This is a genomic window from Nocardia sp. PLKS1-43 (assembly GCF_059510335.1).
The window spans coordinates 691,204-746,662 of sequence record NZ_JCAJZQ010000002.1; the positions used below are offsets into that span (position 1 = coordinate 691,204).

Here is a 55,459-nt window from a genome sequence, read left to right on the forward strand (position 1 = left end):
CTATCAACCGTGGGTCGCGATGGTTGCGATCCTGGTACTGATCTGCGCGATCGTCTGGATCAAGGCGCTGACGACCGAGGACCACAGCCATGCCGCCATGGCCTGCAACTCGCCGTCCCCGGCCACCGACCCCAAGTCGGCGCAACCGATGGGCCTGGGTGAGCGGGTGTCCCCCTCGCGCCTGCACGATGTGGAACCGGCGCCGCTGGCACAGTCCAAGGTGCGCGTCTACAACGCCTCGGGCGAGCGCGGCCTGGCCGAGCACATCGCCACCAGCCTGCGCGACTACGGCTTCGCGGGCCCGCCCCCGCCGCAATACGCCAACGATCCGGTCTACGTCAACGGTGACCTGAACTGCACCGGTCAGATCCGCTTCGGCGTCAGCGGCCGTCCCGCCGCCGCGGCGGTGCAACTGGTGGCCCCCTGCGCCGAACTGATCGAGGACCAGCGCAAGGACGACACCGTCGACCTGGCGCTGGGCTCCCTGTTCGGCAATGATTTGCAGCCCAGCGACAACGCCGAGGAAGTGCTCAAAGCGCTGAAGAACCCGGCCCCGGGCAACCCCGCGGTCGACTCCGGCCTCCTCGACGCAGCCCGCACCGCCAACTGCTGAACTGAATCTTCGGCCTCCGCTTCGCTGCTGGGTCTTCGGCCTCCGCTTCGCTGCTGGATCTTCGGCCTCCGCTCCGCTCCGGCGGGTTTGCGGCGCTTTGAGGCTCACCGCCCGGCCCCCGTGTCGGGCACTCGTTCCTCGCACCCGCCAGGCGTCCGGGCGGCAAGCCCGCGCCGCAAACCAGGTCGACGTGGTCAGCGGTTGGCGTAGCGAGGTGTGTCAGGTAGGTGTTCTCCTGAGCTGAGCTGCTGGGCTGAGCCGGCGCTTCAATGCGCCGCAAACCGAGGTTGACGGGATTCCGCTGTCTCCGGCCAGCAGGGGGGGCGTACATGACGATGCCGCCGATTTGTCCGGGGCCGACGGACAGAGGTGTGCCTGACAGCCCGACGCTTGGCCGGCGCGAGTGTTGGGAGTTCGATTCTCTCGCCCGCTCGCATCCGGCGCCCGGCCCTCGCACCTGCCACGACTCCTACAAACCAGTTCGTCGTGGTGCGGATTGGCGCAACGCGGTGTGCGAGGCGGCTCGGCCCACTGGCCGACCGCAAATCCGGGGCCGGCGTTACCAGTCGGGGGCGTATCGATTCACGGCACCGGCTTCGAGACGCCGAGTTCGTCGAAGAGTTCGATGAGCTCGTCCGCGATGCCGGGCGCGGCCGCGACGACCAGTTCACCGGTTTTCGCGACCGTTCCGGCCTCGGGCAGGCGCAGGCGTGCGCCCGCCTCTGCGGCGATCAGCGCGCCCGCGGCCCAATCCCAGGTGTTGAGGCCGTGTTCGTAATGGGCATCGACCAGACCGGCCGCGACCATGCACAGGTCCAGGGCCGCCGAGCCGATCCGGCGGATATCGCGCACTCGCGGCAGCACCTCCGCGATCAACTGACCCTGCCGGGCACGGCGTTCGGCGCTGTACCCGAAGCCGGTCGCCAGCAGCGCCATGGAGAGCGTGTCGGCCTCGGAACAACGCAACGCGGTCACCGTCCCGTCCGGGCCGATCCGTTCGGCTCCCGCGCCCAGGCCCGCGCTGTACACCTGATCCCCGGCCACGTCGGCGACCGCACCGGCCAGTGACCGGCCGTCCCGCATCGCGGCCACGGACACCGAATATGCCGGGATGCCGTACATGAAGTTCACGGTGCCGTCGATCGGGTCGACGACCCAGACGATCTGCGACCCGTCGCCGACGCTGCCGCCGCCCTCCTCGCCGAACACCCGCTCACCGGGACGCAGTTCGGCGAGCAGATCGCGGATCAATTCCTCGGTCTCGGTGTCGACAACGGTCACCGGGTCGGTCGGGGTGCTCTTGGACTGCACGGCGTCCGCGCGCAACGCGCCCGCCGCGCCGCGGACCTGGATCCTTCGCAGACGTACGTGAGCGGCCGCGGTTTGCGCGAGATGCACTGCGACACCGCGTAATTCGGCAATTTGTTCGGAGGTGGGGGCAGAGACGGCAGAGGTGGTCGATTCCGGCACGACCTCCATCGCATCACAGATGCCCGGCGACGCGCATTAGGCTTGTCGTGCACGACACAGATCTGTCCGTCGCGCACTCCAACGCACATCGGCGTGTATCGTGCCGCGCGCACTTGTTTCGGCCCGGCATCACAGGAACGAGGAGTCGTCAATGTCCACTCGGGGACAAGCATTCGGGATCGATATCGGAGGGAGCGGCGTCAAGGGCGCGCTAGTGGATCTGACGACCGGAGACCTCGTACACGAGCGCATCAAGATCGCCACCCCGCATCCGGCCACGCCGAACGCCATCGCCGAGACGGTCTCCGAACTGGTGAAGAAGGCCGACTGGGACGGCCCGGTGGGTATCACCCTGCCCAGCGTGATGGTCAACGGCATCGCTCGCACTGCCGCCAACATCGATAAGAGCTGGGTGGACACCGACGCCCGTCAGCTGTTCTCCCTGGCGCTGGGCGGCCGCGACGTCGTGGTGCTCAACGACGCGGACGCCGCCGGGATGGCCGAGGACCAGTACGGCGCGGCCAAGAGTATCGATGGTCTGGTCATGCTGCTCACCTTCGGCACCGGTATCGGCTCGGCTCTGATGTACCGCGGCACGCTGATGCCGAATACGGAATTCGGACACATTGATATCGGCGGCAAGGAGGCCGAGCACCGGGCGGCGTCCTCGGTCAAGGAACGAAAAAATCTGTCCTACAAGGAATGGGCAGCGCAGGTGACCAAGGTGCTGGTGACCCTGGAAAACCTGCTGTGGCCGGACGTGTTCGTGGCGGGCGGCGGCATCAGCCGCGACGCCGAGCACTGGATCCCGTTGCTGGGCAACCGAACCCCCGTGGTGGCCGCGCACCTGCGCAATACCGCGGGCATCGTGGGGGCCGCGATGGCCGTCGATGCCGGTATCGCGCCGTAAGCACATCGTTCGGATAGTTACAATGGAACGCATGCCCGGCGGTGAGCCGGAAACCGACCCCGGCACGAGAGCCGGGATACCCCGACAGAACCGCTCCGCCGGAATGATCACTCTGGCGTGACGCCGCACGAACACAGTCACGAAAGGGCGTACGTGGTAGCCACGAATACCCGACAGACCGCCGAATCGGCCGACGAGGCCGACTCAGCAGACAACAGCGCCGCACGGCCGGTCCGAAAGGCTGCCGCGAAGAAGGCCCCGGCCAAGAAGGCCGCTGCCAAGAAGGCGCCTGCCAAGAAGGCCGGCGCCAAGGCGGCTGCCAAGAAGGCCCCGGCCAAAAAGGCCACGACCAAGAAGGCCGGGCCCGACGCCGAGGGCGAGGAGAACCTGGACGAGGAGGCCATCGACCTCGAGGATCTGGGTGATCTGGAAGTCTCCGAGGACGACCTCACCGAGGAGGAGGTCGTCGAGGAGGCCGCCGAGGAAGAGGAGGCCGAGGCCGACGAGCCCACCGCGGCCGACAAGGCCTCCGGCGACTTCGTCTGGGACGAGGAGGAGTCCGAGGCGCTGCGCCAGGCCCGCAAGGACGCCGAGCTCACCGCCTCTGCCGACTCGGTGCGCGCCTACCTGAAGCAGATCGGTAAGGTCGCGTTGCTCAACGCGGAGGAGGAGGTCGAACTCGCCAAACGTATCGAGGCCGGCCTCTACGCCACCGAGAAGTTCCGTGAGCTGTCCGAGAAGGGCGACAAGCTGCCGGTCACCACGCGCCGCGATCTGAACTGGATCATGCGCGACGGCAACCGCGCCAAGAATCACCTGCTCGAGGCCAACTTGCGTCTGGTGGTGTCGCTGGCCAAGCGCTACACCGGCCGCGGCATGGCGTTCCTGGATCTGATCCAGGAGGGCAACCTCGGTCTGATCCGCGCGGTGGAGAAGTTCGACTACACCAAGGGCTACAAATTCTCCACGTACGCCACCTGGTGGATCCGTCAGGCGATCACCCGCGCGATGGCCGACCAGGCCCGCACCATCCGCATCCCGGTGCACATGGTCGAGGTCATCAACAAGCTGGGCCGTATCCAGCGCGAGCTGCTGCAGGACCTGGGCCGCGAGCCCACGCCCGAGGAGCTGGCCAAGGAAATGGACATCACCCCGGAGAAGGTCCTCGAGATCCAGCAGTACGCCCGCGAGCCCATCTCGCTGGATCAGACCATCGGCGACGAGGGCGATTCCCAGCTCGGCGACTTCATCGAGGATTCCGAGGCCGTGGTCGCGGTCGACGCGGTGAGCTTCACCCTGCTGCAGGATCAGCTGCAGTCAGTGCTGGAGACGCTGTCCGAGCGCGAGGCGGGCGTGGTCCGGCTGCGCTTCGGCCTCACCGACGGCCAGCCGCGCACCCTCGACGAGATCGGCCAGGTGTACGGGGTGACCCGTGAGCGCATCCGGCAGATCGAGTCGAAGACGATGAGCAAGCTGCGCCATCCGAGCCGCTCCCAGGTGCTGCGGGACTACCTGGACTAGTACACGAGTCGACGCCGCGCGCCGCCGGGAAGACCCGGCGGCGCGCGGCGTATTCGTGGACAACACCAATTCGCTTCTCGCACAACGTTTCCCGCGGTCGATTCCGCGCGCTTCCCGGCGACATGCATTCGCCGACAACACAAGTGCTGGCAGACTGGTTGTTCGTGGAGCAGTTGGTGTTGGTTTTCATTCTGGCGTTCGCGACGATTCTGGCTCAGCCGCTGGGTCGCAAGACCGGTGTCGCACCGGCTGTGTTGATGACCGTCTTCGGCCTGGTACTGGCCGTCATCCCGCAGATACCGAATGTGACCATCGCACCGGATCTGATCCTGCCGCTGGTGCTGCCGCCGCTGCTGTACGCCTCGGCCCGGCGTACCTCCTGGCAGCAGTTCGCCGGTAACGCCAGTCCGATTCTGCTGCGCGCGGTCGGGCTCGTCGTCGTGACGGCCGCGGCCGTGGCCGCGGTATTCCACCTCTGGTACCCGGCGGTTCCGGTGGCCGCGGCACTGGCCCTGGGCGCGGTGGTCGCGCCCCCGGACCCGGTCGCGGTGAGCGCGCTGGCCGATCGACTCGGCCTGCCTCGCCGCCTGATGTCGGTGCTCGAAGGTGAGGGCCTGTTCAACGACGTCACCGCGATCGTGCTCTACAACGTGGCCATCCAGGCCGTCGCGACCGGCAAGATCTCCACGCTGCACACGATTCTGGAGTTCGTGATCTCCGCGGTGGTCGCGATCGTCGTCGGACTGGTACTGGGCTGGGTGGGCAGCCGGATCATGCGCCGCCTCGAGGAGGCGCCCTGGCAGGTGGCCCTGGGTCTGATGCTGCCGTTCGCCGCCTACGGCCTGAGCGAGGCCGCACATGGTTCGGCGGTGCTCTCGGTCCTGGTGTGCGCGCTGTATCTCACCGACGCCGCAACGGATTTCAGCGACAGCGACTACCGCATCGTGGGCGATTCGTTCTGGGACGTCATCGATATGCTGGTGACCGGATTCGCCTTCGGGTTGATCGGTCTCGAGCTCAGCTCCGTGCTCGCGGCCACCGGGCCGGAATGGCCACGCCTGCTGGCCGGTGCGGGCATCGTCATCGCGGTCGTGGTCGGGCTGCGTCTCGCCTGGCTGATGACCACCACACTCATCGTGCGGGGCGTATTCCACAGCAGCACCACCGATGAGCCGCACACCTGGCGAGAGACGATCGTAACGTGGTGGGCCGGTATGCGCGGGGTGGCGACCGTCGCGCTGGCCCTGGCCGTTCCGCTCACCACCCAGTCCGGCGCGCAGTTCCCGGGACGTTCGGAGATCCTGTTCACCGCCTTCGCGGTGGTGCTGTTCACGCTGCTGCTACAGGGCACGACCCTGCCCGCCGTGGTGCGCGTGAGCCACGTACAGGCGGACACCGAGGTCGAGCGCGCTCTCGAACGGGGGCTGTGGGTGCGGATCCTGCGGGCCGAACTGACCCGGCTGGACCAACTCGTCGACAACGAGCAACTGCCGCCCGCGGTGTCGCAACGTCTGCGTGAGGGCTTCGAACGTCGTCTGGCCGCCGCCGATCCGGCGACCGCGGGCGATGTGAAGGATGCGGACAAACCGCTGCGGTTCTCCCATACGATTCGCGCGATCAGTCACGAGGTGCTCGAAGCCGGTCGGTCCGAGGCGATGGCCGCGCGGCGCGAGCCGGGTATGCCCCCCGAGCTGGTGGACCGCATGATGCGCCGACTCGACCTGCGACCGCCGCCGTTCCTGTAGCATCGCCCGCCCCGGGATGCGCCGCATCCGGTTCGCCGGCGATCGCACCGGCCGACGACTTCGCTTGTGCGAGTGCCTGTTCCGCGTGAGCGGTCCGGTGCGGGTCCGTGATCGCCCGATATTCGCCCGCTCGGCGGACCGCGGCGTTCCAGTGCCATTGACGCACTCGGGACACGCCGACTGGTCATGCGACCACGTCGACCTGGCCCGAACCCGGGCAATTCCCTCCGCACACCCAGCAATTTACCGGAAGTTTCAGGTTTAAATTTGCTACCAGCGAGTATCCGGCTACTCTGCGGTGATGTCTTCGCCGATCGGTGAGGCGAGGACTGGCTAGCAAGGAGTCGGCATGCCCGCTATCGACCAATTCACCTACGGGTGGCTCACACCCGCCCTCGCCTATCTGCTGTCCGTTATCGGGTCGTTGCTGGCGTTGCGGTGCATGACTCGCGCCCGCACCAGCCCGCAACCCCGGGGATGGATCATCACCGCGGCCGTGGCATTGGGCGGCACGGGCATCTGGGTCATGCATTTCGTTGCGATGCTCGGCTTTTCGATCCACGGCGCGAGCATCCGGTACAACATTCCCATCACGTTGCTGAGCGCGGTACTCGCGATCGCGGTGGTGTGGATCGGGCTCTGGGTCGTGGTTCGCAGACAGGGCGAGCCCGCCTCGCTGCTCACCGGCGGAACGGCTACCGGACTCGGCGTGGCCGCGATGCACTACGCGGGCATGTACGCCATGAAGTCCAATGCCGCAATGGAATACGACCCGTGGATGGTGCTGCTCTCGATCGCCATCGCGATCCTCGCCTCCTCCGCGGCGCTCTGGTTCGCCCTGCACATCCACGGCGTGCTGGCCTCGATCGGGGCGGCGATGATCATGGGCATCGCGGTCTGCGGGATGCACTACACCGGCATGTACGCCATGCACACCCATCTGGCGGACCAAATGGCCATGCCCTCGGGCGCGACGGCCCAGGCACTGCTCACCCCGCTGATCATCGGCGTCAGCATGGTGACGATCCTGTTGTTCCTGCAGGTGGGCATCACCGATCCCGATGAGCCCGACCTCTCGCGCATCCAGGGCCAGCACGCCAGCCGCTACTGGCCCAGCCGGGACTGACCATCCCATCGCCCCGGCCGAAACATTCTGCGGCGCAATCATTTCGGATCGCGCCGAACGAGGCGCGCGGATGCGTCCGGCCGGGTGCCGATCCGGCGCACCGGACACCACCCGATTTCGAGGGCGCGTCGCCGAGCGGACGCCACTCGCGCGCGCGAGGATGATCGGGTGCCCGTCACCGCGCTGATCCACTACCGCTCCCCTTGGACCCGGACCATCGACGTCGGTACGGTCCGGCAGGGGCTGCGGGAGTGGTGGCACTCCCCGGGTCGGACCCTGCGGGCGCTGCGCGCGGCCCGCGACCACCTCGGCACCGCACCGGCCTCCTGCGCCTACGCGTTCACCCTGTTCGTCACCTGGTGGACCCTGCGCGGGATCAGCGATGTCGCCGGGCACCGGCTGATCCTGTCGCTGTCCACGAATCTGCACAATATGCGGCGCGAACCGGTCCAGGTGCTGGTCGCCTCCGCGTTCTGGACCGAGGGCGGCTTCCCCTGGGGAACGATTCTCGGCTTTCTCGTCGTGATGGCCTTCGCCGAACGCTGGCTGGGCACGGTGCGCTGGATCCTGGTGTTCGCGTCCGGTCACGTCGGCGCGACGTTGATCATTGTCACCGGCATCGCCTATGCGGTTCAGCACCAACTGATTCCGGTGAAGGTGGTGCACGCCGCGGATGTCGGTACCTCGTACGGCTTTTCGGCGGTGCTGGCCGCGCTCGCCTTCCGTCTGCCCGGCCTCGGGCGGATCGTATGGGCGGTAGCGCTGCTGGGCTGGTATGCCCTGGGCGTGTGGCGCGGACGCACCTTCACCGACTACGGCCACCTAGCCGCGGTCCTGATCGGGCTCGCGGTGGGCGGTCTCGCACTGCTGATCTCGCTGCGGCTGGAACGGCTGGGCGCACGACGCCGCGCGGCTACTGCGGCAGTTCCGGATAGCTCCCGCCCGGGCCCGGCCGATACTCGGTGACCGACACCACAGCTCGCATCGGCAGCGGGCCGTACAGATGCGGGAAGCGCATCGATTCCGGATCCGTCGGAACGCCGGGTTCCCAGACCACGGGTGCGCCGAGCCGGTCGGGATCGAGCCAGAGCAGAACCACGTCGTCACGGCCGGCGAACAATCGGTTGGCCGGGAGGTGAACCTGCCGCGGCGCGGACAGGTGGATGAAACCCTCGGCATCGAGCGATTCCGTGCGCCGCATCCCTTCGGCCCGGGCGCGGTCCCATTCCTCCTGGGTGCACATGTGAACCAGCCTGCGCGCGTGCGGGATTGGGGCTTCGGTCGCGTCCATGCCCCGACCCTAGCCGATTCGCCACACCCTCTGGCCTCGAAGTTTGCCGCATCCCGAGTGTGAGTGTCGGTGCCTCGGGGTAATCTCCGAACAGACAACTGGATCGGCAAGTTCTCGACAACCGAAAAGAATGTGGGACCGCTTCGTACGGGCATGTTCGCGTACAGCGAAACGCCTGGTCATGTTACGGAAAACACAGTGAAACATTCTCGGGAACAAAGCCCCCGTCCCAAACGTCTGACAGAGTAGTCAATACCACTGCTGGGAAGTAGCGGCAGCGAGCTCGCGGAGTAGACCGCGGGCCCCACACCCAGGCGAACGGTCTTCTGCACCGGGAGCCAGGACGGAGGAGTCATGCCAGGAACCCTGACTAGCACCCCACTGACCGCGGTCGACCGGTGCGACCGCTGCGGGGCGGCGGCACGTGTACGCGCAGTCCTTCCTGCCGGTGGTGAGTTGCTCTTCTGCCAGCATCACGCCAACGAGCACATGGAGCGTCTGCGCGAGCTCGAGGCCGTGATCGATACGGAGTCGGCACCGGCGCTGTAATCAGCTCCTCTCGTCCGCTCGACAACTCAATCTTCCGAAGTACGCATACGGGCGGCCCCTGTCGGGGCCGCCCGTTTCCCGTCCGGCGGGTGCTACACGCCCAGGCCCTTGGCGAGAACCGGCCAGGACCTGATGAAGTTCTCCCGCCAATAGCCCCACGAGTGCGTGCCCGACGGCTGGAAGTTGAACGTCGCCGGAATGCCCAACTGCCCGAGCCGGGTGGCGAGATTATGTGTGCAGTAGTTCACGCCCGCCTCGATGACCCCGCCGATGACGACCTGGTCGGCCAGCCCGCCCACACCGGGCAGCGCGTACGGGCCGTCCAGCGTGTCGTAGGGGCCGGGCAGTCCGTTGCCGGAGGAGACGTACAGGTTCAGGCCCCGCAGCTGGGCGGCATGCACATAGGGATCGTTGGCCACCCATTCGGGCGAGCCGTCCGGCCCCCACATGTTGTCCGCGTTACCCCCGCCCCACACGTCGACGGTCAGCCTGACGAACCTCGAACCGACCGGATCACTGGTCTGAGCGCAGCCACTGTACGAGGCGGCCGCGCGATACAGCCCCGGTTTCGCGATCGGCAGCGCCAGCACCGTGGTCGCCGAGGTCGAAATCCCGGCGATCGCGTTCACGCCGTTGGTGCCCAGCGCCGCGTTGATGATCGGCGGCAACTCCTCGGTGAAGAACGTCCGCCACTTGTTGCGGCCCAGATGCGGATCGTCTTTGATCCAGTCGGTGTAGTAGCTCCACCTACCGCCGATCACCTGGATCACGTTGACGTTCTTGTCGGCCATGAATCCGGAGACGATATCGGTGTTGTGATCCCAGGTCGCGGTGTCCTCGCCGCCGCCCGCGCCGTTGAGCAGGTACAGGGTCGGGCGCGGGACGGAGGCGTCGGCGGGACGGTGCACGTTGACCGGGAACGCCTTGCCCATCGCGGCCGAATACACCATCAGCCGCAGGTCGCGTTTGCCGAGCAGACTCGCCGATTGCACCCGTGAACCGTCTGGCGCGGACCGGTCGCCCAGCAGCGAACCGGACGTCATGATCGGATCGGCGTGCGCGTCGGCGGTTCCGGTCTCGAGGCCGACCGCGACGAGGAAGAGGGTGGCCGCTGCGATCGCCGCCATTCGGGTGCCGCGACCTATCCGACGAGATATCAACTCCGCGCCTTTCCTGTCGACCGCGCTGGCTAACAGCGAGCCACCGTATCGGAAATATCGAGTTATCTCGTCGCGGCACGCAGATAGGTCATTCGACTGTTTCGCATCTGAGTATTCGGTTATCGCGGACGATTCTCGATACCGTCCAGCAACCGATCGAGCCCGTAGTCGAACGCACCGTCGGGATCGCCGGGAGCCTGATACGCCTGACCGACCGTGGCGCCCACCCGGCTCGACAGCGGGTAGTCGGCCTCGGGCATGACCTGAGTCAGCAGCGGGCCGTGTACTTCCCACCACTGCGCGTCGCTCATCTCCCGCGCGCTGCGCGCCGCGGCGACGGCCATGCGAGCGTTACCGGTGGCGAATTCGGACAGCACCGCGATGACCCGGTCCATCTCCAGATCGTCGAACCCGGAGCCGTCCAGGGCCGCGAGTTGACGTTCGAATCGGCGGATGCGGCCGGGCCCGAGCACCTGACGCCACGGCGGCACCTCCAGCAACCACGGGTGGGTCAGGAGTTCACCCCGCACTCCTCGGGCTATCGCCGCCATGCGCTCGCGCACCGGCAGCGTCGTATCGATGGGAGCGTCCTCGGCGGCGACCGCGTCGACCATCAGCATGATCAGCGCATCCTTCCCGGGCACATAGGTGTAGAGGCTCATCGGTCGCACTCCCAGTTCGGCGGCGACCGTGCGGATCGACACCCGGTCGTACCCGTCGCGGTCGGCGATCGCGATACCGGCCCGCACGACCGCGTCCACGGACAGCCCCTGCCGCGGTCCACGCGCTCGCGCCGGGCGGGGCAACGCATCGCGCCACAGCAGGCTCATCAGGCGCGCGGCCTGGTCGAGGGCTGATTCTTCGGGCACGTCGCCACTCCCTGGAATTTCGGTACACTGTACGGCGTTACTCTACATCGTACGCTGTACGCCGATAAGTGAGGGACGCCCTGCCCACCACGCATGCCACCTATCTGCCCGACCGGCACATGTTCGCCCTGTGGACCTGGACCGGGCAGCGCCCCGGCCCCGCACCCTCCGGACCGGGCGAGCCGGACCGCATCGCACTTGCGATTCCCTCGGCGACGGGGAATATCGCGGTCACCCAGGTCGCCTGCACGCTGGTCGAACCGGATCAGCTCACCACCGCGCGGCGCACCCCGTCCGTACGCGCGTGGCGCGCCGCTCTGGACGGCCGCGCCGATGCGAACGAGCTGCCGCCCGCCGCGCATGCGGTGCCGAATGCCACTGGGACCGGGATCATTTCGGCCGACCGGGCAGTGCGCGCGCTCACCGGCACGCTGGCGGTCGGCACGGAACTGGATACGACCCTGCACGCGCGTCTGCGGCCCTATCAGGCACGCGGCATCGCCTGGCTGCGGGAGACCACCGCCGTGCACGGTGGCGCGGTCCTGGCCGACGAGATGGGCCTGGGGAAAACGGTGCAGGCCATCGGGTTTCTGCTCGGCCGGGCGGCGGACGGGCCGCAACTGGTGCTGTGCCCGACGTCGCTGGTGAGCAATTGGGTGCACGAGATCGAACGTTTCGCGCCCGGTCTGCGGCCGGTCGCCTGGCGCGGGGGCGAGCTGCCCTCTCGCGCGGCGGATCTCGTCGTGGTCGCCGGTTATCCGACGTTGCGCGCTCATGCCGGCCCGCTGGGCGAACATGCTTGGACGACAGCGATATTCGATGAAGCGCAGGTGTTGAAGAATCCGCGCACCCAGGTGGCGAGGGCCGCGCGGTCGCTCAGCTCGCGGGCGCGGGTGGCGCTGACCGGGACGCCGGTGGAGAACCATCTGGACGAGTTGTGGGCGCTGCTCAACCTCGTTGTGCCGCAGGCTTTCACGCACAAGGCCCAGTTCCGGCGGCGGTTCGTGCGGCCCATTCACGAGGGCTCGGCAGACGCGGCGCTGCGGTTGCGGGACACCCTCGAACCCATCGTGCTGACCCGCAAGAAATCTCAGGTCGCCGCGACACTGCCGCCGAAGATCCACTGCGACCTGATCTGCGACCTGACCGACGAGCAGGCGCGGATCTACGACGAACTGCTCGATCGGGCCGAGGCCGAAGGATTCGGCAGTGGCGCCCAGCGGCATTCGCGCGTGCTGGCGGTGCTCACCGCGCTGGGCCAAGTGTGTAACCACCCCGGCCTGATCTCCGGCGATCTCGGCGAATTATCCCGGCGCTCAGGGAAATTCGACGTCTGCGCCGACGTCCTTGCCAACAATGTCGAACTCGGTGCGCCGACCCTGGTATTCACCCGGTTCCGCCGTACCGGTGAGCTGCTGGTTCGGCACTGCGCCGAACATCTCGGCGTCGCCGCACCGTTCTTCCACGGCGGGCTCGGCACCGATGAACGCACGCGGATCGTGACGCGGTTCCAGTCGCCCGGCGGGCCGCCGGTGCTCATTCTGAGCCTGCGGGCGGCGGGTACCGGGCTGACGCTCACCCGCGCGGCCGACGTGATCCATTACGACCGCTGGTGGAATCCCGCCGTCGAGGCGCAGGCCTCCGATCGCGCCCACCGCATCGGGCAGACCCGCACGGTCACCGTCACCACTCTCACCACCGGAACGACCGTCGAGGAACACATCGCGAACATGCACACCCGTAAATCGGCGCTGGCCGACCTCACCACCGACGCCGATCCCGACAGCAACACGATCGCAGAACTGTCCCGTCTGGACGACGACCGCCTGCTCACCATTCTGCGTCGCAAGCGAGGAAATTGACATGCCCGACAACGAATTCGGATACACCGCCTGGGGCATGGACTGGGTCCGCCTCGCCGAACCTCTGCGCACGACCCGACCCGAACCCCTCCTCCCCCGCGCCCGCAGCATCGCCCGCAACGGCGGCGTCCAGCTCGACATCGACGGCACCTCGGTCCGAGCAAGCATCCATCGCGGCTCGCAGGCATCGGTCACATATCTGGAACTCGAGCCGCTGTCCCCCGCCGCGGTTGCCGAGATAGCCGCTCGAATCCCCACGGACACAGTGGAACTGGGCGACAACACACATGCGGCCCTGCGCACCGCCGGAATCACCGTGGCCCCTGCCCTCCACCTCACCGACTGCTCCTGCACCGCTCGCACCCCCCGCTGCCTGCACCTGTTGGCCACTTGCTACGCCCTGGCCCGGCAGATCGACGAAAACCCATGGCTGGCATTGGATCTGCAGGGTTACCGCCTCCCCGCCGCCGAGCGGTCACAGCCGGCGAACACACCGGCGCCACGCTGGACGCCCATCGCCTCCCTCGACCCCACAACGTTTTTCGGCGTTTCCAGGTAGCGTGGACGGCGGCTCACGATCAGCCGACAACCGCGCCGACGCACTGGATCAACGCGGACCCGTGGCGCGGTCCTGCGACGAAGCCAAATCCTGGGCCGCCGGGTACGACGCCGACTCTCATTGGAAGAGCCGCCACCGAAGCTCGCGGCATCGAACACCATCAAGCCGCCGCAAAGATGTCCTTGTGCCCCCGATTGCCCGACGCAGCCACGGGGGCAGATGTGCTGCGAGGTCCGGGGCAGGGCCCAACATCGGCAGGGCGACGTTCGACCAGGGCGGTATCGAGGTTGACCGTAAACGGACACCAGCAGGTCAGCACCAGCGGTGCCGGCCCAGCGCAAGTCACAGTCGAACATCATGCAAAGTAGAAAAACTCAACTTATAAGTTGATTCACTCTACTTTCACGGATACGCTGATCGTATGCGCAGCTACGGTGAATACTGCTCGGTCGCCCGGGCTCTCGACCTGGTCGGCGACCGCTGGACGCTCCTGATCGTGCGTGAGCTGCTCATCCAGGGATCGTGTCGATTCACCGACCTGAAGAACGGGCTGCCCACTATTGCCACCAACCTCTTGTCGACCAGGCTGGGCGAGCTCGAGGAGAACGGGCTGATTCACCGCATCGATGCGCCACCCCCTGTCGCGACCACCCTCTACGAACTGACCGAGACCGGGCGGGCGCTGGAACCCACACTGCGGACGCTCGGCCTGTGGGGCATGCGATTCATGGCCACCGAGCGGCCCGGCGACACGTTCCGGGCGCAGTGGCTCGCCTATGCGCCGGCGTGGTTCACCGTCGACGCCGATCCCGACGGCCCGCCACTGACCATCCAACTGATCGCGTCCGGCGAACACGCGGTCGTCGAATTCGGCGATGGCCGAGTCGACACGAGGGTCGGCCGCGCCACCGACCCGGACCTGACCGTGGAAGGCCCACCCCGCGCCGTCCTCGGACTGCTCACCGGGTTGATAGACCTCGACGAAGCCACCGCGCTCGGGCTCACCACGCTCGGCAGGCGCGATGCTCTCGATCGACTACGCCCGATCAGCCAACCCGGAGCACCCCAGTGAAGGAAGCAGACATGACACGTGCGCGTATCCCCTCCCACTACGAAACCGGCTCATCACGGCCGGACATCGAACGAGCCCTCATCGCGGCCGGAAAGGACCTGGACCACCTCCAGGCCGCAGACCTGGGGATGCTGGAGGACTTCCACACCAGCGGACGCATCGCGACCGAGCAACTCGCGGACCTGCTCGGCATCGCGCCAGACAGCAGCGTCCTCGATGCCGGCACCTGCATCGGTGGCACCGCGCGGTACCTCGCCGCCCGCTTCCGATGCACGGTGACGGCAATCGATCTGGCCGAAAGCTACTGCGACACAGCCCGCTGGCTCAATCGCCTGGTCGGCCTGGACGACCGAATCATCGTCAGGCGGGCAGATGTCACCGACCTCCCGTTCACCGACTCCTCCTTCGACGTGGTCTTCAGCCAGCACGTCCAGATGAACGTGGCCGATAAGAACCTCCTCTATCGGGAGGCACGCCGCGTGCTGTCGTTCGGTGGGCGACTTGCCTTGTGGGACATCACCTCCGGTGAGCACGGCGAACCGGACTACCCGATGCCCTGGTCCGATCAACCCAGCCAGAGCCACCTGGTAACTCCGGCCGGGCTGCGCGCCACCGTCGAGGACGCCGGATTCACCATCGAACACTGGGCAGACCTCACCGAAACGGCCGTAACCACGATGCGAATGGTGCGCGCGCTGCCCCCTGGCCCGCTCGGACTCCACATCTTCGTCCCCGACTTCGAGACCCGCGTCGACAACCTCATCGAAGCCCTCGCCGATGGACGCCTTCGAGCGATCCAGGCCATCGCACAGGCAACCTAGAACCGCTGGCAGACCGGTTCACGGCGACCGGCAGTAGCCGGACCTCATGGCGGCGTGCCGGTGGCCGGGTGAGCGGATTGCCGGGCCGGAACTTCGGAGCCCGGCAAGGTTCCCTGACGAAGACCGGCTCGCCGGACCACGCCCAGCGGCGCGTGCACCTTCAGCCATCGGCATTGGCGCGTTCGATAACCCAGGCCGCGATCTGAGTGCGAGAGGTGAATCCGAGCTTGGTCAGGATGTGCTCCACATGGCCTTGCGCGGTCCGCTGGGAGATGACCAGCTTGGCGGCGATCTGTTTATTCGTCATTCCGCGGGCAATCAGTTCGGCGACCTGGCGTTCGCGCTTCGTCAATTCCGTCGGCGGTGTGCCGGCGACGGGACGGTCGCCCAATGCGAACGCGACTGCCGCGTCGCTCGTCATCGCGCGCCCATTCCGGAATGCCGTATCGAATCGTTGCTGTCCTAGACCGCGTTGCGCTGTTCGTACACATTCGTCGTGGTACGCCGCCTCCGGAGGAAAGGCGACGATGCGGGTGCCGATCGAACGGCTCAATTCATCGGTGGCTCCCAGCAGGATGGCCGCGCGCTCGGCATCGCCCTGCCGGGCGGCAATCCAGGCCAGTCCCTCGAGTCCCGCCGCAGTGGTGACCGGACTGCGCAAGCGGCAGTTCAGTTGCAGCGCTTGCTCGAACAGCCGCCGCGCCCGGACCGGGTCACCTTCCTGCCATACGGACTGCCCGATCATCAACAATGCGTAACTCCGCTGCATCGTCTCCCCGCTGGCCTGGGTGATGGCGATGATCTGCTCCAGCCGATCCATCGCCAGTGCGGAATCACCGTGGGCTTGATACGCCATGCCGAGAATGGCCAGTGCGGCAACGTGCAGACGACGGTTCCCGAGCGAGTCGAACACTTCGGCGGCCGTTTCCAGTGCGGAGCATGCACGGGTGAACTCACCACGGGCCATGACCTGCAATGCATCGGCCATATCGGCAAGTGCGCGTGGCATCGGGTCGGATACGTGATCGGCGATGGCGCGTGCCTCCGCGGTGAGCGCGCCTGCCCGCTCCAGATCGGACTGCAATATGGCGATCGAGCTACTGAGAGAAAGCGTCTCGACGCGATCGGCCGGTGACTGCTGCGCCGGATGGCTCAACATGCGGTCGCTCCATCGCCGGGCTTCGCTGTATCGGCCGCGAACTTGCCAGTACTGGATGAGGGCGTTGACCGTGCGCAGTCCGGTGGACGCCGCTTCCGCACTCTCGTCGATCACGCAGCATTCGAGTGCATCGCGCAGATTCGATTGCTCGCGGTCGAGACGTTCGATCCAGTCGAGTTGCCGGTCACTGACCCACGCGGCCGCCGCCGCACTCGTCAGCTGTGCGTACCAGTCGCGGTGCGCACGGCGAAGCCGCACGTATTCGCCACGCGCGCGCAGCTTATCGATACCGTATTCGCGCAACGTCTCGAGCAACCGGAACCGGACGACTTCGTTCGTCTCCTCGCGCACGACAATCGACTTGTCGACCAGCGCGGACAATGTCTCGAGCGGGCTCTGCACAATCGAGTCGGGATGGCACACCTGTTCGACGGCATCCAGCTCGAAACCACCGGCGAACACTGACAGCCGGCACCACAGCAGTTGCTCTGCCTCGGTACACAACTCGTAACTCCAGTCGATACTCCAGCGCAAGGCTTGCTGCCGCGTGGGTACGTCTCGACTGCCTCGGGTCAGCAACGCGTACCGGTCGGTCAGCCTTTCCAGAATCTGTGCCGGTGACATAGTCCGCAGCCGGGCGGCGGCCAGCTCGATCGCCAGCGGGAGTCCTTCCAGCCGGGAACAGATCATTGCGATATCGGCCTTGTTGGATTCGCTGATCTCGAAGCCCCGAACTACCGCGGACGCGCGTTCGGCGAACAGTGCCACGGCATCGTATTTGGGCAACCCGCGTAAGGATGCCTCCCAATCCGCGGCCGGGGCTGCCAGCGGATCGACCCGCATCACGGCTTCGCCTCGTACGTCCAGCGACTCACGACTGGTGGCAAGGATTCGAAGCTCGGGACATGCCAGTAACAGCGTCGTCGACAGCGCGGCCACCGCGGCGACCACGTGTTCACAGTTGTCCAGTACCAGCAAGCTCTTTCGCGGGCCGAAGAAACCGAGCAGCAGATCCTGCAACGGATCCGGCGCCCGGTCGTGTATGCCGAGGGTTGCCACAACGACATTCATCAGCAGCGACGGATCCCGGAGCTCTCCCAGCTCGACCAGCCACGTGCCATCGGGAAAGTCGCGCCGCACGCTCGAGGCCGCACGCACCGCGAGCCGGGTTTTACCGACGCCGCCCATGCCGGTCAGCGTCACCAGCCGCGATGCGGACAGCAAATTCTTCACCTCCGCCAACTCGGCGCGGCGGTTGATGAAACTGGTCAGCTCGACCGGAAGATTTTTCGCCCTACCGGGACGCGAGGACAGCATCGGCGGGCGAGATCCGGACGGCTCCGGCGCATTGCGCTGAGCCGGGGATTCGGTGTGCAGCGCCATCTCGTCGACCGGAAAGTCGTGGGCCGACTGGAATCGCCGAAGCTGCTCACCGAGAGCTTCGGCGGCCGGGCGGTGGAGCGGGTCGCCGGACATCGCCGACTCGACTATCTCCGCCAACTCCCCGGGAATGTCGTGCGCACGCAGGTCGGGCACGGGCTGACTGGTGATGCGCAGGAACTGCGCGACCACCTGCTCGCCACTGTGGCGCTCGTACGCCGCGTAACCGGAGAGCGCGGTGAACAGCGTCGCCCCGAGACCGTAGACATCCGATGCCGGAGTCGGCTCATCGCCGGAAAGTATCTCTGGGGCGGTATAGGCCGGAGATCCCGTGATGGTGCCGGCAGAGGTGCGAAAACCACCGGCGATATGCGCGATTCCGAAATCGGCCAGGGCCGGTTCGCCGTAATTGGTGAGCAGAATGTTGGCCGGCTTGACATCACGGTGAATAATCTCCCGGCGGTGCGCTGTCGCCAGCGCACCGGCGATCTTCACACCCAGTCGCACCGCCTGCACCACCGAGAGCGGGCCATGCCGCCGGATCTGCAGCTCGAGCGAGCCGTGTGCGTGGTAGGGCATCACCAGGTAAGGGAGACCACCGTCCGTCACGCCCACCTGCAGCACGCCGACAATGTTCGGGTGGCCCGTCAACTGGGCCATTGCCCGTTGCTCACGCAGAAACCGCGCGCGGTCCTCTTCCCCGAAGTCGGAGTCCAGAACCTTCACCGCGACAATGCGGTCGAGGTTGATTTCGGTGCATCGATATACCACACCGAATCCGCCCCGCCCGATCTCTTCCGCGTTGTCGAAACCCGCCGCCCGCAACTCCTCGGTGATCTGTGGTGCGACCGCCTTTCGAGTCCTCAGCGGATCATTGATCTCCATCCCATTCGCCCAAGTCCATCGATCTTGACCGGAGTATCGACATATCTGTTGCTCACCCAGCGTATCCCCGCAGACCATCAGTGCCACCCGGATCGGATGCTCCGGCAGACTTCGCTGCTCTCACGAGGGCGATCGTCGCTGGTGCCGCGTCCGGAAGGGTTGACGCTGTAACCGGCGGCTGGGTGGCGGGTTGATCATCGGCGGAAGTGTTGCAGGCCAACATGTTTCAGCCTCAGGGAATGGGGCTGGCCCGGCAGGCCCACGACACCGGCCGGGTGTCGGGGCCACCGCCGGCGAGAACGTGGAAGACCGGCGAGGACACCGGCTTTCGGGCCGAGCCACGATCATCGGACACATCTCGACCGATCCGGCACTACGCGCCGCCTGGTTTGCGGGCCGTTACGAACCGGCCTCCGCGAGCCGGGAACATGGACTGTTCCGGGAACCGGGCACCGTAGCGTTGGGCCGCGTCGTCGACATGTTCCACGGTCACCGTCCAGCCGTGCTCGCGCAACCAGGCGTCGACGGGGAAGTCCTCTTCCTCGTCCGGCCATAGTTGGGTGATGTCGAAGCCGGTTTTCTCGGACATGCGGGCACGGCGTTGCTGGAATTCCGGGTCTCGGCGCAGACTCGCGAGGTCGGCGACGTACTCCAATTCGATGCTGCTGCCTGCGGCGGTGAGCTGGTCGACCGCGGAGAGCAGATGTTGTTTCGCGGCGTTCGGGAGGAAAGGCAGTAATCCCTCGGCCAGCCAGGCCGACGGGCGGGACGGGTCGAAACCGGCCGCTCGCAACGGCTTTGTCCACTCTTCTCGCAAATCGACCGCAACCGTCCGTCGATCCGCACGCGGGTGCGCACCGTGCTCATCGAGGACGCGGTCCTTGAATGCCAGCACCTTCGGCGCGTCCAGTTCGTAGACCGCCGTACCCGCAGGCCAGTCCAGGCGGAACGCGCGGGTATCCAACCCCGCGGCGAGCAGAACCGCTTGCGACGCCTCGGTCGTCGCCGCGCTGAAGTATTCGTCGAAATACCGCGACCGAACTCCCATGTAGCGGGCCATCGTCGCCCAGGGAACGTCGGGATCCTCCTCGACCTCATCCGGCCGAGTCGGCAATTCGATCGGCGCGTCGGCCGCTCGCACGAACGCCTCCGCATAAGGATCGGACACCAATCCACCGTCGCGATGGGTCTCCATCGCCCGGCCCGCCGCGACGGCGAGTGCGGTGAATCCCACGCCGGTGACAATGTCCCACTGCGCTGATACTGCTCCCACGGACTCGCTCGCGCTCGTCATGTGGGGTCAATTTACTCGCCTGGTCACCCATACAGCAATCAATTGGCTATCAGCGTGGGCGGTAGTACGCGCCGACCCGCCGTAGTCGCGGTATCCGCCACGCCGGCGGTGCCGCCGAGGTCGATGTCCTGGTGAACGCCGCGGGCATTTCGCCGGTCAGCCCACTGGAACAGCTGCCCGAGGCGCTACGGCGACAGTTGGAGGTGAACGTCGTGGGTGCGCCGCGTGTCATACAGCGTGTGCTGCCGGGTATGCGGGAGCGTGGCCGGGGCCGGATCGTCAGCGTCAGCTCGGTCGCCGGACGGATCAGGATGCCGGGGATGGACGCTTACGCCGTGAGCAAGCGTGCTGTGGAATCGGTGAGCGACGCTCCGCGGCACGAGCTGAAACCGTTCGGGGTTGGGTGAGAGTGATCCAGCCGGGCGGCAGCGACACGCCGTTCGCCGAGGCCGGCTCGTCCCCGCGGTCACCCTCGTCCCGGTCCCGGCCGGCCGAGCTCGAATAGCGGCGCGAATACCGCGGTGAGCATGCGCTCCCAGCGCAGGCGGATTCGATCGGACGGCAAGCTACCGCCGACGGCGGCCATGGGGATCCCGCGGCTGCGATTTCGCCCCGAGCATCGGGAAGGTTCACATCCGTGAGATCGGAGCTTCGCCCGCCGGATGGCTGGTCACCGAGAGGAATTTTCCGCTCGCCCGGCCGAACAAGTCGGGCAGTCGGAGTGAAATTAGTTGGCTCCCTATGGGTTTCGCGTCTACGAGGTTCTCGGGAGTCAGGGTAGGTCGTACCGGCCGGACCGGAGAGCGGCCGCGAAGGCGTCCCAGGCGGCGGGAGCGAAAACCAAGGCGGGGCCGGTGGGGTTCGTGGAGTCGCGGACGCCGACCGTGTTGCCGGTGAGGTGGGCTACCTCGACGCACGTATCCTGGCTGGCGGATCTGGTGCTCTTGAACCATATTGCACCACTTGGTTCTACAGTCATGGCAGATACTCCCTTGCTGCCTTCAAAAGCAGTTCCCTGCTTTCGTTTTCGTCCAATGCTACTCGGTCGATCCGCGACAACGCCTGTCGGTACTGAGCGATTTCAGACTCCTGGTCCAGGTAGAGCGCGCCGGTGTACCCCTGCACGTAGACTACGGGCGGCTCGGCCAACCGGGAAATACTGTGCGATGAAAACTCCATCAGCACAAAGGAACCGGTGAGTAAGCCCAGGTGGCTTCCGATGCGGTGCGGAACGATCCGAATCGAAATGTTCGGCGCCCCAACATCCGCCGTGGCACGGCCGAACCGGTCATTACCTGACCTCACTCCCCTTCGACTCGCATTTTGGAATGGGTTCAGAACGTCATTTTGGAAGCGGCACAGTATTTTCCAGAATTCGTGCCTGGAAAGCTTCCGGTGCGTTCTTCGGCAGCGTACTACTGATCTCGCCCCGGCGGCCAGGATGTTCCACAACTCGAATTCTCTTGTATCCGAGTTCATTCGGCCTTGGCCGTCGGGTATTCCAATCTGCCCAATACCAACCCGGAGTATTCCATGTACGACATTCCAGTAATGAACCACAACCGATTGCCCATCATGACAATCGAATACGCCCATCTGATCATGCAGAAGCACCTGGAATGCCCGGCCGCGGTCTGCCAGGTCAAGGCCCAGGCGAAACAGCGCCTGATCGAAGCCGGCCGGCTCGTTCCCGCCGACGTCCCCCACCTGGGTTTCTGATGACCGGACTTCGGGCGCGCGCAGGCGGCGAGCTTGGCAACAGGACGATTTCGCGGCGCTGCGGTTCAGTGACGAGCACATCACATCCGCCCCGCCGTCGCGAAGGATCTGTCCGCGCGCTTCAACGCCTGACCCGAGAACGCCGTACACGTAAGCGCGAGGAGCAATGCGAGCGCTGGTAGCCCTCGGGCCGCGACCGCCGCTCACCCACCGATATCCACCCGCGGGTGGAGAGAGATCAGCTGACGGGTGGTGTCCCGCGACCGTCTCACCCGCGCATTCTCGATGCATGACAATTGTGGATGCGCTGGCCACAGCGGCCGGTTGGAGTGTCGATATCGTCGGGCTGGTGTGGCTGGGGACCGCGGTGTGGTTCGCCGCCGTGCGGCCGACCGGGGTGCGCGGCAAGATCTGGCATTTCGCGCGGACGTTGCTGCCCGAGCCGTGGATGATCGTCGGCATCGTCGCACTGAGCGTCGTGATTCACCTGCTGCCCCACGGGCTCTGGGCGCCGATCACCTGGAAGGTCGCGATTCTGCAAGGTATCGGAGCCGTCCTGATCATCACAGCGGCGGTGTTGATGGTCTGGGCCCGGCTGGCCCTGGGCACGATGTGGGCCGGGCGGCCGATGATCCAGCAGGACCATCAACTGCGCACCGGCGGGCCCTATCAGTTGGTGCGGCATCCGATCTACACGGGTCTGCTCGGGCTCATGATCGGCCTGACCCTGCTGGCCGGATTCGGATCCGCGATCGTGCTGCTCGTCTTCGTCACCGCCTGGTTGCTGCGCCGCGTGCACGTGGAGGACAACATGCTGATCGATACGTTCGGCGACGATTACCGCAGCTACCGGCGTCGCGTTCCGGCGCTGGTGCCGTTCGCGGGACCGCTGATCCGGGTGTGAGCGCGATCCGATCGGTACGAGACGGTTCTCGAGCGCGCAAATCCGTGCTATACATAAGGCGAGGCTAACCTCCACAGGCGAGGCTAACCTCGTCGAGAACCGTCCTACCGCACCGCGAGGCCGACCGTGTACATCTGTATTTGTAACGCCGTGTCAGAGTCCGACGTGCACAGTTGCGTCGCGGCGGGTGCGTGCTCCACCAAGCAGGTCAAGAACGCTTGCGGCTGGAAGCCCGGCTGCGGCAGCTGCACGCGGCGCCTCAGCGAGGTCTTCGGCCAGGCCATGGCCGCCTCGGCGAACGCCTCCTCGGATTCCTCGGCGGCCTGATTCCGGCAGATCCACGGCGCGCTGAATGCTGAAAGTTCGCTCAGGTGAGCCTTGCCACAATGAGGTGTGGCTGACCTCTGTTCTGCTACAATCCAGGCCCCGGTGTCCAGGGCCCTTCCCCGTTGTGCCACTATCGCTTTCATGGAAGGCGACAAGGATATTATCGCGCTGCTCAACGAGCAGCTCACCGCCGAATTGACGGCGATCAACCAGTACTTCCTGCACGCCAAGATGCAGGAGAACTGGGGTCTCACCAAGCTCGCCAAGCACACTCGATACGAGTCCATCGACGAGATGAAGCATGCGGAGATCCTCACCGACCGCATCCTGTTTCTCGAGGGGCTCCCCAACTATCAGAAACTCAACGTCCTGCGGATCGGACAGACGGTCGCCGAGCAACTCGAGGCCGATCTCGCCGTAGAGATGGAGGCGGTGAACCGGCTGCGTCCGGGCATCGAGCTAATGCGTTCTCGCGGCGATGTGACCTCCGCCCGGATCTTCGAGAAGATTCTCGAGGACGAGGAAGAGCACGTCGATTACCTCGAGACCGAACTCGAACTGCTGGCGAAACTCGGTGAGCCGCTTTATCTTCAGCGCTTCACCGAAACCCCTGAAGGCGACTGAGTCCGCTCGCGCCCGGCCGGTCGCGCGACCGGCCGGGCGCATCGCGGCTACATCCGCCGCAATGCGGAGATGCGCTCGGACAGTTGATCGACCGTGGCCAGCGCAGTCGGCGGCCCACCGCACTCCCGGCGCAGCTCGCCGTGAATCACGCCGTGCGGCTTACCGGTGCGGTGGTGATGCATGGCGACCAGACTGTTGAGTTCGCGACGCAATTCGCCCAGCCTGTCCGCGGTGGCGACACGTTCCGACGCCGCCGAGGCGCTCGGGCTCTCCTCGGTGACCGTGACCGTCGCACTGCGCTGCTGAATCTGGCGGGTCTGCCGATCACGAAGCAGCGCGCGCATCTGCTCGGCATCGAGCAGACCCGGAATGCCCAGATAGTCGGCTTCCTCGTCGCTGCCGGAGAAGGTCGCCGTGCCGAATGAATCACCGTCGTAGATCACCTGATCCAGTTCGGCGTCCGCGGCCAGTGCCACGAACTTCTTCTCCTCGTCGCCCGGCTCGTCCTGCTGTTTGTTGGCCTCGATCAGCAGCTCGTCGTCCAGGGCGTTCTTCTCACGGTGCGGTTTGCCGATGACGTGATCGCGCTGCACCTCGAGCTGCGCGGCCAGATCCAGCAGCACCGGCACCGAGGGCAGGAAGACGCTCGCGGTCTCCCCCGGACGCCGGGCACGCACGAAACGGCCGATCGCCTGCGCGAAATACAGCGGCGTGGATGCGCTGGTCGCGTAGACGCCGACCGCCAGGCGCGGGACGTCGACCCCCTCGGACACCATGCGCACTGCCACCATCCACGGATCGGTACTGCGGGCGAACGCATCGATCCGGTCCGAGGAACCCGGATCATCGGACAGCACCACCGCGGGTTTGCTACCCGAAATATGTTCCAGCAGATCGGCGTAGTCGCGCGCCTTCTCCTGATCGGTGGCGATCACCAGGCCGCCCGCGTCGGCCATCCCCGTGGCGCGCAACTGCCGCAGCCGGGTGTCGGCGGCGCCGAGCACCTTGGACATCCAGTCGCCGGCGGGGTCGAGTGCGGTGCGCCACGCGCGTGCGGTCTGCTCGGCGCTCAGCGGCTCACCCAGGCGCGCGGAATACTCCTCGCCCGCGCTGTCGCGCCAGTGCGCGTCACCCGAATAGGCCAGGAACACCACGGGCCGCACGACGCCGTCGGCCAGCGCCTCGGCGTATCCGTAGCTGTGATCGGCGCGCGAACGCGGGAATCCGGCCTCGTCGGGCTCGTAGGTGACGAACGGGATCTGGCTGTCGTCGCTGCGGAACGGAGTGCCCGTGAGCGCCAGACGGCGTGTCGCGTCGCCGAACGCCTCGGCGGTCGCCTCACCCCAGCTCCTGGCATCGCCCGCGTGGTGGATCTCGTCGAGAATCACCAGGGTGCGGCGGTTTTCGGTGCGCACGCGATGTTTGAACGGGTGCGAGGCCACCTGTGCGTAGGTGACCACGACGCCGTGGTAGTCACCGGACGTACCGCCCGCGGAATTGGAGAAGTTCGAATCCAGCGCCAGCCCGGCCCGCGCCGCCGACGCCGCCCACTGATGCTTGAGATGTTCGGTAGGAGCGACCACCGTCACCTGATCCACGGTGCGATCGGCCAGCAGTTCCGACGCCACTCGCAGCGCGAACGTCGTCTTACCTGCTCCCGGGGTCGCGACCGCGAGAAAATCACGTGGTTTGGTCGTCAAATACCTGGTCAGAGCCCTGCGCTGCCACGCACGTAAAGAACCGCCACCACCCGAAGTCACTCCACGAAGAGTACCCACCCCCACCGACAACCTCCCAATCCGACACTGTGTCTTCGGCCTCCGCTTCGCTCCGGCGGGCCGCGGCCCCCAAGGCTCGATTCTTCCTTCCTCCGCTTCGCTCCCCCGCCCCGTCGATCCAGAATCGAGCCGGGCCGCGGCCTTGAGAGTTGGCGTTGCCCGGGGGCGGGCGGGCCGTGTGATCACCGAATACTGTCTGTGCTCGGCGCCCGCTTCGGTCAGTCCAGAATCGATTCTGGTCGCGGCCTTTGCATTTGGCGTTGCCCTGGGGCGCGCGAGCGGGTTATCGCCCCGTTGTCTGCGCTTCGTCGCCCCGTCGTCCCGCTCCGCCGGTTCAGAATCAGCCGGGCCGCGGGCCTTCCAGTTGTCCGAGGTGGATACGGCGGGTGATCGCCGTGTTGCTTGCGCTTCGCTGCCCCACTCGCTCGATCCGGAATCGCCCGAGTAGCGGCCATGATGCCGGTGTTGCCCGAAGTGCGCGGGCCGGGTGAGGTGCGGACCTGCCGGCGATCCGTGGTGGCGGCTCGGGTGACTTCGCGCGTTATGGGTATTTCCGAGCGGTAGTGATCTGTGACTCTTTTCGGGCTGGTGCACCGAGGTTGCCGGACTCGGTGCGCGGCGGCGCCGGGATGGGTCCTGGTCCGGCGGGCAAAGTTTCGGCCATCGAGTGGGTGTGCGGTGCGACACCGGCGGGTGGATCACGTGGTGGGCGCGCAATTCGGACGGTGGTAGGCGATGCTGTTACGCAAGATGAATGATCACAGGGCGCCGCGGACGGACGGGGATCGGCCGAAGTGGGTCGATCAGGCCGCGCGTGCGGTGGGACGGTGGCTGATTCTGGTCATCGGACGTGCGGTGCACGGGTTGCTGCGCGGCTGGGCGTTGGTGGCGCGGGTGGTCATCAAGGCTTGGCACGATTCGATATTCACCAAATCGGCGGCGGCGTCCTTCTGGCAAATGCTGTCGCTGGCCCCGCTGCTGCTGGGACTGCTGGGCAGTCTCGGCTACGTCGGCGGCTGGTTCGGGCCCGATACGGTGCACATCGTCGAGAGCAAGATCATCACGTTCAGCCGGGACCTGTTCAGCACCACCGTGGTCGACGACCTCATCCAGCCCACGGTGGGCGATGTGCTGCAGCGCGGGCGCGGGGCCGTCGTGTCGATCGGATTCGTGATGTCGCTGTGGGCCGGGTCCTCGGCGATGGCGACGTTCGTGGACGCCATCGTGGAGGCGCACAACCAACAGGACGCCCGGAATCCGGTGTGGCAACGCATTTTCGCGCTGCTGTTGTACGTGGGATTCCTGATCGTGTCGGTGTTCGTCCTGCCACTGGTGGCCCTCGGTCCGGCGCTGATCGGGCGGGTGCTGCCCGAGGCGTGGCGCGAGCCCGGACTACGGCTGCTCGACTCGTTCTACTATCCGGGCACCGGGCTGCTGATCATCATCGGGCTGACCACGCTGTACAAATTCGCGCTGCACCGATCGCTGCCGTGGCATCGGCTCTTCGGGGGTGCGCTGGTCGCGGGGGCGTTCTTCATGGCTGCCAGCATCATCCTGCGCCGCTATCTGAGCTGGGTGTCCCGCAACGGCATCAGCTACGGGGCGTTGTCCACACCGATCGCGTTCCTGCTGTTCACCTATTTCCTCGCGTTCGCGGTAATTCTCGGTGCGGAATTCAACGCGACCGTGCAGGAGTTCTGGCCCGCCCGCACGACCCGCTTCGACGTCATCCGGCGGTGGCTCTCGTTCCGGTTGCGCCGCAGCCTGGATCCGACCGTCGAAATATCCGGGCGGGATTCGACGACGGACTCCGAACGCGGACCGCGACGTCCGCCCGGGACGAGTCCACTACGGATCACCTCCTAGCGATTCCGCCGAAATTCCTGTGCCGCAGCCTGTCCGGACGCCCGGCAGCGCGCCGGATCAGTCGCCGTCGCCGACGGGCGAGTTCGGAAACGCCCGTGCCAGTGCGGCATCGGCGATGATCTGGGTGAGCAGGTCCTTGAGCTGGCATTCGGGCAGGATCGCCGCCGTACCGGCGAACGGTTCGGCGACGTCGAGGCCGTCCGCCGCCAATTCGGCTATCACCCAAGGCATGCCGGTTCCGTCGGCGGAATAGCCGAGCGCCTCGCGCAGTGCGGCGATGGTGGACAGCATCAGATCGGCGCGGGCGGCGACCGCCGCGCTCATCCGCTCCTCCAGCTCGGCGCGACGACCCTCCAGCGCACCGAGTTCGACGCCCGACGCGGCCTCCTGCGCTTCGCTGATGCGCACGAGCCCGCCCTCGAGCAGTTCGAACCCTTCGTCCAGAACCAGTGTGCCGACGGCGATTTCCTTCTTCGCCAGGCCCGGCATATCGCGCATGAAACCGTCCAGGACATCCATCGCCGCGATCATCCTGGTCCGGATGTCCACCCGGCGCTGATGCTCCCGCTCGGCCGCATCGCGTTCGGCCAGCGCGTGATCGAGCGCGCGCTCGAGCTGCAACGCCAAGGACAGCGAGTCCGGCGCGATCGCACCGCGCAGCAGCTCCCGGCCCTCCTGCGGGGTGGCGATATCGAGGAAATGGCCGACGCTCTCGCGCAGGGATTGCAGTTCCTCGCGGCAGAGTCCTGGTTGACGGAACACCTGCAGATACTGTTCGAGGGTTACCGATAGATCGATTTCGTCGTCACTCACGACCTCACCTCGCCCGTGCTCGGCTCCGTCCTGCGTCGAGCGTACTGCGCCGACAACTCGCTCGCAGGCTGGCTCACGTCTTCGAGATTGCCACAGGCGGCGATGTCATGGCGGGAACCTGGGTGATCTCAGTCGTCCGGCGGGTCTCGGAACGCTGTACCGCACGAAATGTCCTGCGGTAGGCCAGCGGCGGCACGCCCAGTTCGGTGCGCATGTGATGCCGCAGCGACGAGGCGGTGCCCATCCCGGCGGCGCGGGCCACCGCATCGATCGGCAGATCGGTGGTCTCGAGCAGATGCCGCGCGTGCCGCAGGCGCTGCTGCAACAGCCAGGCGCCGGGCGCCTGCCCGGTTTCGGCCTTGAAGCGCCTAGTGAAGGTACGCACACTCATCCGGGCGTGCGCGGCCGAGGTGGCCAGGTCCAGATCGCGGTCGAGGTGTCGCAGCATCCAGGCTCGGGTGGGGGCGGTGCCGTCGGAGCCGTCGTCGGGAACGTGCCGGTCGATGAACTGCGACTGGCCGCCCTCGCGCCACGGCGGCACGACGCAGTAACGCGCGGCGCGATTGGCGACCTCGCTGCCGTGATCGGTGCGCAGCAGATGCAGGCACAGATCCAGTCCGGCCGCCAAACCCGCTGCGGTGCAGATATTTCCGTCCTCGACGAAGAGCAGGTTCTCATCCAGTCGCACCCGGGGGAAGAGCCGGCGGAAATCCTCGGCGTGGGCCCAGTGCGTGGTGGCGCGGCGGCCGTCCAGCAGGCCCGCGGCCGCGAGGACGAACGCGCCGGTGCAGATCGACAGGACGCGCGCGTCGGCCCGGATCGTCCCCAGCGCCTCGGCCACCTCGCCGGGCAGCGTACCGTCGAGACGGGCCTGCGGAAGCTGGGTGCCCGGCACGATCACGGTGTCCGCGGTGGCGAGCAGCTCCGGTCCGGCCTGCGGAACGATCGTGTACCCCGCCGTGGAGACCACGCCGGCGCGATCCAGGCCGCAGACCTGGACGTCGTAGAGCGGGGAACCGTCCGGAGCCGCCACCGACCGGAAGACGGTGGGCGGGATCGTCATGTCGAACCCGACCACCGGCGCGAGCGCCAGTACGGCCACGGTGTGCACAGGACTCATCGAATTCTCCGTTCCCGCGGATACCACCCTGCCGATGCACCACCATGAACCGCATCGGGGCCAGAGCACTCCGACGCACATGATCCGCAGCGCCACAACGGTTTACCCACGAGCATCACGCTTCACCACCCACGGCCATGCCGATTGCCGGAACGGGCCGCGAGATCAGCGCACCGGCAGCCGAACCCGATAATCCGACGCACCTGATCGACGGCAGCGCAAAGGGTTCCACGTCCGGCATCGCGGCATCGTCCCGCGCGCACACCGGCCAGCCGATCGGCCGGCACAGCTCGCGAGTACATCGCGCCGGCACACGAATCGCGGTACGCGGGTATCCGACCGCAAGGGCGACAACTGGTTTCGTGTTCGACATCACCGCTTCACCCGCCCGCCGTACGGGTCTCGATCGGTGAGGCAGTAGGTCCCGCCCGCGGGATCGCGCATGACCGTCCACTCGGCGCCGTCGCCGATGCGGCGCGCGCCGAGTTCCTGATGCCACGCCGCGACGTCTTCGATGTCCGAGCAAGCCAGGTCGAGGTGCGCCGAGGGCGCGCGGTCCCGCATCAGACGCTGCAGCAGGATGCGAACCGGCAGATGATCCGGCACGTCCAGCCGGGTGTACTCGGGCTGGGAGGTCGGCGACAGGCCCCACCCGGTCAGCGCCGACCAGAACCGGACCTCGTCGTCGAATCCGCTCGGGCCGATGTCGAGGCAGACCTGGTCCAGGATGCTGACCGCACCATCGGGCGAGGCAATGGGCGGCGGAATCCGCCGGCCGTCATCGGTGGTCAGGCAGAATGCCAGGCCGTGCGGTGAGCGCATCAGCGCCCAGCGCCCGTGATCGGCGACGACCCTTGCCCCGAGCGCCTCGGCTCGGCGAACGGCGAACGGCAGATCGTCGACGTCCAGGTCGAGGTGCGCGCCGCCGGAATCCCCGACCGCCTGCATCCGCAGGCATGGATCGCCTTGGGCGGCAATGAGAGTGGCGAATTCGGCATTGGCGCCGCGACGTTCGGACAGGCGGGTGCCCGTCGCGGTCGACCAGAAGGCCGCGGCCTCGTCGAAGCGATCGGCCGGGCGATCGATGAACGCCCAATTCCATCGGATCACGACATCCTCCTGAGGTTGGCCAGATATTGACGGATTGTGGCAGTCAGGCCACTCGTCCCGCAACCGCATCTCCGGCACGCTCATCGAGTGACCGAACTGCAGGACCCCACATCGGAATTCGGCACCGGCGGCGATACTCCGGACGCCGGCTCGCGCGATATCGCACGACCATCGCGGCTCGCGCGGTTGCCGCTGCATCCGGCCTGGCTGGTGGCCGTCGCGGGATTCGTGGCGTTGATCGGGGCGGCCGGATTCCGGTCCGTGCCCAGCGTGCTGATGGATCCGCTGCACCGGGAATTCGGCTGGTCGCACGGGACGATCGGCACCGCGGTTTCGCTGAATGTGCTTCTGTACGGGCTGATCTCACCGTTCGCGGCGGCACTGATGGATCGGTTCGGCATCCGGCGCGTGGTCGCGGGCGCGCTGGTCCTGGTGGCGGCGGGCAGCGGGCTCACCGTGTTCATGACCCGGCCGTGGCAGCTGCTGGCGACCTGGGGGTTGCTGGTGGGGGTGGGCGTGGGCTCGATGTCGATGCCGTTCGTGGCCACCATCACCGGACGCTGGTTCGTCCGGCATCGCGGGCTGGTCACCGGTGTGCTCACCGCGGCCGGAGCCACCGGACAGCTGGTATTCCTGCCATTGATCTCCGCGCTGGCACAGGCCTACGGCTGGCGCACGCCTTCGCTGGTGGTCTCGGGCGCGGCGCTGGCCGTGGTGCCGCTGGTCCTGCTGTTGATCCGCGATTTCCCCAGCGATATCGGCGTCGCGGCCTACGGTGCCGAACCGGGCAGCGGCGCCGGCGTGCGCACGGTCCTGCGCGGCGGGGCGGCGCGTGCGGTGACCGTATTGTCCCGGGTCGCGCGCACACCTCAATTCTGGTTGCTGGCAGGCGGTTTCGCGGTCTGCGGCGCGTCCACCAACGGCCTGGTCGGCACCTACTTCGTGAGCGCCGCGCACGATCACGGCATGCCGCCGACCACCGCGGCCGGACTACTGGCGACGGTCGGAATCTTCGATGTGGCCGGGACCATCGCGTCGGGCTGGCTCACCGACCGGATCGAATCCCGGTATCTGCTGATGATCTACTACGGCCTGCGCGGGCTGTCGCTGGCCATCCTGCCCTCGCTGCTCGCACCGGAAACCGAGCCGAGTATGTGGGTGTTCATCGTTTTCTACGGTCTGGACTGGATCGCGACCGTGCCACCCACGGTTGCCTTGTGCCGCAGGTATTTCGGAGACGACGGGCCGGTCGCGTTCGGGTGGGTGTTCGCCTCTCACCAGATCGGCGCGGCGTTGGCCGCCACCGGTGCGGGCATCATCCGCGACCTGCGCGGCAGTTACGACCTGGCCTGGTACATCGCGGCGGCGCTGTGCGCGATCGCGATGTCGATGTCCGGATTCATCCGCTCGCGCGCTCAGCCGTCGATCGAATGATGGTGGCCGGACTCGATGGCCTTGTGTTCGGCGCGGCGGCCGTCCCAGCGGCTCGGCTCGTCCTTGCGGCGGGGCGGCCGGTCGTTGGCCACGAGTACCGCGATCCACGGCAGCGGAACCGAGACGCCGATGATGGCCAGCGAGATGAGCGCGTTGTGCCACAGCCCGTACGCGCCTGCGGCCAAGATCAGGCAGGGAATGCGGAAACCCATCAGCAGCATGTACCGGCGCACCCGGTCGCGATGCTGCTGTTCCAGCGAGGGCGCTGCCTCGGTGATCAGGACCGCGGCCTCCGGTTTGGGTCCGCGGAAGAATCCGCCCGAACCGCGCGGTCGTGCCGACGAGTCGGCCCCGGCCGACGGAATCCGCACTTCGGGGTTCGGATTGCGCGGCGCGGCGTCGTCCGCTTCGCCGGTGCGCCCCGCCTTGTCGCGGGCCTCACCGCCACCGACCGGCCGGCCGTGGACTTCGGCATCGGGGGTTTCGCCGTCACGCTCCATGCCTCGAGTCTTCCACTCCCGGAGACCGGATGCACACGCCGTGATCGCGACCACCCAGCAGCGGTCCCACCGCAGGATGCGGCATCATGGAGGGGTGAGCACCGATACCATCGTTCGCCCCGATACGACCACCGACGAGTCGACCGACAGCGACACCCCCAAGTACTTCCACTACGTGAAGAAGGACAAGATCGCCGAGAGCGCCGTGATGGGCACTCACGTGGTGGCGCTGTGCGGCGAGGTGTTCCCGGTCACGCGATCGGCCAAGCCCGGCTCCCCGGTCTGCCCGGACTGCAAGCGCGTCTACGAGATGATGAAGAAGTGATCCGCTAGGACTGGGCATTCGGGCAGTTCAGCAGGTCATTTACGGCCGGAAGTGTCACTTTTGGTGCCACGGGGGCGGCGCGCCGAGCGGAAACGCTTGGCGCGCCGTAATATTCAGGCCAGCAGCAGGCCGCCGTCGACGGTCAGAATTGCTCCGGTGACGAAGCTGTTCCGCATGAAATGAAGGTGGGCCGCCGCGATCTGTTCCGGCTCGCCGATCGTGCCGGTCAGCGTGCGCTGTGCGAGGGTGGCGAACACTTCCGAGCGCTGCGGTTCGGGGATGCCGTCCCACATCGGGGTGCGGACCGCGCCCGACCGGACCGCGTTGATGCGAATCGGCGCGAGTTCGACCGCCAGTCCACGAACCAGGCCCTCGAGCGCGGCAGCGCTGGTGGCCGCGAGCGCCCTGCCCGGCGCCGGGCGCATGCCGATCGTCCCGGTGGTCAGCACGATCGAGCCGCCGGCCCGGATCCGGGGCGCGGCATATTTCGCCGCGGTGATCGAACCCCAGAGGCGGACGTCGAACATCGCGCGCGCCTCGGCCAGCGAGGTGTCCCGCAACGTGCCGGGCGGCGCCGCGTCGCCGGCGGTGAAGACCAGGTGGTCCAGCTCGCCGACGCGTTCGAACAGGGCGATGACGTCGGCCTCGTCACGAAGGTCTGCCACGACCCCGTCGCAGCTGTCCGGCAGTCCGGCCAGTGCGGTGGTCAGCCGCTCCTCACTGCTGGAGGCGATCGTGACCGCGGCACCGGCTGCAGCCGCGGCATGGGCCGTGGCCAGCCCCATTCCCGAACTGCCGCCGATGACGACGATCCGCTGCCCGGCGAGGGTGGATTCGGACATGGTGTTTCTCCTGTTTTCGGTGTTGAGATCGCACGAACGAAGTGATGACTCAGTGTGTCATCATAGCAGTGATGTCACACTGCGTCATCACGCTATGATGAACCTCGTGCCGCGATGGGACCCTCGAGCCGAGGAACGACTGCGTGAAGCCGCGCTGGAGCTGTTTTCCGAGCGTGGATACGACAACGTCACCGTCTCGGAGATCACCGAGCGGGCCGGGTTGACCCGCCGCACGTTCTCCCGTTACTTCACCGACAAACGCGATGTGCTGTTCGCGGGATCCGACCGGCTGGCCCCCGCTCTGGCGGAGGCGGTCCTCCACGCGGACGGCGCGCTTCCGCCCTTCGAGGCTGTGCTGACCGGGCTGGTAGCGGTCGGCGATCATCTGACCGAGGTCGGCTCGTCGATCGCCGCACAGCGCCGCGCGATCGTCCGGCGCAGCCCCGAACTCCAGGAACGTTCGCGAACCAAATTCGCCGCCGTAGCCGACTCGCTGACCGCCGCTCTCGAACAACGCGGCGCCCCGCCGTCGGAGGCGAACCTACTGTCCCAGGTCGCGATAGCCATCTTCCAGACCGCATTCGAGCGCTGGACCGACAACCCTCAGCCCACCCGACTCGCGGACTACATACACCAGGCATCGGCCGAACTCGCAGCCCACCTGAGTACGGTTGCCCCCGCATCACCGATCGTCGACCTGCGGTAAACCGGGATCGCTTGCGCGGAACTATTTGCGTCGAAGTCTTCGATACCGGATCCGACGATCAACTCGGCGGTGTTTGCTCAATCGAGGCCGACGAAATCGGCCGAGGCGGCCCACAGTTCGTCGATGAGGCGGCGGTTGTGGGCTTGGGGTGACTCGGGGCCTTTTGCTCGGTGGCGGTGGAAGTAGACGCCGTTGATTTCCGGGTCGGCGCCGCGGCGGGCCAGGTCGATCAGGGGTTCGGCGCCGCGGGCCGGGGTGATGGTGCCGACGTGGCGCAGCGGGGTGCGGTAGAGCAGGCCGACGGTGCGGGAGTCGCGGCCGAAGCTCGAGGCCACGGGCCCGGGATGTAGTGCGGCGGAGACGATTCCGTCCGACGACCAGCGCTGTGCGATACCTCGGGTGAACATGATGTTCATCAACTTGCTCGTCCCGTAGGCGCGCCACCCGAAGGCGCGGCGGCGCTGGTAGTCGAGGTCGGAGATGTCGACATGCCCGAACAGGTTGCCGACGCTCGCGGTGTTCAGCACGAGCGCACCGCGGACGGCGAGTTTGTCGTGCAGCAGATTGGTCAGCAGGAACGGGGCCAAGTGGTTGATCTGGAAGTTGGGTTCGTGCCAGTCGACGGTCCGCTGCCGCGGCTCGAAGAGGCCGCCCGCATTGTTGAGCAGCACGTCGATCGCGCCGGCATGTTCACGGATCTGCTCGGCGAGGCCGCGCACGTCGTCGAGGACGGCGAAATCGGCCGTGAAGGCGGTCGCACCGGTGTCGGCGGTCACGGCGGCGAGTTTCTGCGCCGACCTGCCGACGATGACGAGATCGACGTCGGGCGCGGCCAGCGCCCGCGCGGTCACCGCTCCGATGCCGTCGCTGGCACCGGTGATGACGATCGTGCGTCGCGAGTTCGAATCTGATCGGCTATCTGTCACCAGAGTCTCCAGTTGGTGGACGCGTGGCGTATGGCCGCGCGAGCTGTCATTGAGTGTGTGGTCGTCCGACTTCATCGCGGACGATGGCCCGGGTCGACGTCTCTTTGCCGCGCGCGGGTCCGCGCCACCGGCGCTTCCGTATCCCACCAGCTTACGATCCGGTCGACGATTGGTGCGCCGCTCCGGCCCCGGCCCGCTCACGTCACCGATCGTTGCGGAAGTGCCACCGACCACCGCGTCGAATCGGCGGACCGCAGTGTCACGATCAGCTCTTCAGCTCGCAGATGACCACCGGGATCTCCCGCGTGGTCCGCGTCTGATAATTCGCGTATCCCTGGTAGGCCTCGGTGATCTGCGGCCACAGCCGAGCGCGCTCGTCGGCATTCGCGGTGCGGGCGTGGATCTTCCGGCGTCGGCCGTCGATCACGAGTTCGGCATCGGGATGGGCTTGCAGATTGCGGTACCAATCGGGATGCCGGTCGTCGCCGCCTTTCGACGCGACCAGTATCACCCTGTCCCGGTCGCGCACCGGCGAGGTCAGATAGCAGGAGCGCGGCTGACCGGATTTGCGCCCGACAGTGTGCAATTCGACTACGGGCATACCGAAAGGGTTGGCCAGCAACCGATTTCCGCTGACCGTGAGGATCAGCCGGTGCGCGAGATTCATCAGCTTGGCCCCGGCGTCTTTCATCGTGTTCGTGTTCACCACGTGTCCCTTGTCGAGTATGTCGTCGCGGCGGTTCACGTTCGGTCCGCCTGGCCACCAGAGCGAGTTAGCAGCGCGTACATTAGCAGAAATGTGATCGTCGTCAACATGTGAAGTGCGGTGATTCGGCCTCCAGCGTTACCCGACATCGAGGATGGCGCTGACCACCGAATCCACCGTGACCGCAACGTCTTCCAGCGAGGCCACGTCGAGCTTGCCATCGAGGTAAAGGAAGGCCAGGCCGTGCACCAGCGCCCACACCGCGGTCGCCATGGCGTCCGGATCGGTTCGGGGAAATGCCTGCCGCACAATGTTTTCGACGAATCTCTCGATCGACCGGGCCGCATTCGGCATGGCATCGGCCGAGCCACAGGGTTCGGCGAACATGACCCGGAACATGCCCGGACACGTCAGGGCGAAGCGGACGTAGGCATCGGCCACAGCGGCCAGACCCTCGCGCGTCGCCGGCTCGGGGTGCGCCGCGACCAGTTGCCCGGCCAGTTCTTCGTATCCCACGGCGGCGACCGCCGACAGCAAGGCCTCGCGGTCGGCGAAGTGCCGGTACGGCGCGGCCGCCGAGACCCCCGCCCGCCGCGCCGCCGCCCGTAGCGACAGCTCGGACGCGCCGCCTTCCTCCAGCAACTCCACCGCCGCACAAACCAGCGCATTGGGCAAATCCCCGTGGTGATATGACGCGGCCGACAGCGCCATGCTTCACCACCCACTCGTTGTTGACGACGCTTACATATTGCCCTATGTTAGCACTGTTCACAGAATGTGGACAGTGCAAACATTCCAGGAAGGGAGGTTCCCGTGCCCAGCGCTTCGACGCGAGACACGCTGTTCTCGCCGGTAGAACTACGGTCCGGGCAGGTTCTGCGCAATCGCATCGCGAAAGCGGCCATGGAAGAGGGATTGGCCGGAAAGGCCCAGCTACCCGACGAGCGGCTCATCGCGCTGTACCGCCGATGGGGCGCCGGCGGCGCGGGACTGCTCATCACCGGGAATGTGATGGTGCACGCCGAGGCACTGACCGGTCCCGGCGGGATCGTCCTGGACGCCGATTCCCCGCTCGAGCCGTTCGCCGCCTGGGCCCGGGCGGGAAAGGCCGCCGGAGCCGCGATGTGGATGCAGATCAGCCACCCCGGCCGCCAGGTGCAGGCGAATATGCCCGGAGTGGTCTGGGGTCCCTCCGATATCGCCGTCGACGTCGGCCGGCATTCCAAGCGGTTCGGCCGCCCGGTCGCCATGACCGCCCAGCAGATTCGCGACACCGTCACCCGGTTCGCGACCACCGCCGAGCGTGCCGAACTGGCGGGCTTCGACGGCGTGGAAATCCATGCGGCACACGGATATCTGCTGTCACAGTTCCTGTCGCCGCTGGTGAACAACCGCACCGACGAATGGGGCGGTTCCCTCGCCAACCGCGCCCGGCTACTCTTGGACGTCGTGCGCGCGACCCGCGCGGTGGTGTCACCCGAATTCGCGGTGGCGGTGAAACTGAACTCCGCCGACTTCCAGCGCGGCGGATTCGACGCCGACGACGCGCACGAGGTCATCGGCATGCTGGCCGGCTTGGGCGTGGATCTGGTCGAGGTGTCGGGTGGGAGCTACGAAAGTCCCGCCATGTCCGGGCGTCCCACCGACGGGCGCACGGCGGCACGGGAGGCCTACTTCCTGGAATTGGCCGCCGAATTGGCCGACACCAGCCCGATTCCGCTGATGTTGACCGGAGGCATCACGCGCAGCGACACGGCCGAGCGCGTGCTCGCGAAGAATGTCGCCGTCGTCGGCATGGGCACCGCGCTCGCCGTCACCCCGGATCTACCCAACCGCTGGCGCGAGGGACTGGGCGCGGCATCGAACCCACCGCCGCCGCCCAGCAGGCATTCACCGAGGACGTCGAACGGCTCGGCGAGGGCACGGTGTGGACCGCCGGTGGCTGCACGAGCTGGTACCTCAACGACAACGGCCGCAACACCAACATCTGGCCCGGATCGACGTACGACTTCCGCCGTCGCACCCTGCGCTTCGATCCCTCCCGCCATCTGCTGCATCGCCGCACCCGCGAGGTCGTGGCATGAGCGCCGGGGCATCGGTCACCGGAACGCCCGGCGCAGCCACGGTCGTCCTGATCCACGGCCTCGCCAGTTCGTACCGGGTATGGGACCGGGTCGTGCCGATGCTCGCGGACCGAGCGAATATCGTTGCGGTGCACCTGGATTCGACAGGAACCATCGAAGACGACGCCGACGATACCGCGCAACTGCTCGATCGCCCGTCGGTCGTGGTCGGTCATTCCCGCGGCGGGCTGGTCGCCACCGCCCTCGCCGAACGTCGCCCCGATCTCGCCTCGGAGCTGATCCTGCTCTGCCCGCCCTGGTCGCAGGCGAGCCGGAAGTCCGCACGCGGGCCGGTCGAGCGGGCCCTCACGCTGCCCGGTATCGGAGATGTGTTGTGGGCCTTCGCCTCCGAGAAATGGCAACGCGACGCACAGCGCAGCGCCTTCGCCCCGGGCACGCCGATACCGGACCGATTCGTCACCGACGCACGCGCACGCGGCCGGCGCAACTTCGCCACCAGCACCCGTGCCATCGACACCTACCTCGCCGGGGCGGCACTGCCCGATCGGCTGGCCCGCCTGCCACAACCGACCCGCCTGGCCTTCGGCGAACTCGACGGACGCATTCAAGCGCCTACCGTGGAGTTCGACGGACCGCAGGGCACCACATCGAGAACGCTTCGCGGGGTCGGGCACACCCCGCCCTGGGAAGCACCGGAGACCGTCACGGATCTGATCGCCCGATCGCTGCACACAGCGGCGCCCTAGCTGTCGAAGAACCTTTTCCAACCACAGGAGGTAAGCGGAAATGCCGAAAGTCCTGTTCGTGATATCTGCCGCCGACCGCTGGACCTTGAACGACGGCGAAATACACCCCTCGGGTTACTGGGCCGAGGAGGTGGCGGTGCCGCACCGCATCTTCTCCGAAGCCGGCTGGGACATCACCATCGCGACCCCGGGCGGAAAGGCCCCGACACTCGATCGCCTCAGTCTCGGCATCGCCGGCGGCATGCCGTGGAAACGCAACGAGGTGAAGCGGTATCTCGACAGCATCGACAGCGCCCTCGCCCATCCGGTCGCACTGGACACCGTCGAACCGGACACCTTCGACGTCGTGTTCTACCCCGGCGGCCACGGTCCGATGGAAGATCTCGCCTACGACGCGACGTCCGGGGCGCTGCTGAGCGAGCGACTCGCCTCCGGCAAACCCCTCGCCCTGCTGTGCCATGCGCCGGCCGCCATCCTGGCCACGATCGCACCCGACGGGAAATCTCCCTTCGCCGGCTACCGGATGACCGGACTGTCCAACCGGGAGGAACTGTTGAATCGATTCGCGAAAAAGGCGCCCTGGCTACTCGAAGACAAATTGAAAGAGACCGGCGTCGAATACTCCAAGGCGCTGATTCCGTTGCGCCCGTACATAGTTGTCGACCGCAATCTGTACACCGGCCAGAATCCCCAGTCGTCGGAGAAACTCGCCCAGCGATTGATCGCCGACGTCGGCTCCTCGGCATAGGTCGCCGGAAGGTCGGCATCCCGGCACAGATTCCTACCGTCCGGCGAAACGGCCGAGTGTTGACGTCGCTTACATAGTGGTTCAGCCTAATGTTAACGCTGCAAATATGACCTGAGAGGACCGCCGACCGTCGGTCAGCACGTCGAGCCTTACCGCGCAACCCCTGCACGGCCTGCTCGATGCATCCGTCCTCAGCAAACACATGTTCACACCGAACCATTTTTCGGTCCTTCGGGCGCGAACGTACCGGTGTATATGCAATGAGTTTCGAATTCCGTTCCAGTACAGTGAATTCGAGCAAAATGTTGCCGGTGTTTACATTGAGCGTCTAGCCTGGACCGCGCACCACTGCACGGTCGCGTGAGGAGAGCTGAGCCGATGGCAACGATCCAGCGTCTCCCGCAACCCCATCATCGGAAGGACACTGCCCATGACCGAGATCAAGCCGGTGCTCGAGCCCGAGGCCGCCGAATTCGCCAAGGCCACCGATACCCCGCCGTACCTCTATCAGCTGCCCCCGGAGGAAGGCCGTAAAGCGGTCGACGAGGTCCAGTCCGGCGACATCGAGAAACCGGCGATCGACGAGGAGTGGATCACCGTCGAGGGCGGACCGACGGGCACCGTGCCCGTGCGCATCGTCAAACCGGCCGGCGCGACCGGCCCGCTGCCGGTGATCTTCTACATCCACGGAGCCGGATGGGTGTTCGGAAACGCCCACACCCACGACCGGCTGGTACGCGAGCTGGCCGTCGGTTCCGGCGCCGCCGCGGTGTTCCCCGAATACACTTTGTCACCCGAAGCCAAATACCCGACAGCCATCGAACAGAACTACGCCGCCGCGCAATGGGTGTTCGCCCACGGCGCCGAAAAAGGCCTCGACGCAACCCGTTTCGCGGTCGCCGGCGACTCGGTGGGCGGCAATATGAGCATCGCCCTGACACTGATGGCCAAGGACCGCGGCGACGTGCGCATCAACCAGCAGGTACTGCTGTACCCGGTCACCAACGCCGACTTCGACACCGACTCCTACCACCAGTTCGCCGAACACTACTTCCTCGCCCGCGACGGAATGAAATGGTTCTGGGACCAGTACATCGACAACGACGCCCAGCGCGAGGAGATCTACGCCTCCCCGCTGCGCGCGTCGATCGACCAACTGCGGGGGCTGCCGCCCGCACTGGTGATCACCGGCGAGGCCGACGTGCTGCGCGACGAGGGCGAGGCATACGCGACCAAACTGCGCGAGGCCGGCGTCCCGGTCACCCAGGTCCGCTTCGGCGGGATCATCCACGACTTCATGATGATCAACTCCATGCGCTCCACCCACGCCGCCACCACCGCCATCAAGCTGGCACAAGACACGCTCCGCGCGGCGCTGCACCCTTGAGTTCACCGATCCGCGCGGGCCGCAATCCGGCGGCGGCCCGCGCGGACCGATCGTCAGGGCTCACGGACGGTGAGCAGCACTTTGCCGAAGGTCTCGGACGAATCCAGCAACGGGTGCGCCGCGGCGACATCGGTGATGGGCACCTCGGCGGAAACCACGGGGGCCACCTTGCCGGCAGCGATCAGCGGCCACAGCTCGCGGCGCAGTTCGGCCACGATCTCACCTTTGGAGCCGGGGCCGGTCTCCGGACGGCGGCGCAGGTTCGTGACGTGGATCGAGCCGCGCTTGGCGAGCAGCACACCGAGATTCACCTCCGCGACCGCGCCGTCCTGCAATCCGATGATCGTCAGGTCACCGCCCTCGGCCAGCGTCTCGACATTACGCGCGAGGTAGCTTGCGCCCATGATGTCCAGAATCACGTCGGCGCCACCGTATTCCTCGGTCACGATCGACACGAAATCCTGCTCCCGATAGTTGATCAGCGTATTCGCACCGAGTTCGCCGCACCGATCGAGCTTGAATTGCGATCCGGCCGTCGCCGCCACCCGGGCGCCGAGCGCCCGGCCCACCTGAATCGCGTGCGTGCCGATCCCGCTTCCGCCGCCGTGGATCAGCAGCGTCTGCCCCTCGCGCAACCCACCCGTCATGACGACATTCGACCAGACCGTCGCGGCCGCCTCAGGAAGTGCCGCGGCCTCGACGAGGCCTACGCCCTCGGGGACCGGGAGCAGGCGCGTGACCGGAACGTTCACCCGTTCGGCATAACCGCCACCGGGCAGCAACGCGCAGACCTCGCCACCGCGGTGCCACTCCTGCACGCCGGGGCCGACCTCCGCGATGCGGCCGGAAACCTCGAGACCGAGGATCTCGCCGGCGCCCGAGGGCGGCGGGTAGAGACCCCGTCGCTGCATGATGTCGGCACGGTTCACACCCGCCGCCACCACGTCCACCGCCACTTCCTCGGCGCCGGGCGCCGGCAGATCATCGACCTTCTCCCACTTCATCACTTCCGGTCCCCCGAAGCCGTCGAGCGTCACCGCGAACATGTCTCTTCCTTTCCGATCGCCGGAATGTACACGCCGCTAACATTACTCCGAATCGGCGACGCGAACAGCGGAGAAGCGGAACACAGGCGGTGACTTCGGTCATCCGCGGATATGCGAGGCTGAGCGGGTGCGGCCCGCCAGAGCAATACGTCGGGCGCGGCGTCTATCGCAACGATGATGCCCGCCGGGGTTCCGGCAGCAATTCGTCAGCGCCAGCCGGCGTCGGATGATCGTGGTGCGGTGGAGGTACACCCTGTCGGGCGATTCTTCGCTCGCCCATTCGACCGGGAAGCCCGAGTCAGGACAGGTGGAGGACGGCCGACACCGCGGCGCGGACTCGTTCGTCGACGATCTTCGCCGACGAGGCGTCGAGCTTTCCGTCCAGATGCAGGAAGGCCAGGCCGTGAACCAACGCCCACATCGCCGTCGCCGTGGGCTCCGGGTCGGCGTCCGGAAAAAGCTGTCGCACAAGAGATTCCAGGTACTTGTGGATGGCCTCCACCGCCGCGACCCGCTCCGGGCTCGTCGCATCGCAGGACTCGGTGAACATCACCCGGAACATCCCGGGACGGGTCAGCGCGAACCGAACATAGGCGACCGCGATATCACCGAGACTGCCGGTGTCCACCTGCTCCGGATGCACGGCGGCCAGATGGGCGGCCAGATCGCGGTACCCCACCGCGGCGACGGCGGACAGCAACGCATCACGGTCGGCGAAATGACGGTAGGGCGCCGCAGTGGATACGCCGGCCCGCCGCGCCGCCCCACGCAGCGACAGCTCCGACGCCCCACCTTCCTCGAGCAGCTCGATTGCCGCACGCACCAGCGCATTGGGCAGATCGCCATGGTGATATGGCGTCGCCGACGTTGCCATCACAACCAACCTCAACAGGTATCAGTCACCGATTTCCAGACCTCCCACATTAGCGGCGGACACCGTACGCGCTGCGAGCACCAGCGCCCAGGGGGCGTCGTGTCGGCCGACCGAACGAGCACCCCCCTGCGACCCACAGTCGGTACCGGTGTGGTGGAGCGCCGGCGATGCTGTGCGGCGATAAGCCGAGCCACACCGCCGCCACGAACCCCGGGGCGCCGTTCACGCCGACCGTCACCGCGATGTACCGCGGCGACGAGCCCCGGTTCGAGCCGCGCCGGTGACGTCGTTACTTTCATCCGTTCCAGCCACGCCGAACATTCAACTTTCCACGTTGATGTCAGCGTATGCACCGACGGAGCAGCCGACCCGAGTAGACCGCTACTCGAATTTCGCGGTGGCCTACCGCACGAGCCGAGCGCGTCACGCGCCGAGCCACGTCACGGCGTGTCCGGCCGGTGAACATTCCGCAGGGCGCGCGATCGAAGACGGTCAACGGGAGTCCGGCCACGAGATTGGCCGCACGGGATTCACCCGCGTGCCATAGCTTCGGCGCCCCGGACCGTGTTGGTCATGTGGGTGAGCTGGGTTCCCGAAAACGATTGCCGCAGTACGACGAATTCTTCCTTCTCCTCGTGTTCTGCATGCTCGAGCACGGCGTCCGCGAACGCCGAGAGTTCGGCGTCGAATTCCGGGTGATCCACGCCCAGGTCGGAGAGTTCGGCGAGGTCGTGCTTTGCCTGGTTCTCCTCTGCCAGCCTGTGTTCTCCACCATCGGCTTCGCGCCGAACTGCGCGCGCAGTTGCCCGGGTGGACGACTTCTTCCTCGGCGGTCTCGTGCACCGCCAGCCGGTGTTGTCGTACATGCCGGTGAAGTTCAGGCCGTCGTTCGGCGAGCCGCTGCTGATCGGTCCGAGGTGATGATCGTCAGCGGACTCGTCGCGCCGACGCAGTCAGGCCTGTCCGACCACCACAAATATGTGCTCCTCCCCATCATCGGCCGACAGCCGGAGGGGCTTACATGCGCTGTTGGTTCAATTGTTGCGGATCAGGACGTTGTTGACGGCACGGTCTGCGGGATGTCGATATCGGTGACCTCGAGACGTTCTCGGCGGAGTCGTTCCCGACCCCACTCGCCGAGTGCGCGGAGGGCCTCGTTGAGGGAGATACCTGCCTCGGTGAGGGAGTATTCGACCTTCGGTGGCACTTCCGCATAGACCTCGCGGTGGACGAGACCGTCTTCCTGCATCTGGCGCAGATGCTGGGTGAGCATCTTCTCGCTGACCCCCGGCAATGCGCGGCGCAGTTCGGCGAAGCGCCGGGTGCCGTGAGCGTGGAGTTCCCACAGGACCAGGCCCTTCCACTTGCCGCTCACGACGTCCAGTGCGGCATCGATGCCGCAGATGTACGGTCCCGACCTCGGTCCCTTTGCCACGACTGCCTCCTCACTAACCAAATGGAAAGTACCGCAGTAAATAGTGGGTACTTTCCAGTGCCGGTGTCGCTGTCCAGGATGGACGCATGACTTCACCGACCACAACCCCGATGTCCACCGGCGTGGCGATGCTCGGGCTCGGGGCGATGGGCAGCTCCCTCGCCGCCCGGCTCCTCGACGCCGGTCACACAGTGACCGTATGGAACCGAAGCGCCGGCCGCGACGCCGACCTGGTCGCCCGCGGCGCACAGCGCGGCGCGACCGTCGCCGACGCCGTCACCGCGCAGCCGCTGATCGTGGCCTGCCTGCTCCGGCACCCGTCGGTGCACGAAACCCTCGACCCCGTGGTCGACCAGCTGCGCGGTAAGACACTGGTCAACCTCACCACAACCACCCCGAACGAGGCGCGTGAGACGGCCGCCTGGGCCGCCGGGCACGGGATCGACTATCTCGACGGCGCGATCCTGGCCGTGCCCACCATGATCGGATCACCTGGCGCGCAGGTCTTCTACAGCGGCTCACAAACCGCCTTCGACCAGCATCGTGAAGTCCTCGACACGTGGGCAACCAGCGTCTTCGACGGTTCGGATGCGGGTAGGGCGTCGCTGATCGACCTTGCCATGCTGTCCGGGATGTACCAGATGTTCGCCGGTTTCCTCCACGGCGCCGCGATGGTCGGTTCCGAAGGTATGACCGCGACTGACTTCGCTGCTCGCGCGGCGCCGTTCATCAGTGCCATGACCGGCGGTTTCATCGGCTTGGCGCAGGTCGTCGACGGTGGCGACTACACCCTTGCCGGCCAGCAGAGCCTCGACTTCTCCGATCTGTCCTACATCGTGCGCGCCAGCGACGAGCAGGGCGTGAACCCGGCGACGATCGCCGCGGTTCAGGCTCTGATCACCCGGCAGATCGCCGCCGGACACGGCTCCGAAGGATTCGCGCGGATCTACGAGAGCTTCCGCGCGTCCGAGACGACCGTCGGTCGTGGCCGATGAGCGCCGCACCGGTCACCGTGCTCGGCCTCGGCCCGATGGGCCAGGCGATGTCCAGGACCCTGCTGCGAGCCGGGCACCCGGTCACCGTGTGGAACCGCACGCCGAGCCGCGCCAACGACCTTGTGGCGGCCGGAGCACAACTGGCGGCATCACCTGCCGAGGCAGTGGCGGCCAGTGAACTCGTCATCCTCAGCTTGACCGATTACCAAGCGATGTGGGACGTCCTCGCCGACGTCGGCACCTCGCTGGCCGGCCGCACGCTCGCCAACCTCAGCTCGGACACACCGGACAAGACCCGCGAGGCGGCAAACTGGGCATCTTCACACGGCGCGTCGTTCGTCACCGGCAGCGTCATGGTGCCCGCCCCGATGGTCGGTACCGACCTCGCCTACATCTACTACAGCGGCGAACAGCGCGGCTTCGACGCGCATCGCCACGCCGTCACCCACCTCGGAGATCCACGATTCCTGGGCGATGACCCGGGCCTTGCCCAGCTGATATACCAGGCGAACCTCGACGTCTTTCTGACCACGCTCGCCGGATTCGCACACGCCACCGCGCTGGCGGGCTCTGCGGGCATCCCAGCCGAGATGCTCCTGCCTGGGGTCATGCAACTGGTCGCCGCGATCCCCGACATGATCGCCCCCGGCGGCGCCGCGGCTCTCGGCGCTCGAATCGACGCCGACGAGCACCCCGGCGCGGGCAGCAACAACATCATGATGGGCGCCACCGCCGATCACATCCTCGCCACCACCGAGTCGGCCGGCATCGACACCACACTCCCTCGGGCGGTGCAAACGCTCTACCGCCGTGCCATCGACGACGGACACGGCACCGACGGCTGGACCCGCACCATCGACGCAATTCGAGCCCCCAAGGCAAGTGCATGAGTGCCGCGTACCGGAGTGCACCGCTCCGACGCTGCCAATATCGTACGATCGGACCCGATCAGCCGGAATTGCGATGTGAATAGCCACTACAGCTACCACCCACATCGGAGTTGCTGGTCAGCCGTCAGTCTCACGCCTTCGGTATGCCTGTCACCAACGTCCGGACCTTCGTCCAGTTGTTCCATCTCGAGAGATTGGTGCCACGGGGGCTGACCGTTGACGACGCCGACGTGATGCTCGGGCTCGACAGGCATCCGAGCATGTGGTCCTTGGTCGGCCGGTAGCGGGTTGAATAATGTCAACTCCGCACTAGCTGCATGCCTGAGTGGTCCAGTCAGCATCGTGCCGTTTTCTCGGTGGATACCCGGCAGGAACGGCACGTTGTGTGGTGCTCTTCAGAAAGCACCCGCCTGCGCGGCCAGCGTGGCCGCCACGGCCGCACGCTCCGGGAAACCGGCGTCGGCCGGAGTGCGCAACAGCACCAACTGGTGATACACCGGCGCCGTGGCCGCGACAAGCAGTGCGCGCGTATTGGTTTCGGCGGGGATCTCACCGCGTCCGATCGCACGTTCCACGACGATCTCGCACTGCGTGTAGCGGTCCTCCCACAGTTGCCGCAGTGCCCGCGCCGCGTCCGCCGAGCGGAAAGATACCGCGATCAGCGCCATCGCGATCGACGATTCCTCGGTGAACGAATCCTGGATCTCGCGGTTCAATTCCGTGAGATCGCCGCACAGTGAACCGGTGCTGGGCGGATGCCAATCCAGATCGCTCGCGGCGGCGAACACATCGGCGATCAGGCCGCCTACATCGCGCCAGCGGCGATACACGGTGGTGCGGTGCACGCCCGCGCGGGCGGCGACCGAGTCGACGGTCAGTGCGTCGTAACCGTTTTCGGTCAGTTCTGCCTCAACGGCTGCGAGGACCTGGGCGCGAATGCGGGCCGTGCGGCCGCCGGGGCGCGACTGCGGGGGCGAGGCGCTCTCTGTGGCACGGGTCATGGGACCTATCCGGTTGCTCGGCGGGACAACATATGCAACCATATTAACGCAACATTCGTCGCACTAGTGGGGTAGCAATGCTCATTCGAAGTGTTCACCAGGCTCAGCGGTCGCCCCTGATCGTGTCGTCTTCGAATACTTCGGAGGTAGTTCGTGCCCACTCGGATCATCGCGCTCGCGGTCAGCAAGTCCTTCAACGGGCGCACGGTCCTCGGCGCGGTCACCTGCTCGCTTCACGCGGGTGAACGCACCGGGATCATCGGGGAGAACGGGTCCGGTAAGAGCACGCTGCCGCGCCTGTTCGCCGGATGCGAGCAGCCCGATCATGGTGAGATCGTCGCGGATGCCGAGGGCGGCGTCGGCTATCCAGCTCAGGACGAGCAACTCCCCGCGCACTCGAGCGTCCAGCAGATCATCGACCGATCGCGAGATGCCCGCACCAGCCTCGATTCGGTCATCGACCACAACGTTCGATCATTCACTCACAGAACGGATTCCGCATGCCCGAACAGCCGTCGGTCACCGCACCCACCGTGCTGCATCCGATGCCCGGACAGCCGCGCGTGGTACTGCTGAAACCCTTGGTCGCCTCGCCGTTGATCGAGGTCGGCGAGTACTCCTACTACGACGACCCGGACGATCCCACCACCTTCGAAACCCGCAATGTGCTGTACCACTACGGTCCGGAGAAGCTGATCATCGGCAAGTTCTGCGCCTTGGCCACCGGCGTGCGGTTCATCATGAACGGCGCCAACCACCGTATGGACGGACCGTCGACCTTCCCGTTCCCGACCATGGGCGGCGCGTGGTCGCGGCATGTCGATCTGCTCATGGACCTTCCCAATCGCGGTGACACCGTAGTCGGCAACGACGTCTGGATCGGATACGGCGTCACGGTGATGCCCGGAGTACGGATCGGGCACGGCGCGATCGTCGGCGCCGGCTCGGTGGTGACTTCCGACGTCCCGGACTATGGCATCGTCGGCGGCAATCCGGCCGCCCTCATCCGGTACCGCTTCAGCGCGGACGACATCGAGCGTCTGCTGGCCCTGGCCTGGTGGGACTGGCCGATCGAGCACATCGATGCGAGTGTCCGCACGATCATATCCGGCACCATCGACGACCTGGAGAAAGCGGTGCCTGCACAGGCGGTATAGACCGGGATCCTCCCGGCCAGGTGAGTCGCCAGTTCGTCGTCGGCGCCCACTCCCTGTGCCCAGGCATCGAGGGGGAAGCCCTCGCTGAAGCCGTATCGAAGGCCAGGACGGTGAAGCCGCAGCGCTCGACCAGGAAGCGCAGGATGCGCTGCCGCATTTACGCGAACTCGGTGATGAAGGGGGAGTTCTCGCCGATGGCGACGATGCGGGCCCCGTCGATGACCTTGCGCAGCGGTTCCAGGTCATCGAGCGGTTCGTTGGGGTCGAGATGCGTCAGTGGTACGGCATGGTTGGCGCGTTGCCACCGGATCAGCGCCGCTGCGGACGGGCGAGCGTACTGGGCGAGGGACCTCACCAGTTGCTCGACCAAGCCGCCTACCACATCGAACACCTGCGCCCGGGATTGTCGGATCAACCGCAAACCGCTGGCTGACAGGGTCGTTCACCGACAATCGGGCTACACCGTGACGTACTGCACGATCGTGGAGAGAGTCCGACCACCGGGCATCCAATTCACCGTGCGGTGGCGCTGTCGCGCCAGGCCCGGGGGGTGAGGTTGTTGTAGCGGCGAAAGACCCGGGCGAAATAGGCGGGGTCGGGAAGGCCGACGCGGCGGGCGATCTCGTTGATCGGCAAGGTGGTTTCGGTGAGCAGACGCCGAGCGGCCGACATCCGGCGTTCGGTGAGCCAGTCGAGGACCGTGCGGCCTGTGCGCCGGCGGACGAGCGTGGTGAGGTGGCCCGGGGTGAGGCCGACGTCGGTGCCGATGTCGCGCAAGGAGATCGGTTCCGCGAAGCGGCGTTCGATCACCTCGAACACCGCGGCCAGCAGCGGCTCGTTGCCTCGGCGCAGATCGTCGACCACGTCGGCGGCCAGGCGCGCGATGTCGACGAGCAGCACGGTCAGATGTGCCAGGACCGCTTGGCGATAACCGTCCTGACGGCTGCCCAGCTCCGCCTCGATCGAGGCCAGCGCCGACAGCCACACCGGACGCCGCCCCGGCGGGATCGACAGGCGCAGCAGCCCGCCGGGAGTGCCGTGCAGGAACGGGAACAACAGCGGATGCGCGCGCCACGACGACCACGGCCCGTGCTCGTCTCCGCCGAGCGCCGACGGATCGAAAAACACCCCGAAACACGTGCTGACCGTGTCGAGCACCGCGGGATCGATGATCTCGCCTGCCGCGATCACATACACATCCCCTTCCGCGATCGGCGCTCCGCCCGCACCGGCGGGCCGTGTCTCGGCCACGTAGAAAAGCACCGGAAACTCGTGAATGTGGCGATGTGCCTGTTCGGCATGCGGACTCCCCCGCAGCCGCAGCAGTGACACCGGAGGCGTCTCGGGCGTGGCGCGATACCGGTACACCGGCACCCCGCCGCTCCAGCGCACGGTGGTGGTGATGTCCCGCATATGCCCGAATATAATCCTAGTTTTGCCGCGCCTGCATCAATTGCGAGTTTGTTTCGGCGTTCATCATCGTTGTCATGACCAAGAATTCTCCTATTACGGATAGCTCCGGCCGTGAGCACGACTATCTCCCGGCTGCTGGGCGCGACGCGTTGTTGCCGTTCTACGACGTCATGACCACCGCTCTCGGCGCCACAAGGTTGCACGGCGCGCTGGTGGCGCATGCCGAGTTGGGCGACGGCCAGTGGATCCTCGAAATCGGCTGTGGCACAGGAAAGCTGTCGATCCTGGCCAAAAGAACCTGGCCGACGGTCGAGGTGGTCGGAATGGATCCCGACCCGCTGGCACTGGCACGCGCACAGCGAAAGGCGAAGAAACTCCACGGGATCCGTTTCGACCAGGGCTACTCCCAGGCATTGCCCTACACCGATGCCTCCTTCGACCGCGTGCTGTCCTCACTGATGTGGCACCACCTCGACCCCGAGGCCAAGACCGCGACCGCCGCCGAAATCCGGCGTGTGCTCCGTCCGGGCGGCAGCCTGATCCTGGCCGATTTCGCTGGTGACCTGGCACGCGGCGTCCACGGGTTCATGGCGCAGCGGATGATGAAATCCGGCCACCTCCACGACAACCGCGACGACGCCATCCCCGAACTCCTCACCGCCGCCGGCTTCGAGGTCGCTACTCTCCCAACTCTCCGTCACCGCATCATGGGCACCATCGCCTTCTACCGAGCTATCCGCCCCACCTGCTGATTCGTCTCACCCAGGCCTGTCTGACGGGCCCGTTTCGGAGTCGAAGCCAGCGCTCAGGTATCCGTGCGGATCAGGCGCGGGATGGTGTGGCGTTCCGCCGCCCGATACACAACACCGGGGGAGCCACTTCGACGGACCGGATGAGCACGTGGTCCTCGTCCTCGATCTCGAGCATTGCCGGAAGCCGCCTGGGCGCTGGAGAATGTCGGGCGGTTCCTTCGCCGGTCCCTGTTCGGGATCAATCACATCTCGGAGTCAGGCGCAGGAGCACCAGGCCGTGGGGTGCGACGCCGACATGGCTGATCGCGCGGGTTGTCGTCGTTGATGTGTGGGTCCACAGGTCGCGCACCTTATAGCATTGTGCGCTGGGCAATCCGGCTGCGGTGGTCGTGGTGCTGATGTCAGCAGGGCTGTTGTCCGGGTTGTACAGCGCGACCGCGACCGAGCCGTCGGAGAGCGGTTTGACCATGACATGGTTGCCGGTGGGCAGGAAGGTTCCCTGTACCGATGCCGGGTCCTGGTCGACGGCGATGACTTCACGGTTGGTGAGTATCGTGCGGGTCTGCTCGGTCATGGCACGGATGTCGTTGCCTGCGATCAGGGGGGCGGCCAGCATGGCCCACAGCGAGAAATGCGTGCGTTGTTCCTCGGTGGTCAGGCTGTACTGCGGATCGCGCAGGGCCGCAATCTGTTCCGGAGTCAGTGTCAGTAGCGATGTCGTCTGTTTGACGGTCGCGCGGGCGGCGATTCGTTGTTGCAGAGTCAGCGGCAGCGCTTTCAGTACTGCGCTGGGCACCGTACCTGGGTGCGTGGCGAGGAATTCGGCCAACTGGGTGCCGACGACCAACATGTCGGGATCGTTCCAGTAGCCGGGACGGCTGCGCGCCGCGACTGGTGTCGCTGCGGCCAGCTGATCGGTGATGCCCAAGAATTGTTCGGACGAGAATTCGTTCACTGCGACGACTGGAGTCCGGTTGCGCCAGAACGGGTACAGATCGTGGGCGTTGCGAGTCAGGTCCGCTATGCGGGACCAGTCGTAGTCCTGCGCTGCGCGCAGTCCGGCGGAGCTGTTCGGGTTGATGCTGTAGACGATGTGGCGGCCGGTGGCGCGCAAGGCATCTCGCATCGCGGTGAAGACGCGTACCTGAGCCCTCAGGTCGTCGTTGTTACGGCACCAGTCGTATTTCAGGAAGTCCACGCCCCAGGCCGCGAATGTTCGCGCGTCCCGCGTCTCGTGCCCGGCGCTTGCGTTCTGCAGTGATTGGCCGCAGGTTTCGTTGTATGGGCTGGAGTACAGTCCCAGCAACATCCCACGATCGTGCGCGTATCGCGCCAGTGCGGCGATTCCGCTGGGGAATTTCTGCGGGTCGGCCACAAGATTTCCGGCCGCATCGCGAGCGTTCGCCGCCCACCCGGCGTCGAGATTCACATAGCGGTAGCCCGCATCCCGCATTCCCGAACTCACCAGGGAGTCGATTGTGGTTCGGATAGCGTTCTCGGTCAACGGGATTCCGGAGTTCCATGAGTTCCATCCCATCGGCGGACCCGAACTCACGGGTTCGGCGGTCGCGGTCGGTACCGCAGCCACGCCGAGCACAGCGGTCACCGCGCAGACCGCCACGATCCAGTGACGAATCCGCATCACGCCGCGACGTCGGACGGCGGCGACCTTCGACGTGGTTGTCCAGAACACGGTGCCATGGTTGCAGCGTCTCGCTGATGGGAAGGATTTGTGATCACCCGCACAGAGATCCCCGGGCACACCGCTCACGTTCGGCCGGAGTTGTGTACCGAAGTGCCACACACACCCACTCTTCCACGCGCCTGCTCACCCGAATGTTCGCCCAGGAGTCCGAGGGCTCGAAACTGTTGGGAAACAACGTATCCCAGGGAACTCGCCGCGGTGAGCCCGCACCATGCGTTGCCGGAGCGGGCAACAGTGCCGGGCAGTCGACTCGCAACATCCTGCAATCGGCGATACCGGACTTTCAGTGCCGCAACCGATCTCGCGGCGCACACCGCGCGGCCGGCGGCGTGTCGAGCCGGGCGTGCTCGGCGCAGTCGACTCGTCGCGCCGGCACACCGAACTCGGCGCGACCCGCCTGGCCAGCAATCCGTCATCGTCCGCCGCGAGCACCTCGACCTGCTGGAGCGCCCTTGTTCGATCAGCTTGTAGCCGGACACCGGTGAACCCCTTTCGAGCGCTAGAACTGTCCCCACACGATGCTGACCGCGCCGGGAGCCCGGTAGATTTTGTAGTTGTGCACTCGGGCCCAGCGCTCGGCCGCTTGCTGGAGGTACGGAGAGCCGGCGTTGAGGTAGTCCTCGGCCATGGTCTTGTCGCCGAAAGCATCGAGCGCTTCGGCCAGTTTCTCCTGAGAACCGGCCTTACCGACTTTGATCGCGAGTATCAGCAGTTCCCGACGGCGGTCGGGCTCGAGCACCTGCCGCACCACCGCCGGGTTGTAGATCAGGGGCGGACTGTCTCGTAGCCGACGGTAGATGTGGAATCCGTCGTCGGGCGCCAGCCAGACGCCGTCGGAGTTCAGACATCGAACACCCTGTCGCAGTTTATCTTCCGTCGCCGCGAGGTCAGCCATGTCTCGCGGCGTGAGCCCCTCGTTGTTTCGCAGGTTCTCGTCGGCGCCATACGCACGCAGGTTGTCGATCGCGTTCTGCTCGCCCGTGTAATAGGCGTAGTGCAGCGCGGTATCTCCTTGTGCGGTAGGGTAATTGACCGCTCCCCGGTGCATGGAAACCCTGAGCACTTCCATGTCGTCGGTCGCCGCGGCCGACAATAGATCCGCTACGAACCGTTGCCGTCTGGCGGTCGGCCCGGCGTGACGGATGGCGCGGAATGTCACCAAAACCAATGCGGGCGCCAAAAACGCGAGAACGATTATCACTACCCCGACCACATCGATGATCCTAGGTTCGGCGCAACCGTTGCCGCACCGCATTTTACGGCGCGACCGGCACACCGCGGATTCGCCGACCATCACCAGCGTGAGGTTCCTTGACGCGAATTCTCCTGCGCCGCAACATAACATGCACTTCGGGCGACCCGTAGGCGTCGCCGGAGCCGGTGTGAATATCGACGATCTCGGCCGGAGGCCTCCGGTCTTCGCCTGCCGGTCCGACGGTCCGGCGGCACGCTTGCGCGCCACTCGGAGTCGGCCGACCTTGTCCACCAGTCGCTCGGGGCTGCGTATCCCGAGTGACCGATCAACAGCACGGTGTCGACGCCCTCGACGAATCACCACCTCCCAGCGGCACCCAGCAGACCGTCCGGCCACGATCGACCGTGCCGACAGCCGGCGCCACGCTGAGCAACGAGAAGACGAAGGGAGACAGTTGCCGGCCGAACGGCTCCTCCTCGGCATCACCGGCATCTCGTCGAGTCTCCGGTGGACCGTTTCATGACGCCGGAGCCGGGTATCGCCCTGTCCGACCGATATTGATCGACTCATGGAGGGTTCCTGTGTCCAATCACGCACGCAACGGTGTCGAAGAAGGTGTCGAGGCTGCCGTCGAGGGAATCAAGGGCCGGGCGAAGGAGGCCGCCGGGGCGCTGATCGGCGACCGGAACCTGGCGGATGAGGGCAGCGCCCAGCAGGACAAGGCCGACGCCCAGAAGGAAGCCGCCAAGAACGAGGCGCGCGCGGAAAAGGAGCGGGCGGCGGCCGATCTGCACGAACAGCGCCAGCGCACGCATCAGGACGACTGACGGCCACGTGACCGATTCCACCATCGCCGTTCTCGACATCGATGGCACACTCATCGACTCGAATTACCACCATGCCCTCGCCTGGTACCGGGCGTTGCGCTCGGTGGGCCACATCTATCCGATATGGCGGCTGCACCGGCTGATCGGCATGGGCGGCGATCAGCTGGTCACGGCTGTGGGCGGTGACACTCTCGAGCGCCGGGTGGGCGAGCGCGCCAGGCAGGAGCAGGGCAGGCAAGCCGACGCCCTGCTCGAGGAGATGGCCCCGCTGCCCGGCGCCCGCGAACTGCTGGTGGCCATCAAGCAGCGCGGTCATCGGCTGGTGTTGGCAAGCTCCGCCCAGTCTCGCCACGTGGAGGCGTTCCTGGACAAGCTCGGGGCGCGCGATATCGCCGACGCCTGGACCAGCAGCGCCGACGTCGAAGCATCCAAGCCCGCCCCGGACCTGCTGCAAGTCGCGTTGACGAAGCTGGGCGCGCCGCAGAGCGCGTCGAGTGTGATGGTCGGTGACTCGGTGTGGGATATCGAGGCGGCGAAAAGTGCCGGGATGCCCGCGATCGCCGTGCGCTCGGGCGGCTTCGGGGACGACGAGCTCCGCGACGCCGGCGCCATTGCCATCTACGACACCCCCGGTGACCTCGCGGCCTCGTTGGACGACACGCCCCTCGCCTGATACCTCGGTCGCGGCCGATTTCCGCCCGCGACAACGATCGCCGAAACCAGCAACCCATTGGGGAAACTCATGTCGGACGCAAACGAAGGGGCGGACACCAGCTGCGAAGCGGTGGTCGCGGCGGCGGACTATCCGGTCTTCGTGGTGACCACCCGCGACGACGACGAGTTGAGCGGCTGCCTGGTCGGATTCAGCACCCAGATCAGCATTCAGCCACTGCGCTTTCTGGTCGGGCTGTCGAAAACCAACCACACCTTCGGTGTCGCCGAACGCGCACAGCGCCTCGCCGTTCACTTCCTCACATCGGAGCAGACCTCGCTGGCCGCGCTTTTCGGCGGCGAGACCGGCGAGGAGATCGACAAATTCGCGCACTGCCAATGGCAGCCGGGCCCCGGCGGCGTACCGATCCTGACCGCCGCGACGAGCTGGTTCAGCGGCCCCATCATCGACCGCCACGACTACGGCGACCACACGGGAATGCTGATCGCCCCGGACAGCGGCTCGCCTCCGGGCACCGACGTCGCCGCTCTGCGTTATCGGATGGT

General features: G+C 66.6%; 59 protein-coding genes and 1 pseudogene (2 of these 60 running past the window's edge). 34 read left to right on the plus strand and 26 right to left on the minus strand.

Annotated features, from left to right (window positions below; all coding sequences use genetic code 11):
- Positions 1-613: the 3' portion of an envelope integrity protein Cei gene (gene cei / locus AC5WS7_RS11015; protein WP_495954317.1), read on the plus strand. 65 nt of this gene lie to the left of the window's left edge; only the last 613 of its 678 coding nucleotides appear in the window; its start codon lies off the left edge, out of view; its stop codon occupies positions 611-613.
- A 582-nt stretch (positions 614-1,195) separates the two neighbouring features.
- On the opposite strand, the gene AC5WS7_RS11020 is transcribed toward cei, so the two are convergent.
- The gene (locus tag AC5WS7_RS11020; RefSeq protein ID WP_495954318.1) at positions 1,196-2,092 is read right to left on the minus strand and encodes an inositol monophosphatase family protein; all 897 of its coding nucleotides are present in this window, start codon (positions 2,090-2,092) and stop codon (positions 1,196-1,198) included.
- Positions 2,093-2,234: 142 nt separating this feature from the next.
- Between AC5WS7_RS11020 and ppgK the strand changes: the two genes are divergently transcribed.
- The 5 genes from ppgK to AC5WS7_RS11045 all read left to right on the plus strand — a co-directional run bounded on the left by ppgK (position 2,235) and on the right by AC5WS7_RS11045 (position 8,351).
- On the plus strand, positions 2,235-2,993 hold the full coding sequence (gene ppgK / locus AC5WS7_RS11025) for a polyphosphate--glucose phosphotransferase (RefSeq protein WP_495954319.1): 759 nt from the start codon (positions 2,235-2,237) through the stop codon (positions 2,991-2,993).
- Positions 2,994-3,146: 153 nt separating this feature from the next.
- Positions 3,147-4,514 carry an RNA polymerase sigma factor gene (locus tag AC5WS7_RS11030; protein WP_495954534.1) on the plus strand — a complete coding sequence of 456 codons (1,368 nt, stop codon included), beginning with the start codon at positions 3,147-3,149 and terminating at the stop codon, positions 4,512-4,514.
- A 164-nt stretch (positions 4,515-4,678) separates the two neighbouring features.
- On the plus strand, positions 4,679-6,259 hold the full coding sequence (locus tag AC5WS7_RS11035) for a Na+/H+ antiporter (protein ID WP_495954320.1): 1,581 nt from the start codon (positions 4,679-4,681) through the stop codon (positions 6,257-6,259).
- Between the two features lie 349 nt (positions 6,260-6,608).
- Positions 6,609-7,385: an MHYT domain-containing protein gene (locus AC5WS7_RS11040; protein WP_495954321.1), complete on the plus strand. Its 777-nt coding sequence runs from the start codon at positions 6,609-6,611 to the stop codon at positions 7,383-7,385.
- A gap of 168 nt (positions 7,386-7,553) precedes the next feature.
- On the plus strand, positions 7,554-8,351 hold the full coding sequence (locus AC5WS7_RS11045) for a rhomboid-like protein (protein WP_495954322.1): 798 nt from the start codon (positions 7,554-7,556) through the stop codon (positions 8,349-8,351).
- Here AC5WS7_RS11045 and AC5WS7_RS11050 read toward each other — a convergent pair.
- Complete coding sequence (locus AC5WS7_RS11050) at positions 8,299-8,676, minus strand: DUF952 domain-containing protein (protein WP_495954323.1); 378 nt, start codon at positions 8,674-8,676, stop codon at positions 8,299-8,301. The genes AC5WS7_RS11045 and AC5WS7_RS11050 overlap by 53 nt on opposite strands.
- A 354-nt stretch (positions 8,677-9,030) precedes the next feature.
- On the opposite strand from AC5WS7_RS11050, the gene AC5WS7_RS11055 reads away from it, so the two are divergent.
- Positions 9,031-9,225: a DUF7455 domain-containing protein gene (locus AC5WS7_RS11055; protein WP_067664704.1), complete on the plus strand. Its 195-nt coding sequence runs from the start codon at positions 9,031-9,033 to the stop codon at positions 9,223-9,225.
- A 92-nt stretch (positions 9,226-9,317) separates the two neighbouring features.
- Here the strand turns inward: AC5WS7_RS11055 and AC5WS7_RS11060 are convergent, their stop codons facing one another.
- Entirely contained in the window at positions 9,318-10,352 is a 1,035-nt protein-coding gene (locus AC5WS7_RS11060) for an alpha/beta hydrolase (RefSeq protein ID WP_495954324.1), read from the minus strand.
- A gap of 152 nt (positions 10,353-10,504) precedes the next feature.
- Positions 10,505-11,215 (minus strand): TetR/AcrR family transcriptional regulator, encoded by a 711-nt coding sequence (locus AC5WS7_RS11065; protein WP_495954535.1) that lies wholly within the window; start codon positions 11,213-11,215, stop codon positions 10,505-10,507.
- A 158-nt stretch (positions 11,216-11,373) separates the two neighbouring features.
- Here AC5WS7_RS11065 and AC5WS7_RS11070 point away from each other — a divergent pair, with 158 nt between their 5' ends.
- From AC5WS7_RS11070 to AC5WS7_RS11085, 4 genes are all read left to right on the plus strand, one after another.
- The gene (locus AC5WS7_RS11070; RefSeq protein WP_495954536.1) at positions 11,374-13,116 is read left to right on the plus strand and encodes a DEAD/DEAH box helicase; all 1,743 of its coding nucleotides are present in this window, start codon (positions 11,374-11,376) and stop codon (positions 13,114-13,116) included.
- Between the two features lies 1 nt (position 13,117).
- Entirely contained in the window at positions 13,118-13,675 is a 558-nt protein-coding gene (locus AC5WS7_RS11075; RefSeq protein WP_495954325.1) for a hypothetical protein, read from the plus strand.
- 421 nt (positions 13,676-14,096) lie between these two features.
- Positions 14,097-14,747 carry a winged helix-turn-helix transcriptional regulator gene (locus AC5WS7_RS11080; RefSeq protein WP_495954326.1) on the plus strand — a complete coding sequence of 217 codons (651 nt, stop codon included), beginning with the start codon at positions 14,097-14,099 and terminating at the stop codon, positions 14,745-14,747.
- 11 nt (positions 14,748-14,758) lie between these two features.
- On the plus strand, positions 14,759-15,568 hold the full coding sequence (locus tag AC5WS7_RS11085) for a class I SAM-dependent methyltransferase (protein WP_495954327.1): 810 nt from the start codon (positions 14,759-14,761) through the stop codon (positions 15,566-15,568).
- A gap of 160 nt (positions 15,569-15,728) precedes the next feature.
- On the opposite strand, the gene AC5WS7_RS11090 is transcribed toward AC5WS7_RS11085, so the two are convergent.
- Complete coding sequence (locus AC5WS7_RS11090; RefSeq protein ID WP_495954328.1) at positions 15,729-18,992, minus strand: protein kinase domain-containing protein; 3,264 nt, start codon at positions 18,990-18,992, stop codon at positions 15,729-15,731.
- A 373-nt stretch (positions 18,993-19,365) separates the two neighbouring features.
- Positions 19,366-20,286: an SAM-dependent methyltransferase gene (locus AC5WS7_RS11095; protein WP_495954329.1), complete on the minus strand. Its 921-nt coding sequence runs from the start codon at positions 20,284-20,286 to the stop codon at positions 19,366-19,368.
- Between the two features lie 92 nt (positions 20,287-20,378).
- Between AC5WS7_RS11095 and AC5WS7_RS11100 the strand changes: the two genes are divergently transcribed.
- Positions 20,379-20,693 (plus strand): SDR family NAD(P)-dependent oxidoreductase, encoded by a 315-nt coding sequence (locus AC5WS7_RS11100; protein ID WP_495954537.1) that lies wholly within the window; start codon positions 20,379-20,381, stop codon positions 20,691-20,693.
- A gap of 365 nt (positions 20,694-21,058) precedes the next feature.
- On the opposite strand, the gene AC5WS7_RS11105 is transcribed toward AC5WS7_RS11100, so the two are convergent.
- Both AC5WS7_RS11105 and AC5WS7_RS11110 read right to left on the minus strand, forming a co-directional pair.
- A complete protein-coding gene (locus tag AC5WS7_RS11105; RefSeq protein WP_495954330.1) occupies positions 21,059-21,265 on the minus strand; it encodes a DUF397 domain-containing protein in 207 nt (68 codons plus the stop codon).
- On the minus strand, positions 21,262-21,591 hold the full coding sequence (locus AC5WS7_RS11110) for a Scr1 family TA system antitoxin-like transcriptional regulator (protein WP_495954331.1): 330 nt from the start codon (positions 21,589-21,591) through the stop codon (positions 21,262-21,264). The genes AC5WS7_RS11105 and AC5WS7_RS11110 overlap by 4 nt, the downstream gene beginning before the upstream one ends.
- A gap of 270 nt (positions 21,592-21,861) precedes the next feature.
- Here AC5WS7_RS11110 and AC5WS7_RS11115 point away from each other — a divergent pair, with 270 nt between their 5' ends.
- The 4 genes from AC5WS7_RS11115 to bfr all read left to right on the plus strand — a co-directional run bounded on the left by AC5WS7_RS11115 (position 21,862) and on the right by bfr (position 23,860).
- Positions 21,862-22,005: a hypothetical protein gene (locus tag AC5WS7_RS11115; protein ID WP_495954332.1), complete on the plus strand. Its 144-nt coding sequence runs from the start codon at positions 21,862-21,864 to the stop codon at positions 22,003-22,005.
- A gap of 289 nt (positions 22,006-22,294) precedes the next feature.
- A complete protein-coding gene (locus AC5WS7_RS11120; RefSeq protein WP_495954333.1) occupies positions 22,295-22,909 on the plus strand; it encodes a methyltransferase family protein in 615 nt (204 codons plus the stop codon).
- Positions 22,910-23,035: 126 nt separating this feature from the next.
- The gene (locus tag AC5WS7_RS11125; RefSeq protein ID WP_495954334.1) at positions 23,036-23,236 is read left to right on the plus strand and encodes a (2Fe-2S)-binding protein; all 201 of its coding nucleotides are present in this window, start codon (positions 23,036-23,038) and stop codon (positions 23,234-23,236) included.
- A 141-nt stretch (positions 23,237-23,377) separates the two neighbouring features.
- Positions 23,378-23,860: a bacterioferritin gene (bfr, locus tag AC5WS7_RS11130; protein ID WP_495954335.1), complete on the plus strand. Its 483-nt coding sequence runs from the start codon at positions 23,378-23,380 to the stop codon at positions 23,858-23,860.
- Positions 23,861-23,907: 47 nt separating this feature from the next.
- On the opposite strand, the gene AC5WS7_RS11135 is transcribed toward bfr, so the two are convergent.
- Positions 23,908-25,620 (minus strand): DEAD/DEAH box helicase, encoded by a 1,713-nt coding sequence (locus AC5WS7_RS11135; protein ID WP_495954336.1) that lies wholly within the window; start codon positions 25,618-25,620, stop codon positions 23,908-23,910.
- A gap of 768 nt (positions 25,621-26,388) precedes the next feature.
- Between AC5WS7_RS11135 and AC5WS7_RS11140 the strand changes: the two genes are divergently transcribed.
- Positions 26,389-27,504 carry a YihY/virulence factor BrkB family protein gene (locus AC5WS7_RS11140; protein ID WP_495954337.1) on the plus strand — a complete coding sequence of 372 codons (1,116 nt, stop codon included), beginning with the start codon at positions 26,389-26,391 and terminating at the stop codon, positions 27,502-27,504.
- Between the two features lie 57 nt (positions 27,505-27,561).
- On the opposite strand, the gene AC5WS7_RS11145 is transcribed toward AC5WS7_RS11140, so the two are convergent.
- The 3 genes from AC5WS7_RS11145 to AC5WS7_RS11155 form a co-directional block, all read right to left on the minus strand.
- The gene (locus AC5WS7_RS11145) at positions 27,562-28,317 is read right to left on the minus strand and encodes a hypothetical protein (RefSeq protein ID WP_495954338.1); all 756 of its coding nucleotides are present in this window, start codon (positions 28,315-28,317) and stop codon (positions 27,562-27,564) included.
- A 73-nt stretch (positions 28,318-28,390) separates the two neighbouring features.
- A complete protein-coding gene (locus AC5WS7_RS11150) occupies positions 28,391-29,437 on the minus strand; it encodes a GlxA family transcriptional regulator (RefSeq protein ID WP_495954339.1) in 1,047 nt (348 codons plus the stop codon).
- A 372-nt stretch (positions 29,438-29,809) separates the two neighbouring features.
- Positions 29,810-30,547: a VOC family protein gene (locus AC5WS7_RS11155; RefSeq protein ID WP_495954340.1), complete on the minus strand. Its 738-nt coding sequence runs from the start codon at positions 30,545-30,547 to the stop codon at positions 29,810-29,812.
- Positions 30,548-30,706: 159 nt separating this feature from the next.
- On the opposite strand from AC5WS7_RS11155, the gene AC5WS7_RS11160 reads away from it, so the two are divergent.
- Entirely contained in the window at positions 30,707-31,981 is a 1,275-nt protein-coding gene (locus tag AC5WS7_RS11160; protein ID WP_495954538.1) for an MFS transporter, read from the plus strand.
- On the opposite strand, the gene AC5WS7_RS11165 is transcribed toward AC5WS7_RS11160, so the two are convergent.
- Positions 31,963-32,346 carry a DUF3099 domain-containing protein gene (locus tag AC5WS7_RS11165; RefSeq protein WP_495954539.1) on the minus strand — a complete coding sequence of 128 codons (384 nt, stop codon included), beginning with the start codon at positions 32,344-32,346 and terminating at the stop codon, positions 31,963-31,965. The two genes, AC5WS7_RS11160 and AC5WS7_RS11165, sit on opposite strands and share 19 nt — an antisense overlap.
- Positions 32,347-32,557: 211 nt before the next feature.
- Here AC5WS7_RS11165 and AC5WS7_RS11170 point away from each other — a divergent pair, with 211 nt between their 5' ends.
- Positions 32,558-32,806 (plus strand): DUF3039 domain-containing protein, encoded by a 249-nt coding sequence (locus AC5WS7_RS11170; protein WP_495954540.1) that lies wholly within the window; start codon positions 32,558-32,560, stop codon positions 32,804-32,806.
- A 113-nt stretch (positions 32,807-32,919) separates the two neighbouring features.
- Here AC5WS7_RS11170 and AC5WS7_RS11175 read toward each other — a convergent pair whose 3' ends face one another.
- Entirely contained in the window at positions 32,920-33,648 is a 729-nt protein-coding gene (locus AC5WS7_RS11175) for an SDR family oxidoreductase (RefSeq protein WP_495954341.1), read from the minus strand.
- 106 nt (positions 33,649-33,754) lie between these two features.
- Here AC5WS7_RS11175 and AC5WS7_RS11180 point away from each other — a divergent pair, with 106 nt between their 5' ends.
- On the plus strand, positions 33,755-34,354 hold the full coding sequence (locus AC5WS7_RS11180) for a TetR family transcriptional regulator (RefSeq protein ID WP_495954342.1): 600 nt from the start codon (positions 33,755-33,757) through the stop codon (positions 34,352-34,354).
- Positions 34,355-34,431: 77 nt separating this feature from the next.
- On the opposite strand, the gene AC5WS7_RS11185 is transcribed toward AC5WS7_RS11180, so the two are convergent.
- From AC5WS7_RS11185 to AC5WS7_RS11195, 3 genes are all read right to left on the minus strand, one after another.
- Positions 34,432-35,280 (minus strand): SDR family NAD(P)-dependent oxidoreductase, encoded by an 849-nt coding sequence (locus tag AC5WS7_RS11185; RefSeq protein WP_495954343.1) that lies wholly within the window; start codon positions 35,278-35,280, stop codon positions 34,432-34,434.
- A 265-nt stretch (positions 35,281-35,545) separates the two neighbouring features.
- On the minus strand, positions 35,546-35,971 hold the full coding sequence (locus tag AC5WS7_RS11190; protein ID WP_495954541.1) for a nitroreductase family deazaflavin-dependent oxidoreductase: 426 nt from the start codon (positions 35,969-35,971) through the stop codon (positions 35,546-35,548).
- Positions 35,972-36,124: 153 nt separating this feature from the next.
- On the minus strand, positions 36,125-36,697 hold the full coding sequence (locus tag AC5WS7_RS11195; protein ID WP_495954344.1) for a TetR/AcrR family transcriptional regulator: 573 nt from the start codon (positions 36,695-36,697) through the stop codon (positions 36,125-36,127).
- A 129-nt stretch (positions 36,698-36,826) separates the two neighbouring features.
- On the opposite strand from AC5WS7_RS11195, the pseudogene AC5WS7_RS11200 reads away from it, so the two are divergent.
- From AC5WS7_RS11200 to AC5WS7_RS11215, 4 genes and pseudogenes are all read left to right on the plus strand, one after another.
- Positions 36,827-37,891 (plus strand): annotated as a pseudogene (locus AC5WS7_RS11200) (NADH:flavin oxidoreductase/NADH oxidase family protein); the annotation flags it as partial.
- Positions 37,892-38,066: 175 nt separating this feature from the next.
- The gene (locus tag AC5WS7_RS11205; RefSeq protein WP_495954345.1) at positions 38,067-38,816 is read left to right on the plus strand and encodes an alpha/beta fold hydrolase; all 750 of its coding nucleotides are present in this window, start codon (positions 38,067-38,069) and stop codon (positions 38,814-38,816) included.
- Between the two features lie 40 nt (positions 38,817-38,856).
- Positions 38,857-39,564 (plus strand): type 1 glutamine amidotransferase domain-containing protein, encoded by a 708-nt coding sequence (locus tag AC5WS7_RS11210; protein WP_495954346.1) that lies wholly within the window; start codon positions 38,857-38,859, stop codon positions 39,562-39,564.
- Between the two features lie 430 nt (positions 39,565-39,994).
- Complete coding sequence (locus tag AC5WS7_RS11215; RefSeq protein WP_495954347.1) at positions 39,995-40,951, plus strand: alpha/beta hydrolase; 957 nt, start codon at positions 39,995-39,997, stop codon at positions 40,949-40,951.
- Between the two features lie 53 nt (positions 40,952-41,004).
- On the opposite strand, the gene AC5WS7_RS11220 is transcribed toward AC5WS7_RS11215, so the two are convergent.
- The 4 genes from AC5WS7_RS11220 to AC5WS7_RS11235 all read right to left on the minus strand — a co-directional run bounded on the left by AC5WS7_RS11220 (position 41,005) and on the right by AC5WS7_RS11235 (position 44,306).
- Positions 41,005-41,997, minus strand: coding sequence for an NAD(P)H-quinone oxidoreductase (locus AC5WS7_RS11220; protein WP_495954348.1), 993 nt, complete (start codon positions 41,995-41,997; stop codon positions 41,005-41,007).
- Between the two features lie 298 nt (positions 41,998-42,295).
- A complete protein-coding gene (locus tag AC5WS7_RS11225) occupies positions 42,296-42,871 on the minus strand; it encodes a TetR/AcrR family transcriptional regulator (RefSeq protein ID WP_495954349.1) in 576 nt (191 codons plus the stop codon).
- Positions 42,872-43,401: 530 nt separating this feature from the next.
- Positions 43,402-43,737 carry a hypothetical protein gene (locus tag AC5WS7_RS11230; RefSeq protein WP_495954350.1) on the minus strand — a complete coding sequence of 112 codons (336 nt, stop codon included), beginning with the start codon at positions 43,735-43,737 and terminating at the stop codon, positions 43,402-43,404.
- A 182-nt stretch (positions 43,738-43,919) separates the two neighbouring features.
- Complete coding sequence (locus tag AC5WS7_RS11235; RefSeq protein WP_495954351.1) at positions 43,920-44,306, minus strand: winged helix-turn-helix transcriptional regulator; 387 nt, start codon at positions 44,304-44,306, stop codon at positions 43,920-43,922.
- 86 nt (positions 44,307-44,392) lie between these two features.
- On the opposite strand from AC5WS7_RS11235, the gene AC5WS7_RS11240 reads away from it, so the two are divergent.
- The 3 genes from AC5WS7_RS11240 (at position 44,393) to AC5WS7_RS11250 (ending at position 46,475) form a co-directional block, all read left to right on the plus strand.
- Positions 44,393-45,301, plus strand: coding sequence for an NAD(P)-dependent oxidoreductase (locus AC5WS7_RS11240; protein WP_495954352.1), 909 nt, complete (start codon positions 44,393-44,395; stop codon positions 45,299-45,301).
- Positions 45,298-46,191: an NAD(P)-dependent oxidoreductase gene (locus AC5WS7_RS11245; RefSeq protein ID WP_495954353.1), complete on the plus strand. Its 894-nt coding sequence runs from the start codon at positions 45,298-45,300 to the stop codon at positions 46,189-46,191. The genes AC5WS7_RS11240 and AC5WS7_RS11245 overlap by 4 nt, the downstream gene beginning before the upstream one ends.
- 143 nt (positions 46,192-46,334) lie before the next feature.
- A complete protein-coding gene (locus AC5WS7_RS11250; RefSeq protein WP_495954354.1) occupies positions 46,335-46,475 on the plus strand; it encodes a hypothetical protein in 141 nt (46 codons plus the stop codon).
- Positions 46,476-46,586: 111 nt separating this feature from the next.
- Here AC5WS7_RS11250 and AC5WS7_RS11255 read toward each other — a convergent pair whose 3' ends face one another.
- Positions 46,587-47,192 carry a TetR/AcrR family transcriptional regulator gene (locus tag AC5WS7_RS11255; protein ID WP_495954355.1) on the minus strand — a complete coding sequence of 202 codons (606 nt, stop codon included), beginning with the start codon at positions 47,190-47,192 and terminating at the stop codon, positions 46,587-46,589.
- A gap of 153 nt (positions 47,193-47,345) precedes the next feature.
- Here AC5WS7_RS11255 and AC5WS7_RS11260 point away from each other — a divergent pair, with 153 nt between their 5' ends.
- Both AC5WS7_RS11260 and AC5WS7_RS11265 read left to right on the plus strand, forming a co-directional pair.
- Positions 47,346-47,768 (plus strand): ATP-binding cassette domain-containing protein, encoded by a 423-nt coding sequence (locus AC5WS7_RS11260; RefSeq protein ID WP_495954356.1) that lies wholly within the window; start codon positions 47,346-47,348, stop codon positions 47,766-47,768.
- Positions 47,693-48,349 (plus strand): CatB-related O-acetyltransferase, encoded by a 657-nt coding sequence (locus AC5WS7_RS11265; RefSeq protein ID WP_495954357.1) that lies wholly within the window; start codon positions 47,693-47,695, stop codon positions 48,347-48,349. Before AC5WS7_RS11260 ends, AC5WS7_RS11265 begins: the two co-directional genes overlap by 76 nt.
- Positions 48,350-48,506: 157 nt before the next feature.
- Here AC5WS7_RS11265 and AC5WS7_RS11270 read toward each other — a convergent pair whose 3' ends face one another.
- Together AC5WS7_RS11270 and AC5WS7_RS11275 are read right to left on the minus strand one after the other, a co-directional pair.
- Complete coding sequence (locus AC5WS7_RS11270; protein ID WP_495954358.1) at positions 48,507-48,731, minus strand: hypothetical protein; 225 nt, start codon at positions 48,729-48,731, stop codon at positions 48,507-48,509.
- A gap of 131 nt (positions 48,732-48,862) precedes the next feature.
- The gene (locus AC5WS7_RS11275; RefSeq protein WP_495954359.1) at positions 48,863-49,762 is read right to left on the minus strand and encodes a helix-turn-helix domain-containing protein; all 900 of its coding nucleotides are present in this window, start codon (positions 49,760-49,762) and stop codon (positions 48,863-48,865) included.
- A 74-nt stretch (positions 49,763-49,836) separates the two neighbouring features.
- Between AC5WS7_RS11275 and AC5WS7_RS11280 the strand changes: the two genes are divergently transcribed.
- Positions 49,837-50,514 carry a class I SAM-dependent methyltransferase gene (locus AC5WS7_RS11280; RefSeq protein WP_495954360.1) on the plus strand — a complete coding sequence of 226 codons (678 nt, stop codon included), beginning with the start codon at positions 49,837-49,839 and terminating at the stop codon, positions 50,512-50,514.
- 238 nt (positions 50,515-50,752) lie between these two features.
- Here AC5WS7_RS11280 and AC5WS7_RS11285 read toward each other — a convergent pair whose 3' ends face one another.
- Positions 50,753-51,979, minus strand: coding sequence for a glycoside hydrolase family 27 protein (locus AC5WS7_RS11285; RefSeq protein ID WP_495954361.1), 1,227 nt, complete (start codon positions 51,977-51,979; stop codon positions 50,753-50,755).
- A gap of 13 nt (positions 51,980-51,992) precedes the next feature.
- Here AC5WS7_RS11285 and AC5WS7_RS11290 point away from each other — a divergent pair, with 13 nt between their 5' ends.
- A complete protein-coding gene (locus AC5WS7_RS11290) occupies positions 51,993-52,145 on the plus strand; it encodes a hypothetical protein (RefSeq protein WP_495954362.1) in 153 nt (50 codons plus the stop codon).
- 573 nt (positions 52,146-52,718) lie between these two features.
- On the opposite strand, the gene AC5WS7_RS11295 is transcribed toward AC5WS7_RS11290, so the two are convergent.
- Positions 52,719-53,516 carry a hypothetical protein gene (locus AC5WS7_RS11295; RefSeq protein WP_495954363.1) on the minus strand — a complete coding sequence of 266 codons (798 nt, stop codon included), beginning with the start codon at positions 53,514-53,516 and terminating at the stop codon, positions 52,719-52,721.
- A 479-nt stretch (positions 53,517-53,995) separates the two neighbouring features.
- Between AC5WS7_RS11295 and mbp1 the strand changes: the two genes are divergently transcribed.
- The 3 genes from mbp1 to AC5WS7_RS11310 form a co-directional block, all read left to right on the plus strand.
- Positions 53,996-54,241 (plus strand): microaggregate-binding protein 1, encoded by a 246-nt coding sequence (gene mbp1 / locus AC5WS7_RS11300; protein WP_495954364.1) that lies wholly within the window; start codon positions 53,996-53,998, stop codon positions 54,239-54,241.
- A gap of 7 nt (positions 54,242-54,248) precedes the next feature.
- The gene (locus AC5WS7_RS11305; protein WP_495954365.1) at positions 54,249-54,914 is read left to right on the plus strand and encodes an HAD family hydrolase; all 666 of its coding nucleotides are present in this window, start codon (positions 54,249-54,251) and stop codon (positions 54,912-54,914) included.
- Positions 54,915-54,983: 69 nt separating this feature from the next.
- Positions 54,984-55,459, plus strand: partial view of a flavin reductase family protein gene (locus AC5WS7_RS11310; RefSeq protein ID WP_495954366.1) — the 5' portion only. 31 nt of this gene lie beyond the right edge of the window; only the first 476 of its 507 coding nucleotides appear in the window; it begins with the start codon at positions 54,984-54,986; its stop codon lies off the right edge, out of view.

What these genes read in the sequence shown, in the direction of transcription:
- AC5WS7_RS11020 (WP_495954318.1), bottom strand. Translation starts at nt 2,092, where the DNA reads ATGGAGGTCGTGCCGGAATCGACCACCTCTGCCGTCTCTGCCCCCACC.
- AC5WS7_RS11095 (WP_495954329.1), bottom strand. Translation starts at nt 20,286, where the DNA reads ATGACGAGCGCGAGCGAGTCCGTGGGAGCAGTATCAGCGCAGTGGGAC.
- AC5WS7_RS11215 (WP_495954347.1), top strand. Translation starts at nt 39,995, where the DNA reads ATGACCGAGATCAAGCCGGTGCTCGAGCCCGAGGCCGCCGAATTCGCC.
- AC5WS7_RS11190 (WP_495954541.1), bottom strand. Translation starts at nt 35,971, where the DNA reads ATGAAAGACGCCGGGGCCAAGCTGATGAATCTCGCGCACCGGCTGATC.
- AC5WS7_RS11195 (WP_495954344.1), bottom strand. Translation starts at nt 36,697, where the DNA reads ATGGCGCTGTCGGCCGCGTCATATCACCACGGGGATTTGCCCAATGCG.
- AC5WS7_RS11230 (WP_495954350.1), bottom strand. Translation starts at nt 43,737, where the DNA reads ATGTACGACAACACCGGCTGGCGGTGCACGAGACCGCCGAGGAAGAAG.
- AC5WS7_RS11070 (WP_495954536.1), top strand. Translation starts at nt 11,374, where the DNA reads ATGTTCGCCCTGTGGACCTGGACCGGGCAGCGCCCCGGCCCCGCACCC.
- AC5WS7_RS11090 (WP_495954328.1), bottom strand. Translation starts at nt 18,992, where the DNA reads ATGGAGATCAATGATCCGCTGAGGACTCGAAAGGCGGTCGCACCACAG.
- AC5WS7_RS11170 (WP_495954540.1), top strand. Translation starts at nt 32,558, where the DNA reads ATGCGGCATCATGGAGGGGTGAGCACCGATACCATCGTTCGCCCCGAT.
- AC5WS7_RS11275 (WP_495954359.1), bottom strand. Translation starts at nt 49,762, where the DNA reads ATGCGGGACATCACCACCACCGTGCGCTGGAGCGGCGGGGTGCCGGTG.
- AC5WS7_RS11175 (WP_495954341.1), bottom strand. Translation starts at nt 33,648, where the DNA reads ATGTCCGAATCCACCCTCGCCGGGCAGCGGATCGTCGTCATCGGCGGC.
- AC5WS7_RS11060 (WP_495954324.1), bottom strand. Translation starts at nt 10,352, where the DNA reads ATGGCGGCGATCGCAGCGGCCACCCTCTTCCTCGTCGCGGTCGGCCTC.
- AC5WS7_RS11140 (WP_495954337.1), top strand. Translation starts at nt 26,389, where the DNA reads ATGAATGATCACAGGGCGCCGCGGACGGACGGGGATCGGCCGAAGTGG.
- AC5WS7_RS11205 (WP_495954345.1), top strand. Translation starts at nt 38,067, where the DNA reads ATGAGCGCCGGGGCATCGGTCACCGGAACGCCCGGCGCAGCCACGGTC.
- AC5WS7_RS11115 (WP_495954332.1), top strand. Translation starts at nt 21,862, where the DNA reads ATGACAATCGAATACGCCCATCTGATCATGCAGAAGCACCTGGAATGC.
- AC5WS7_RS11245 (WP_495954353.1), top strand. Translation starts at nt 45,298, where the DNA reads ATGAGCGCCGCACCGGTCACCGTGCTCGGCCTCGGCCCGATGGGCCAG.
- AC5WS7_RS11065 (WP_495954535.1), bottom strand. Translation starts at nt 11,215, where the DNA reads ATGAGCCTGCTGTGGCGCGATGCGTTGCCCCGCCCGGCGCGAGCGCGT.
- AC5WS7_RS11080 (WP_495954326.1), top strand. Translation starts at nt 14,097, where the DNA reads ATGCGCAGCTACGGTGAATACTGCTCGGTCGCCCGGGCTCTCGACCTG.
- AC5WS7_RS11050 (WP_495954323.1), bottom strand. Translation starts at nt 8,676, where the DNA reads ATGGACGCGACCGAAGCCCCAATCCCGCACGCGCGCAGGCTGGTTCAC.
- AC5WS7_RS11220 (WP_495954348.1), bottom strand. Translation starts at nt 41,997, where the DNA reads ATGTTCGCGGTGACGCTCGACGGCTTCGGGGGACCGGAAGTGATGAAG.
- AC5WS7_RS11210 (WP_495954346.1), top strand. Translation starts at nt 38,857, where the DNA reads ATGCCGAAAGTCCTGTTCGTGATATCTGCCGCCGACCGCTGGACCTTG.
- AC5WS7_RS11255 (WP_495954355.1), bottom strand. Translation starts at nt 47,192, where the DNA reads ATGACCCGTGCCACAGAGAGCGCCTCGCCCCCGCAGTCGCGCCCCGGC.
- AC5WS7_RS11265 (WP_495954357.1), top strand. Translation starts at nt 47,693, where the DNA reads ATGCCCGAACAGCCGTCGGTCACCGCACCCACCGTGCTGCATCCGATG.
- AC5WS7_RS11075 (WP_495954325.1), top strand. Translation starts at nt 13,118, where the DNA reads ATGCCCGACAACGAATTCGGATACACCGCCTGGGGCATGGACTGGGTC.
- AC5WS7_RS11240 (WP_495954352.1), top strand. Translation starts at nt 44,393, where the DNA reads ATGACTTCACCGACCACAACCCCGATGTCCACCGGCGTGGCGATGCTC.
- ppgK (WP_495954319.1), top strand. Translation starts at nt 2,235, where the DNA reads ATGTCCACTCGGGGACAAGCATTCGGGATCGATATCGGAGGGAGCGGC.
- bfr (WP_495954335.1), top strand. Translation starts at nt 23,378, where the DNA reads ATGGAAGGCGACAAGGATATTATCGCGCTGCTCAACGAGCAGCTCACC.
- AC5WS7_RS11120 (WP_495954333.1), top strand. Translation starts at nt 22,295, where the DNA reads ATGACAATTGTGGATGCGCTGGCCACAGCGGCCGGTTGGAGTGTCGAT.
- AC5WS7_RS11105 (WP_495954330.1), bottom strand. Translation starts at nt 21,265, where the DNA reads ATGACTGTAGAACCAAGTGGTGCAATATGGTTCAAGAGCACCAGATCC.
- AC5WS7_RS11085 (WP_495954327.1), top strand. Translation starts at nt 14,759, where the DNA reads ATGACACGTGCGCGTATCCCCTCCCACTACGAAACCGGCTCATCACGG.
- AC5WS7_RS11040 (WP_495954321.1), top strand. Translation starts at nt 6,609, where the DNA reads ATGCCCGCTATCGACCAATTCACCTACGGGTGGCTCACACCCGCCCTC.
- AC5WS7_RS11250 (WP_495954354.1), top strand. Translation starts at nt 46,335, where the DNA reads ATGCCTGTCACCAACGTCCGGACCTTCGTCCAGTTGTTCCATCTCGAG.
- AC5WS7_RS11150 (WP_495954339.1), bottom strand. Translation starts at nt 29,437, where the DNA reads ATGAGTCCTGTGCACACCGTGGCCGTACTGGCGCTCGCGCCGGTGGTC.
- AC5WS7_RS11225 (WP_495954349.1), bottom strand. Translation starts at nt 42,871, where the DNA reads ATGGCAACGTCGGCGACGCCATATCACCATGGCGATCTGCCCAATGCG.
- AC5WS7_RS11280 (WP_495954360.1), top strand. Translation starts at nt 49,837, where the DNA reads ATGACCAAGAATTCTCCTATTACGGATAGCTCCGGCCGTGAGCACGAC.
- AC5WS7_RS11055 (WP_067664704.1), top strand. Translation starts at nt 9,031, where the DNA reads ATGCCAGGAACCCTGACTAGCACCCCACTGACCGCGGTCGACCGGTGC.